The 51323-nt window shown below is 64.9% G+C and carries 53 protein-coding genes and 1 pseudogene (1 of these 54 cut by a window edge); 31 read left to right on the top strand and 23 right to left on the bottom strand.

From position 1 onward, the window contains the following. Positions 1 to 192: hypothetical protein (locus tag DRB19_RS29720; RefSeq protein WP_210207438.1), on the top strand; the 192-nt coding region annotated here is incomplete at its 5' end. Positions 193 to 419: 227 nt separating this feature from the next. Here DRB19_RS29720 and DRB19_RS03435 read toward each other — a convergent pair. Together DRB19_RS03435 and secA are read right to left on the bottom strand one after the other, a co-directional pair. Beyond that, positions 420 to 1586 (bottom strand): sensor histidine kinase, encoded by a 1167-nt coding sequence (locus DRB19_RS03435; RefSeq protein WP_114184626.1) that lies wholly within the window; start codon positions 1584 to 1586, stop codon positions 420 to 422. 257 nt (positions 1587 to 1843) lie between these two features. Further along, positions 1844 to 4657: a preprotein translocase subunit SecA gene (secA, locus tag DRB19_RS03430; protein WP_114184625.1), complete on the bottom strand. Its 2814-nt coding sequence runs from the start codon at positions 4655 to 4657 to the stop codon at positions 1844 to 1846. Positions 4658 to 4913: 256 nt separating this feature from the next. On the opposite strand from secA, the gene DRB19_RS03420 reads away from it, so the two are divergent. Then, positions 4914 to 5810 (top strand): peptidylprolyl isomerase, encoded by an 897-nt coding sequence (locus tag DRB19_RS03420; protein WP_114184623.1) that lies wholly within the window; start codon positions 4914 to 4916, stop codon positions 5808 to 5810. Positions 5811 to 5909: 99 nt separating this feature from the next. Here DRB19_RS03420 and DRB19_RS03415 read toward each other — a convergent pair whose 3' ends face one another. Further along, complete coding sequence (locus DRB19_RS03415; RefSeq protein ID WP_114184647.1) at positions 5910 to 6122, bottom strand: hypothetical protein; 213 nt, start codon at positions 6120 to 6122, stop codon at positions 5910 to 5912. 148 nt (positions 6123 to 6270) lie between these two features. Between DRB19_RS03415 and argJ the strand changes: the two genes are divergently transcribed. Next, complete coding sequence (gene argJ / locus DRB19_RS03410; RefSeq protein ID WP_114184646.1) at positions 6271 to 7518, top strand: bifunctional glutamate N-acetyltransferase/amino-acid acetyltransferase ArgJ; 1248 nt, start codon at positions 6271 to 6273, stop codon at positions 7516 to 7518. Between the two features lie 12 nt (positions 7519 to 7530). On the opposite strand, the gene DRB19_RS03405 is transcribed toward argJ, so the two are convergent. Beyond that, a complete protein-coding gene (locus tag DRB19_RS03405; RefSeq protein WP_114184622.1) occupies positions 7531 to 7899 on the bottom strand; it encodes a hypothetical protein in 369 nt (122 codons plus the stop codon). A gap of 159 nt (positions 7900 to 8058) precedes the next feature. Between DRB19_RS03405 and DRB19_RS03400 the strand changes: the two genes are divergently transcribed. Both DRB19_RS03400 and DRB19_RS03395 read left to right on the top strand, forming a co-directional pair. Continuing rightward, positions 8059 to 8469, top strand: coding sequence for a (deoxy)nucleoside triphosphate pyrophosphohydrolase (locus DRB19_RS03400; RefSeq protein WP_114184621.1), 411 nt, complete (start codon positions 8059 to 8061; stop codon positions 8467 to 8469). Between the two features lie 9 nt (positions 8470 to 8478). Then, positions 8479 to 9405 (top strand): DMT family transporter, encoded by a 927-nt coding sequence (locus DRB19_RS03395; protein WP_114184620.1) that lies wholly within the window; start codon positions 8479 to 8481, stop codon positions 9403 to 9405. Here the strand turns inward: DRB19_RS03395 and DRB19_RS03390 are convergent. The 4 genes from DRB19_RS03390 to DRB19_RS03375 all read right to left on the bottom strand — a co-directional run bounded on the left by DRB19_RS03390 (position 9389) and on the right by DRB19_RS03375 (position 12850). After that, entirely contained in the window at positions 9389 to 9835 is a 447-nt protein-coding gene (locus DRB19_RS03390) for an acyl-CoA thioesterase (protein ID WP_114184619.1), read from the bottom strand. The two genes, DRB19_RS03395 and DRB19_RS03390, sit on opposite strands and share 17 nt — an antisense overlap. A gap of 174 nt (positions 9836 to 10009) precedes the next feature. Beyond that, positions 10010 to 11374: a calcium-binding protein gene (locus tag DRB19_RS03385; RefSeq protein ID WP_147021665.1), complete on the bottom strand. Its 1365-nt coding sequence runs from the start codon at positions 11372 to 11374 to the stop codon at positions 10010 to 10012. A gap of 139 nt (positions 11375 to 11513) precedes the next feature. Further along, positions 11514 to 11879: a DUF427 domain-containing protein gene (locus DRB19_RS03380; protein ID WP_114184617.1), complete on the bottom strand. Its 366-nt coding sequence runs from the start codon at positions 11877 to 11879 to the stop codon at positions 11514 to 11516. A gap of 89 nt (positions 11880 to 11968) precedes the next feature. Next, complete coding sequence (locus DRB19_RS03375; protein WP_114184645.1) at positions 11969 to 12850, bottom strand: methyltransferase domain-containing protein; 882 nt, start codon at positions 12848 to 12850, stop codon at positions 11969 to 11971. A 152-nt stretch (positions 12851 to 13002) separates the two neighbouring features. Here DRB19_RS03375 and DRB19_RS03370 point away from each other — a divergent pair, with 152 nt between their 5' ends. Genes DRB19_RS03370 through DRB19_RS03355 form a run of 4 tightly spaced genes read left to right on the top strand, consistent with a single transcriptional unit; the run spans position 13003 to position 15450 of the window. Continuing rightward, the gene (locus DRB19_RS03370; protein WP_114184616.1) at positions 13003 to 13752 is read left to right on the top strand and encodes a ComF family protein; all 750 of its coding nucleotides are present in this window, start codon (positions 13003 to 13005) and stop codon (positions 13750 to 13752) included. Between the two features lie 51 nt (positions 13753 to 13803). Further along, positions 13804 to 14061 carry a glutaredoxin 3 gene (gene grxC / locus DRB19_RS03365; protein ID WP_114184615.1) on the top strand — a complete coding sequence of 86 codons (258 nt, stop codon included), beginning with the start codon at positions 13804 to 13806 and terminating at the stop codon, positions 14059 to 14061. Positions 14062 to 14081: 20 nt separating this feature from the next. Beyond that, positions 14082 to 14948 carry a carbon-nitrogen hydrolase family protein gene (locus DRB19_RS03360; protein WP_114184614.1) on the top strand — a complete coding sequence of 289 codons (867 nt, stop codon included), beginning with the start codon at positions 14082 to 14084 and terminating at the stop codon, positions 14946 to 14948. Between the two features lie 58 nt (positions 14949 to 15006). Beyond that, a complete protein-coding gene (locus tag DRB19_RS03355) occupies positions 15007 to 15450 on the top strand; it encodes a DUF1178 family protein (protein WP_114184613.1) in 444 nt (147 codons plus the stop codon). Positions 15451 to 15494: 44 nt separating this feature from the next. On the opposite strand, the gene DRB19_RS03350 is transcribed toward DRB19_RS03355, so the two are convergent. Further along, complete coding sequence (locus DRB19_RS03350) at positions 15495 to 15911, bottom strand: hypothetical protein (protein ID WP_174799912.1); 417 nt, start codon at positions 15909 to 15911, stop codon at positions 15495 to 15497. A 209-nt stretch (positions 15912 to 16120) separates the two neighbouring features. Then, positions 16121 to 16501, bottom strand: coding sequence for a hypothetical protein (locus tag DRB19_RS03345; protein ID WP_147021664.1), 381 nt, complete (start codon positions 16499 to 16501; stop codon positions 16121 to 16123). Positions 16502 to 16763: 262 nt separating this feature from the next. Here DRB19_RS03345 and DRB19_RS03340 point away from each other — a divergent pair, with 262 nt between their 5' ends. Next, complete coding sequence (locus tag DRB19_RS03340) at positions 16764 to 17285, top strand: metallophosphoesterase family protein (RefSeq protein WP_114184611.1); 522 nt, start codon at positions 16764 to 16766, stop codon at positions 17283 to 17285. A gap of 57 nt (positions 17286 to 17342) precedes the next feature. Then, positions 17343 to 18566: a Na+/H+ antiporter NhaA gene (nhaA, locus tag DRB19_RS03335; protein ID WP_114184610.1), complete on the top strand. Its 1224-nt coding sequence runs from the start codon at positions 17343 to 17345 to the stop codon at positions 18564 to 18566. On the opposite strand, the gene ubiG is transcribed toward nhaA, so the two are convergent. After that, complete coding sequence (ubiG, locus tag DRB19_RS03330; RefSeq protein ID WP_114184609.1) at positions 18539 to 19282, bottom strand: bifunctional 2-polyprenyl-6-hydroxyphenol methylase/3-demethylubiquinol 3-O-methyltransferase UbiG; 744 nt, start codon at positions 19280 to 19282, stop codon at positions 18539 to 18541. The two genes, nhaA and ubiG, sit on opposite strands and share 28 nt — an antisense overlap. A 143-nt stretch (positions 19283 to 19425) precedes the next feature. Here ubiG and DRB19_RS03325 point away from each other — a divergent pair, with 143 nt between their 5' ends. From DRB19_RS03325 to DRB19_RS03300, 6 genes are all read left to right on the top strand, one after another. After that, positions 19426 to 20664, top strand: coding sequence for an aspartate kinase (locus DRB19_RS03325; RefSeq protein WP_114184644.1), 1239 nt, complete (start codon positions 19426 to 19428; stop codon positions 20662 to 20664). Positions 20665 to 20751: 87 nt separating this feature from the next. Then, positions 20752 to 23016 (top strand): phosphoenolpyruvate--protein phosphotransferase, encoded by a 2265-nt coding sequence (ptsP, locus tag DRB19_RS03320; RefSeq protein ID WP_114184608.1) that lies wholly within the window; start codon positions 20752 to 20754, stop codon positions 23014 to 23016. After that, on the top strand, positions 23016 to 24104 hold the full coding sequence (prfA, locus tag DRB19_RS03315; protein ID WP_114184607.1) for a peptide chain release factor 1: 1089 nt from the start codon (positions 23016 to 23018) through the stop codon (positions 24102 to 24104). Before ptsP ends, prfA begins: the two co-directional genes overlap by 1 nt. Continuing rightward, entirely contained in the window at positions 24101 to 24514 is a 414-nt protein-coding gene (gene fosX / locus DRB19_RS03310) for a FosX/FosE/FosI family fosfomycin resistance hydrolase (RefSeq protein WP_114184606.1), read from the top strand. Before prfA ends, fosX begins: the two co-directional genes overlap by 4 nt. An 11-nt stretch (positions 24515 to 24525) precedes the next feature. Beyond that, the gene (gene prmC / locus DRB19_RS03305; RefSeq protein WP_114184605.1) at positions 24526 to 25371 is read left to right on the top strand and encodes a peptide chain release factor N(5)-glutamine methyltransferase; all 846 of its coding nucleotides are present in this window, start codon (positions 24526 to 24528) and stop codon (positions 25369 to 25371) included. Between the two features lie 372 nt (positions 25372 to 25743). Continuing rightward, positions 25744 to 26823 carry a DUF4167 domain-containing protein gene (locus DRB19_RS03300; protein WP_114184604.1) on the top strand — a complete coding sequence of 360 codons (1080 nt, stop codon included), beginning with the start codon at positions 25744 to 25746 and terminating at the stop codon, positions 26821 to 26823. A gap of 184 nt (positions 26824 to 27007) precedes the next feature. On the opposite strand, the gene DRB19_RS03295 is transcribed toward DRB19_RS03300, so the two are convergent. After that, the gene (locus tag DRB19_RS03295; RefSeq protein ID WP_114184603.1) at positions 27008 to 27793 is read right to left on the bottom strand and encodes an MOSC domain-containing protein; all 786 of its coding nucleotides are present in this window, start codon (positions 27791 to 27793) and stop codon (positions 27008 to 27010) included. A gap of 64 nt (positions 27794 to 27857) precedes the next feature. Then, the gene (locus DRB19_RS03290) at positions 27858 to 28274 is read right to left on the bottom strand and encodes a tautomerase family protein (RefSeq protein WP_114184602.1); all 417 of its coding nucleotides are present in this window, start codon (positions 28272 to 28274) and stop codon (positions 27858 to 27860) included. 96 nt (positions 28275 to 28370) lie between these two features. Between DRB19_RS03290 and DRB19_RS03285 the strand changes: the two genes are divergently transcribed. After that, positions 28371 to 29234: a LysR substrate-binding domain-containing protein gene (locus DRB19_RS03285; RefSeq protein WP_114184601.1), complete on the top strand. Its 864-nt coding sequence runs from the start codon at positions 28371 to 28373 to the stop codon at positions 29232 to 29234. Positions 29235 to 29302: 68 nt separating this feature from the next. On the opposite strand, the gene DRB19_RS03280 is transcribed toward DRB19_RS03285, so the two are convergent. Together DRB19_RS03280 and DRB19_RS03275 are read right to left on the bottom strand one after the other, a co-directional pair. Beyond that, positions 29303 to 29566 carry a hypothetical protein gene (locus DRB19_RS03280; protein ID WP_114184600.1) on the bottom strand — a complete coding sequence of 88 codons (264 nt, stop codon included), beginning with the start codon at positions 29564 to 29566 and terminating at the stop codon, positions 29303 to 29305. A 6-nt stretch (positions 29567 to 29572) separates the two neighbouring features. Further along, positions 29573 to 29923: a hypothetical protein gene (locus DRB19_RS03275; protein WP_114184599.1), complete on the bottom strand. Its 351-nt coding sequence runs from the start codon at positions 29921 to 29923 to the stop codon at positions 29573 to 29575. 180 nt (positions 29924 to 30103) lie between these two features. Between DRB19_RS03275 and clpB the strand changes: the two genes are divergently transcribed. Continuing rightward, on the top strand, positions 30104 to 32728 hold the full coding sequence (gene clpB / locus DRB19_RS03270; protein WP_114184598.1) for an ATP-dependent chaperone ClpB: 2625 nt from the start codon (positions 30104 to 30106) through the stop codon (positions 32726 to 32728). A 113-nt stretch (positions 32729 to 32841) separates the two neighbouring features. On the opposite strand, the gene DRB19_RS03265 is transcribed toward clpB, so the two are convergent. Further along, on the bottom strand, positions 32842 to 34056 hold the full coding sequence (locus DRB19_RS03265) for an MFS transporter (protein ID WP_114184597.1): 1215 nt from the start codon (positions 34054 to 34056) through the stop codon (positions 32842 to 32844). Between the two features lie 216 nt (positions 34057 to 34272). Here DRB19_RS03265 and DRB19_RS03260 point away from each other — a divergent pair, with 216 nt between their 5' ends. From DRB19_RS03260 to DRB19_RS30560, 4 genes are all read left to right on the top strand, one after another. Then, entirely contained in the window at positions 34273 to 34998 is a 726-nt protein-coding gene (locus tag DRB19_RS03260) for a DUF4142 domain-containing protein (protein WP_162815570.1), read from the top strand. Between the two features lie 116 nt (positions 34999 to 35114). Beyond that, on the top strand, positions 35115 to 35741 hold the full coding sequence (locus DRB19_RS03255) for a hypothetical protein (protein ID WP_114184595.1): 627 nt from the start codon (positions 35115 to 35117) through the stop codon (positions 35739 to 35741). A 183-nt stretch (positions 35742 to 35924) separates the two neighbouring features. Then, positions 35925 to 37019: a TRAP transporter substrate-binding protein gene (locus tag DRB19_RS03250; protein WP_114184594.1), complete on the top strand. Its 1095-nt coding sequence runs from the start codon at positions 35925 to 35927 to the stop codon at positions 37017 to 37019. Positions 37020 to 37138: 119 nt separating this feature from the next. Then, positions 37139 to 37297: a hypothetical protein gene (locus DRB19_RS30560; RefSeq protein WP_170148897.1), complete on the top strand. Its 159-nt coding sequence runs from the start codon at positions 37139 to 37141 to the stop codon at positions 37295 to 37297. Between the two features lie 55 nt (positions 37298 to 37352). Here DRB19_RS30560 and DRB19_RS03245 read toward each other — a convergent pair whose 3' ends face one another. After that, on the bottom strand, positions 37353 to 38222 hold the full coding sequence (locus tag DRB19_RS03245) for a DMT family transporter (RefSeq protein ID WP_114184593.1): 870 nt from the start codon (positions 38220 to 38222) through the stop codon (positions 37353 to 37355). A gap of 308 nt (positions 38223 to 38530) precedes the next feature. Between DRB19_RS03245 and DRB19_RS03240 the strand changes: the two genes are divergently transcribed. Then, a complete protein-coding gene (locus DRB19_RS03240; RefSeq protein WP_245439257.1) occupies positions 38531 to 39364 on the top strand; it encodes a YihY/virulence factor BrkB family protein in 834 nt (277 codons plus the stop codon). A 109-nt stretch (positions 39365 to 39473) separates the two neighbouring features. Here DRB19_RS03240 and DRB19_RS03235 read toward each other — a convergent pair. Next, positions 39474 to 41419: pseudogene (locus DRB19_RS03235) on the bottom strand (bifunctional 2',3'-cyclic-nucleotide 2'-phosphodiesterase/3'-nucleotidase). Between the two features lie 78 nt (positions 41420 to 41497). Next, a complete protein-coding gene (locus DRB19_RS03230; protein ID WP_114184591.1) occupies positions 41498 to 42652 on the bottom strand; it encodes a trans-sulfuration enzyme family protein in 1155 nt (384 codons plus the stop codon). Between the two features lie 72 nt (positions 42653 to 42724). Between DRB19_RS03230 and DRB19_RS03225 the strand changes: the two genes are divergently transcribed. After that, entirely contained in the window at positions 42725 to 43234 is a 510-nt protein-coding gene (locus DRB19_RS03225; RefSeq protein WP_114184643.1) for a TspO/MBR family protein, read from the top strand. A 13-nt stretch (positions 43235 to 43247) separates the two neighbouring features. Here the strand turns inward: DRB19_RS03225 and hpt are convergent, their stop codons facing one another. Continuing rightward, positions 43248 to 43814, bottom strand: coding sequence for a hypoxanthine phosphoribosyltransferase (gene hpt / locus DRB19_RS03220; RefSeq protein ID WP_114184590.1), 567 nt, complete (start codon positions 43812 to 43814; stop codon positions 43248 to 43250). A gap of 343 nt (positions 43815 to 44157) precedes the next feature. On the opposite strand from hpt, the gene ftsE reads away from it, so the two are divergent. The 5 genes from ftsE (at position 44158) to DRB19_RS03195 (ending at position 48035) form a co-directional block, all read left to right on the top strand. Then, complete coding sequence (gene ftsE / locus DRB19_RS03215; protein ID WP_174799911.1) at positions 44158 to 44862, top strand: cell division ATP-binding protein FtsE; 705 nt, start codon at positions 44158 to 44160, stop codon at positions 44860 to 44862. A 5-nt stretch (positions 44863 to 44867) separates the two neighbouring features. Further along, positions 44868 to 45845: a cell division protein FtsX gene (locus tag DRB19_RS03210; RefSeq protein WP_114184589.1), complete on the top strand. Its 978-nt coding sequence runs from the start codon at positions 44868 to 44870 to the stop codon at positions 45843 to 45845. A 180-nt stretch (positions 45846 to 46025) separates the two neighbouring features. Continuing rightward, positions 46026 to 46685, top strand: coding sequence for a YdcF family protein (locus DRB19_RS03205; protein ID WP_245439255.1), 660 nt, complete (start codon positions 46026 to 46028; stop codon positions 46683 to 46685). Between the two features lie 90 nt (positions 46686 to 46775). Then, complete coding sequence (locus tag DRB19_RS03200; protein WP_114184641.1) at positions 46776 to 47540, top strand: lysophospholipid acyltransferase family protein; 765 nt, start codon at positions 46776 to 46778, stop codon at positions 47538 to 47540. A gap of 135 nt (positions 47541 to 47675) precedes the next feature. Continuing rightward, on the top strand, positions 47676 to 48035 hold the full coding sequence (locus tag DRB19_RS03195) for a hypothetical protein (protein ID WP_308494259.1): 360 nt from the start codon (positions 47676 to 47678) through the stop codon (positions 48033 to 48035). On the opposite strand, the gene DRB19_RS03190 is transcribed toward DRB19_RS03195, so the two are convergent. Next, positions 48023 to 48574, bottom strand: a complete 552-nt coding sequence (locus tag DRB19_RS03190; protein ID WP_114184586.1) for a gamma-glutamylcyclotransferase — start codon at positions 48572 to 48574, stop codon at positions 48023 to 48025. The genes DRB19_RS03195 and DRB19_RS03190 overlap by 13 nt on opposite strands. Before the next feature lie 77 nt (positions 48575 to 48651). Between DRB19_RS03190 and DRB19_RS03185 the strand changes: the two genes are divergently transcribed. Continuing rightward, positions 48652 to 49701 (top strand): DUF2125 domain-containing protein, encoded by a 1050-nt coding sequence (locus DRB19_RS03185; RefSeq protein WP_114184584.1) that lies wholly within the window; start codon positions 48652 to 48654, stop codon positions 49699 to 49701. Here DRB19_RS03185 and DRB19_RS03180 read toward each other — a convergent pair. Together DRB19_RS03180 and hisC are read right to left on the bottom strand one after the other, a co-directional pair. Further along, positions 49695 to 50642 (bottom strand): prephenate/arogenate dehydrogenase family protein, encoded by a 948-nt coding sequence (locus DRB19_RS03180; protein ID WP_114184582.1) that lies wholly within the window; start codon positions 50640 to 50642, stop codon positions 49695 to 49697. The genes DRB19_RS03185 and DRB19_RS03180 overlap by 7 nt on opposite strands. Beyond that, a protein-coding gene (gene hisC / locus DRB19_RS03175) for a histidinol-phosphate transaminase (protein WP_114184581.1) crosses the window boundary here: on the bottom strand, positions 50635 to 51323 show its 3' portion. The gene runs 421 nt beyond the window's last position; 689 of the gene's 1110 nt are visible here — the last part of the coding sequence; its start codon lies off the right edge, out of view — the gene reads right to left on this strand; it ends in the stop codon at positions 50635 to 50637. Before hisC ends, DRB19_RS03180 begins: the two co-directional genes overlap by 8 nt.

The following is a 51323-nucleotide window of genomic DNA, read 5'->3' as shown; positions in this document are numbered from 1 at the left end:
GCACCTGGAGCAGGATCAGGCCGCTGCATGAGCTTCACCCTTCAGCCTGTGCGTGTCGCCAACGGCAGTGATGAGGATGGCATGCAAATTCCTGATGAGAAGCAGCAGCTGGTGGCGGTGCTGACCCACCTCGGCGAGCAATATGACGGTGCGTCAGGCCCATTGGTATTGGAAGCAGGGTTCGGCGCCTGAACGGGCCGGAGCAGCCGACATTTGCTGATCTGGAGGCGGCTCAGGAGTGGATCCGTCAGCGCCTCGCAAGGAGGCGGTAGACAGCTTCCGCTCGACGACTCCACCCTTCCCGCAGTAGCGGGGCATCCGGCTCAACCGCGGCGCCGGTCCGATGTTCCGCCTTGGTACCGACCCATTAACCTATGATAATTGCAGCCGATTTCCCGACCCGGGAGAAATTGGCATCGCTAGGCCAGCGGAAAGCTGACGCAGGTGCGCGTGCCCTTCGCAACCGGTTCCTGCTCGACTTGGCCATCAAGCTGAGTGGTGAAGGCATCGATGAGCTGCAGGCCGAGACCTCCCTTGCGGGGCGGCCCCATTCCTCGCCCGTTATCCTCGACCGCAAGATGAGCCTCGGCCTGATCGGGGCTGACCGTAAAGGTGACCCGGATGATTCCGCCACTCTCGTCAAAGGCGTATTTGAGCGAGTTGGTGACAAGCTCATTGACGATGAGCCCTGCCGCTACGGCCCTGTCGAGTGGAAGCAGCGACCCTCGTTCGGTCTCGACCTGGATGGTCACGTTCTCCCGCTGCGGATCGATATTGGCGCATAAGGCGCGCAGGTAGTCGCTGAACTCCACATTGCTGACCCCTGTCTCGAACGACAGTTGGTCCTGCGCCAGGGCGATGGCGTGAATCCGCTCCATGACGCTCACGAAGCGGCTGCGGTCTTCCGGCGTGGAGGCATGTCGCCGCTGGAGCGCCAGGAAGGAGATGATGGTTTGAAGGTTGTTCTTCACCCGGTGCTGGAACTCACGGAGGACAACCTCCGCGAAGGATTTCTCCCGCGCGGATTCGGCGACCGCTTCAGCCGCCTTGGTGTCGGTCTCATGTCGCAGAAGGGCAATGCCGAGTATGTTGGCCATCGTGCCGAGGAACGTGACGTCGCTCTCGTCGAAGGCGCGGGGCTCATCCGCATCGACCTCCAGCACGCCCCAGGTGCGCCCGTCGATCCTGATGGGCACGTTCAGGGCCGACACGATGCCATGCTCCCGCAGGATCGGCGACATCCGGAATTCGGTGTCGTTCGGCAGGTCCTCGATGACCACAGGGGCTGCCGTCTGCATGCACCGGCCCGGAGGCGAGGCGTTGTCCAAGGGAAACGTCGTGTTGCCCACGATGCCGGGCTTCCAGCCGACGCCGGCCACGAGCAGAAGATCACCCTTGCCCGGCCGGTAGCACATCACCTTCACGTGCCTGATATGGGTGACGCGGGAGACCTGGGCGGTCACATAGTGCAACAGCCGCTCGGTCGGCAGGACCTCGGAGGCCACTCGGCTGAAGGCCGCGAGCGTACGCTGATACTCGTTCAAGCGCTTGAGTTCCGGGCCGGGACTGTCGGTCTTCCTGGGCATCCAGCCTCTCGATTGCGCGCCCGGAGGGCCAATTCACTGCTCAGTCAAGTGCAATGTCCATGGTCGGTTCCATCGATCGGCTGTCGCTCCACTCGTGGCCACGATCCAAAGATGGAAGCTTGGCCTTTGGTCATCGAGGGCGGCATCGGCTTCGCGCCTTGCCGTCTCTTGGCCCTCTCTTGGCCCTCTCTTGACGGCAGACAAGCAAAAGCCCGGCGCTCAGGCCGGGCTCCTGCTCGTCAGTGGTTCATAAAGCATCAGGCCACGAATTGTCCGTGGCAGTGCTTGAACTTCTTGCCGGAGCCGCAGGGGCACGGCTCGTTGCGGCCGACGCGGCCCCAGCTGGAGGGGTCGTTCGGATCGCGGGACTCCACCGGCTCGGTGGCCGCGGTGGCGGCCGCGAAGCCGAGGGCCCGGCCCGCGCCGAAGCTGCCGCCCTGGGCCATGTCGAACTCGTTCTCGCCGGTGGCGGGATCAAGGTGCTGGGCGAACATCGGCGGCAGCTCCTGCTGCTCCGGCGGCTGGAACACCACCTGGATACGCATGAGCTGACCCGTCACCTGCTCGCGCAGGTGGCCGACCAGATTGTTGAAGAGCTCGAAGGCTTCGGACTTATACTCGTTGAGCGGATCGCGCTGGGCGAGGCCGCGCCAGCCGATGACCTGGCGCAGGTGGTCCAGGGTCACGAGGTGCTCGCGCCAGAGATGGTCGAGGCTTTGCAGGAGCACCTGCTTCTCGACGTAGTTCATCACGTCCGGGGTGTTTTCCTCGACACGCTTCGCATAGGCCTCGTCGGCGGCCTTCTGGATGCGCTCGCGGATCTCCTCGTCGGCGATGCCCTCCTCCTTGGCCCATTCGTCCACAGGCAGGTCGAGGTTGAGGAAGTTCGCGACGCTCTCTTTCAGGCCGGCGACATCCCACTGCTCCGCATAGGCGTTTTCAGGCATGGCCTTGGACACGATGTCGTCGATCACGCCGTGGCGCATGTCGTCGATGGTGTCGCGCACGCTCTCCTCGGCCATGAACTCCTTGCGCTGCTCGAACACGACCTTGCGCTGGTCGTTCATGACGTTGTCGTATTTCAGGATGTTCTTGCGGATGTCGAAGTTGCGCGCCTCGACCTTGCCTTGCGCCCGTTCGATCGCTTTGTTGATCCACGGGTGGATGATCGCCTCGTCCTCCTTCAGGCCGAGCTTGGACAGCATGCCGTCCATGCGGTCCGACCCGAAGATGCGCATCAGGTCGTCCTGGAGGGACAGGTAGAACTTGGAGCGGCCGGGATCGCCCTGGCGGCCGGAGCGGCCGCGCAGCTGGTTGTCGATGCGGCGCGATTCGTGACGCTCGGTGCCGAGCACGTAGAGGCCGCCGGCGGCCAGCGCCTTTTCCTTGAAATCGGCGATCTCTTCGAGGATCGCCTTTTCACGCGCAGCGCGCTCCTCGCCCTCGAGGCCAGCAAGCTCGCGCTCGATGCGCATCTTGGCGTTTCCGCCGAGCTGGATGTCGGTGCCGCGGCCCGCCATGTTGGTCGCGATGGTGATCGCGCCCGGAACGCCCGCCTGGGCCACGATGAAGGCTTCCTGCTCGTGGAAGCGGGCGTTGAGCACGGCGAAGTGCTTGGTGCCGCGGCCGGCGCGCGCGTCCTTGTAGAGCGGCTCGAGGGCCAGCGGGTTCTCGAAGTCGATGAGCGTGTAGCCGTCCTTGATCAGGAGCTCGGCCAGATATTCCGACTTCTCGATAGAGGTGGTGCCGACCAGGGTCGGCTGACCCTTGGCGGAAGCCGCCTCGATGTCGCGGATGACTGCCTTGTAGCGCTCTTCCGCCGTCCGGTAGACCTCGTCGTCGTCGTCGATGCGAGAGACGGGGCGGTTCGTCGGGATCTCGACCACTTCGAGATTGTAGATCTCCAGGAACTCGTCGGCTTCCGTCGCGGCCGTGCCGGTCATGCCGGCGAGCTTGCTGTAGAGCCGGAAGTAGTTCTGGAACGTGATGGAGGCCAGCGTCTGGTTCTCGGGCTGAACCTGCACGCGCTCCTTGGCCTCGAGCGCCTGGTGCAGGCCTTCCGAATAGCGGCGGCCCTGCATCATGCGGCCGGTGAACTCGTCGATGATCACCACCTCGCCGTTGCGGACGATGTAGTCCTTGTCGCGCTGGAACAGGGTGTGGGCGCGCAGCGCCTGGTTCATGTGGTGCACGAGGGTGGCGTTCTGGGCGTCGTAGAGGTCGCCCTCCTTCAGGAGGCCCTCCTCGCGCAGCAGCTCCTCGATCTTCTCGTTGCCGGCTTCCGTCAGGGAGACGGCGCGCTGCTTCTCGTCCAGGTCGTAATCGCTCTTGGCGAGGCGCGGGATGATCTTGTCGACTGCGTTGTACAGGTCCGAGCGATCGTCGAGGGGGCCGGAGATGATGAGCGGCGTGCGCGCCTCGTCGATGAGGATCGAGTCGACCTCGTCCACGATGGCGTAGTTGTGCCCGCGCTGGACCATCTGGCCCATCTCGTACTTCATGTTATCGCGCAGATAATCGAAGCCGTATTCGTTGTTGGTGCCGTAGGTGATATCGGCCGCATAGGCCTCGGCCCGCTCCACGTCGTCGAGCCCGTGGACGATCACGCCGACCGTGAGGCCGAGGAAGCGGTAGATCTGGCCCATCCATTCCGAGTCGCGGCGGGCCAGGTAATCGTTCACCGTGACCACGTGGACGCCCTTGCCGGCGAGCGCGTTCAGATAGACCGGCAGGGTGGCCACGAGGGTCTTGCCCTCACCGGTGCGCATCTCGGCGATGGAGCCCTCATGGAGCACCATGCCGCCGATGAGCTGCACGTCGAAGTGGCGCTGCCCCAGGGTGCGCTTGGCGGCCTCGCGGACCGTCGCGAAAGCCGGCACCAGGATATCGTCCAGGGTCTTGCCCTGGCTGAGCTGGGCCTTGAACTCGTCCGTGCGGGCGCGGAGCTGCTCGTCCGACAGGGCTGCGAGCTCGGCCTCCATCGCATTGATGGCCGCCACCTTGGGCCGGTAGGACTTCAGCCGCCGATCATTGACCGAGCCAAAGATTTTCTTCGCGAGAGCACCGAACATCGAGAGCCTTCAGACTTTCAGGATTCTGGAAAAGGGCGATTTGAGCCGCCTTATAGACTTAATTATGCCGAAACGCATCTTAAAGGCTGTGCCCGAGTGGCGCAGCCCCGCTTCCACAGGCTTAGCCTCGTTCAAGGCCTCGCGAGCGGCGATGCTGTGACATAAATATGCCATCCCTTGCAAACGTAAACACATTAGGCCATCGATCGCTCCGCTTCGTGGGCGGTCTTTGAAAAAGCTCACCAGAGGATCAGACATGCAATCATCCAAGCTCAAGACGAGCCTTCTTGCCCTCGGGGTCGCCCTGCCGCTCGCCACCGGCGCGGCCCTGGCCCAGACCCCTCCGGCGGCAACCCCCGCCGCGCCGACGGCGTCGGCCGCGCCTGCGGATCCGGCAAAGGTGATCGCCCGGGTGAACGGCCTCACCATCACCGAGGGCGACCTGGCGGTCGCGGCCGCCGATCCGGCCCTGCAGCTGCCGAACGTTCCGGAAGCCCAGAAGCGCGACCTGCTCACCGGCTACCTCATCGACCTGAAGCTCGGCGCCAAGGCGGCCGAGGCCGCCAAGGTGGGCGACAGCGCGGATTTCGCCCGCAAGCTGGCCTATAACCGGGACAAGACCCTGCTCGACCAGTACCTGGAGCAGGAAGCCCGGAAGGCCGTGACCCCCGAGGCTGCCCGCAAGCTCTATGACGAGACCGCCAAGGGCGTCACCCCCGAGCAGGAGGTGCGCGCCCGCCACATCCTCGTGGCGAGCGAAGACGATGCCAAGAAGGCCCAGGCCCGCGTGAAGGGCGGGGAGGACTTCGCCAAGGTGGCCGGCGAGCTCTCGACCGATCCGGGCTCCAAGACCGATGGCGGCGATCTCGGCTTCTTCACCAAGGACCGCATGGTCGAGCCCTTCGCCGAAGCCGCCTTCAAGATGGAGCCGGGCCAGATCTCGGACCCGGTCCAGTCCCAGTTCGGCTGGCACGTGATCAAGGTCGAGGAGAAGCGCAACAAGCCCGTGCCGTCTTTCGACGAGATGCAGGAGCAGGTGAACACCTATCTGGAGCGCAAGGCCCAGCAGGACCTGATTCTCGGCCTGCGCCAGAGCGCCAAGATCGAACGCCTCGACGACAAGGGCAACCTGGTCGAGCAGAAGAAGCAGTAAGCGTCACGCATGGGATGCGAGAAGGGCGGCTCCCAGGGCCGCCCTTTTCTTTTTCGCCAATGTCGTAAGGGCGGAAGGAAGCGCCCCGACTGGACGATCTTACTTGTTCGTCCGGCCTCTGCGGTCTGGATTGACGCCACCCTCGCGGTTCGTCTGGTTCTCCACGTCGCCTTCGAAGGTGGAGCCGCCGTCGAGATCGCGCGGGTCTTCGCCCGTCATGTACGACCCTTTGGACCGGCCGATTCCGGGATCGACGTTCAGGTCGCTGCGCGGCCGCTCTTCGAGCTTCGTTTTCGGGTGCTTGCTCGTCATGAATCGCTCCATGGATTGCGGACTGGATCAACGGCAGGATGCGCCGGCCGTTCCGTCGTTTCACGACGCCAGACGAAGCGCGGGCTTGACAAAAAGCCTTAAAAAACCACAGGTCGCCGTTCCTATCGATCGCTCCTTCGAGTCCCGCATGTCCAAGACCGTGACCGTCTCGCCGCTCGCGCCCAAATCGTACCCGACTCTCCCCCCTATCGAGGGCGTTCGGATCGCGACCGCGGAGGCCGGCATTCGCTACAAGAACCGAACGGACGTTCTGTACATGACGCTCGACAAGGACACGGCGGTGGCGGGCGTGTTCACTCGTTCGAAATGCCCGTCAGCCCCCGTCGATTGGTGCCGCAAGAACCTGCCCAAAGGCGTGGCCCGCGCCCTCGTGGTGAACTCGGGCAACGCCAACGCCTTCACGGGGCGGACCGGCCTGGAGGCCGTGAAGCTGACCGCCGACATTGCCGCCCGCGCGGCAGGCTGCCGGGCCTCGCAGGTGTTCGTTGCGTCCACGGGCGTGATCGGCGAGCCGCTCGACGCCTCGAAATTCGAGGGCGTGCTGCAATCCTGCGAGAAGAAGGCCAAGCCTACCGCCTGGCTCGATGCAGCCAAAGCCATCATGACCACCGATACCTTCCCGAAGGTGGCGACGCGCACGGCCGTGATCGGCGGCGTCGAGGTGACGATCAACGGCATGGCCAAGGGCGCGGGCATGATCGCGCCGGACATGGCCACCATGCTGTCCTTCATCTTCACGGACGCCCCGATCGCAGCCTCCGTGCTGCAGGCGCTTCTCAAGAAGGGCGCAGACAAGAGCTTCAACTGCGTGACCGTGGACAGCGACACCTCCACGTCCGACACGCTCCTGTTCTTCGCCACGGGCGCGGCCGCCAAGCGCGGCGCGCCCGCGATCTCGCTGCCGAGCGACCGCCGCCTCAAGGAGTTCCGGCAGGCCCTGGAGGGCTTGCTGTGCGACCTCGCGCAGCAGGTAGCCCGGGACGGCGAAGGCGCGCGCAAGTTCGTCACCGTCAAGGTGACCGGCGCGACCGGCGCGACCTCCGCCAAGCGCATTGCCATGGCGATTGCCAATTCCCCGCTCGTGAAGACGGCGGTGGCCGGCGAGGACGCCAATTGGGGCCGTGTCGTGATGGCGGTGGGCAAGGCCGGGGAGCCGGCCGAGCGCGACAAGCTGGCGATCTGGTTCGGGGACATCCGCGTGGCCGTCAAAGGCCTTCGGGACCCCAGCTACGACGAGGCGAAGACCACCGCCTACATGAAAGGGGACGAGATCACGATCCGGGTCGACCTCGGCCTCGGGCGCGGCGAGGCCCGGGTGTGGACCTGCGACCTCACCAAGGCCTATGTGGAAATCAACGGCGATTACCGGAGTTGATCGGCCCCGCTGTCACGGGACAACGGTGACCTTGCGCTTGAACACCACCCGCATCGGACCGCCATGCCGGCCCGTTCCGATGAACCCGTACGAGAACTCGTCGGGTCCGTGATAGCCCGGCTTGGCGATATAATAGGGTCTGAGCCCCTGCACTCCCGCCATGCCGACTTTGGGCTTCTGAATAATGACAGCCTCGGTGATGGCGCCCTCGATGCCATTGAGGCCAAAGCGGCAGCCTTTGCCAGCTTTGACCGTCATCTCGCTTTCCACCTCGGACAGATAGCCGTTGATGTAGGTCGGCGGGACGATACAGTCTTGCGCCTGCGCCTGCGTCGACATTGCCAGCAGAGTGCCGGCGATCACGCCAAAGGAAGATCCCAATACCAGTTTCAAAAGTGCCCCCAGATTTCCATTTATTCCCACCGAAACTGAGTTATAAAGTATCAATAGTCAAGCTGTGGAAACCTGTTCGCTCTTGATCCAAAGCGCGCTATGAGAGCGACCTTGCCTCGCGTCCATTGAACCGAAGGGCTCGACCCATTGCCCCCTCTCAAGCTCACCCTCGTCGTTGCTGTCGCCCTCATCGACCAGGACAACCGGATTCTCCTGGCGCAGCGGCCGGAGGGAAAGCAGCTGGCTGGCCTGTGGGAGTTTCCCGGCGGCAAGGTTGAGCCCGGCGAGCGGCCGGAGGAGACGCTGATCCGCGAACTGCGTGAAGAGCTCGGCATCACCGTGAAGGAAGCCTGCCTCGCGCCGCTGACCTTCGCGAGCCACGCCTATGAGAGCTTCCACCTCCTGATGCCGCTCTATGCCTGCCGCCGCTGGGAAGGCTTCGTGCAGCCTCTCGAGGGGCAAGGGTTGAAATGGGTGAAGCCGCAGGATTTGCGCAGCTACCCGATGCCCCCAGCGGACGAGCCGCTGATCCCGTTCCTGCTCGACCTCATGGTCTAGAGTCGGGTCATGTCTGCTGCTCAAGAGGGAGCCTCCGGCCTCCCGGCTGCTCCGACGCAAGCTTTCTTGATTTCAAATCTTCTGGCCTGCTCGATGCTATGGGCAAGCGGCTTCCTGTTCATCAAGATCAGCGAAGGCGTGAATCCGTTCGTGCTCGCGGCCATGCGCGGTCTTGTCGGGGCCTCGGCCCTGACCTTGTGGTTCACGGCGCTCGGCAAAAGCCTGCTGCCGCAACGTCATGAATGGCTGACCTGGGGGATCCTCGGCACCTTCAACGGCTGGCTGCCGAATATCCTGGTGGCCTACGCGCTCACCCAGATCACCACGGCGTCCGCCGCCATGGTGCAGGCCTCAGGCCCTCTCATCGTCGCCGTGCTGTCCCATTTTCTCTATGCCGACGAGAGATTGACTCCGCAGCGGCTTCTCGGCGTTCTCGTGGGCTTCATGGGGATGGGCATTCTCATCGGCCCGGCGGCTTTTCCGGACAGCGGCGTCAGCGCCACGGGAGCCTTCGCGATGCTGGCGGTCGCCCTGAGTTATGCGGTCGCCAACCTTTACGTGCGCTCCATCAAGCAGGCGGATCCCGCGCGTCTCGCACTCGGCCAGCAATTCGGCTCCGGTCTTCCGGCGACGGCGCTGGCCCTGGCGATCGCAGGTCCGGGGGCCTTCGGGTCCGTGCCACCGAATGCTGCTCCGCTCATTGCCCTGGGCGTGCTGTCGACGGCGCTGCCGATCCTGCTGTTCATGCGCCTGATCCGACGAGCCGGTCCGACCAGGGCGTCCATGGTGGGATACCTGATGCCCGTCTGGACGGCGATCCTGGCGGTGTTGTTTCTCGGCGAACAGATCGGCCCGCGGGAGATGATCGGCGGCGCGGTGGTGCTGGCGGGCGTCGCCCTGGTGTCCCTTAGCGGCCGCTTCAGGCGAGTTCGCTGAGCGCGGCGCGGAGTTCGCCCGGGATCTCGACAGGCCTCTGGGTGGCCCGGTCCACATAAACATGCACGAAGTGGCCTTGCGCCGCGGCCTGCTCGGCCTCTGCTCTAAAAATCCCGATCCGGTAGCGCACGGAGGAGCGGCCGAGATGTGCGACAACGATCCCGGCTTCCAGCGCATCCGGGAAGGCCACACTTTCGAAATAGGTGCAGCCCGTCTCTACCACGAGGCCGATGACGGGGCTCTCGTCGATCTTGAGCCCGCCCCGTTCAATGAGCCAACCCGCCACCGCCGTGTCGAAATACGAGTAGTAGTGCACGTTGTTCACGTGCCCGTAGGCGTCGTTGTCCATCCAGCGGGTGGCGATCGGGCGAATATGCCTGAAGGCGGCGCGGGTCAGGCGCGCGGGACGCTCCGATACGGGGACGCTCATCGGACAGCCTCATGCATTAACGCAGAAATCTCGAACCTGGAGGCTGCCATAGGGATTCCCGGAGCCAACGCCGCAAGCCGACGCTCCAGCGCTGAATCGTGGATACGCACGGGAGACGGTTCAGCCGTTCGGGCACCGGGCTGGGGTCCGAACGGCTGAACGTTGTCGGACGCTTTAGAGAAGGAAGTCCCCTCTGCCGAGGGGGCCGACATAGCCCTGCAGGAGAACTTCGAAATCCGCCGCCAAGTCGCCGTTGACATCGGCCTGCACGAGCGTGTTGCCGGCGCCATCAGCCTCGAATCGGAGTTGTCCGGCTCCCGTGAAGGCTGCGGAGCCGATAAACCCAAAAGTCTGATTGCCGGTCGCAAGCGCTTTCGCGTCGATGCCCTGCATGTCGATCACATCTGCGGACGTGAAATCCAGGATCACGTCCCGGGTGGTTGCGCCAGCGACGCTCTGGGAGACAGATCCGAACACGAAGGCGTCCCGCCCGGCATCGCCCCTGAGGATGTCGCTCCCCGAGCCGCCGATGAGATCGTCATCGCCCTTTCCGCCCCTCAGGCTGTCGTTGCCGGATTGTCCGTGAAGACGATCTTCGCCGCTGCCGCCTGCAAGGGAGTCGTTGCCCGACCCGCCAACAAGCTTGTTGTCGCCGCTGGTGCCGGAGATGGAGTTGTCGAGGCGATTCCCTGTGCCCGACAAGTCGTTCCCGCCGCGCAGGACGAGTTGCTCGACCCCGGCCCGCTCCGCGCGGCTGAGACTGAAGCTGATGGTGCTCTCCACGCGGTCGATGCCGCCGGCCGCGCTGGCGTCCGACTCGATCACCCGGTCAAGAGCGCTGTCAACCCGGTAGGTGTCGTTTCCGCCAGATCCGGTCATGCGGTCATTGCCGATGCCGCCATCCATCAGGTCGTTGCCCGACCCACCATTCAGGTTGTCGCCGTCGGCCCCGCCATAGAGGCGGTCATTGCCGTCGTTGCCCCTGATCCCATCACGGCCGACGCCGCCGCGTATGATGTCGTTCTCGGCGCCGGCGACCAAGCGGTCGTTCACCAGCATCGCATCGAGCCTATTGTAGAGAGGCACCTCGTTGGGCTCGACCCCGCGCGGCAGATTGCGCGCTAGGCTGATGCCAACTGTGTAAAGCGCCGACGCGACGGTGGTGTTGCTGTTGGCGTCTCCGCCATTGTCCACCTCGAAGGAATCAACGCCGTATTGCAGTCCGGCCTTATCGATATTGACCACGTGCTGCACCATCAGAGCCCAGACCTGCTCCGGGTCCCGCCCGTTGAGATCGAGAGGGGTGTGTCGCCGCTGCTCCGGCGTGGCCGATCCACGCGCATCGGCCGATTCCGAGAGGGGAATGTTGGCCTGCGTGACCAGGGTCAGGTCGCCACCTACGTCGCCCCGGATGACCCTTTCATCCAGAACATTGCCGGACGCGTCCGTGATAGTCTTGACCAAGTAGAGATGCTGATACGGTGTAGCAACGCCACGGAAGGAAACTGTTTTAGACTCGATTGCAATCGTTGTAGGCAAGGACCTCTCCTCTCGAACGCGAGAGCTCGACTTCGGGGTACTTGCAACGATTAGCGGGGCCGTAGGTTCCCTTGCGTAGCAAGAGGTCCGGCGCGTGATCGGTGGCGGGTCATCCTTGATGCGATTCGATCAGGCCTTCCTAATCCTGGAATTCCTCGATCGCATCTACCTTCTCCGGATAGAAGGCCACGTGCTCCTTGATCTCTCCCACCGCCGGAAACGGCTTCTCGTAGCTCCAGGCTGCATTCTCCCGAACCAAGCCGCCAGCCGTCGCGGTGAAGTAGGAGGCATCGCCCTTATAGGGGCAATGAGTCCTGTGATCGGTAGGATCCAACAGGTCCATGTGGACGTCCTCGCGCGGGATGTAGTGCACCACCGGAAGAGTCGCTTCGCGAAGGGTCAGGGATTGCGTGGTCTCAGCGATGATGAAGCCGCCGAGCACGACCCGGATGCGATGCGGGTTTTTCTCGATCGTGATGGGATGGTCGACCCCGGGCTCTTTCATGGCGGCAAATGCTCCAAACACACCTGGAACACACAACATAGAGGAGACTGCCTGCAACCCAAGGGGCAACTCCCTGGGTTATCAGGACATCAATCCTTCTTCGGCCCCGGCGTGGGATTCTCAACGGTCCCGAGCGCATCGGCCAGGCGCATCTTGGCCGAACCCGGCCTCAGGGGCTTCTGCTGGCTCTCGTGGGGAGCCCACCCGGACAGCCATAAAATCTCGAAGGTGGCGGGCATGCGGCCGTCCGGATCGGCGAACCGTTCAGCATAGATTTCGGCAGCCCTGAGCAGGGTGGCGCGCCGCAACGGGGTCTTGCGGCGATCGTTCAGCGCATTGGCAAGGCCCATCTGGCGCAAATCCCGCATCAACCGGAACGGATCGCCGTAGCGCACCCGAATCACCTCGGAATCCGTCACCGGCAAGGCAAAGCCCGCCCGCTGGAGCAACCCTCCGAGATCACGCACGTCCACGAACGGGGCCACCCGGGGACTGACCCCGCCCTCCAGCTCCGATTCCGCCTGGGTGAACGCCTGGCGCAGCTCGTTCAGGGTCGAGCCGCCGAGGAGTGCTCCGATGAAAAGGCCATCAGGTTTGAGCGCACGGCGTATCTGGATCATCGCCCCCGGGAGATCGTTCACGCTTTGAAGCGCCAGGCACGACACGGCGAGATCGAATTTCTGTCCTGCGAAAGGCAGGCGCTCCTCGTCTCCGAGAACCCCTCCGGGCTCAGCCACCGGCGACACCCGCAGGACCGCGTCGGCGCGACCGCTCCGGCGCAAGATGTCCGCAGCGGCGGGCGTGGGCGTTCCCACATCGAGCGCCAGCGGAAACGGCCGCAGCACGGTGGCCAGCCGCTCCTCCAGGTCCTCCACCACGCGGGCAAGGAGAAAATCCGCATAACCGTCGCGCAAGGCGCGTTCGAGGCGGTGGCGGACAAGGGGACGGTCGAAGACGACGGGAGTGCTCATCAGGCGCCCGATATGGCGTGAAAAGGCCGCGACGCCAAGGGCCGTGCGCGGAACGATCTGGTCCTCCGATCCTGCATCCCGGCTTAGACGTTCGGCTTCGCTTCGAATAAGCTTGGCCGATGAGCCGACCCGCCGAAGCATCCTGTCCATCCATGACATCCCGTCTGCGCGATGCGGCGCGCCAGGCCGGGCATGCCCTGCTCGGCCTGCTCTACCCGCCGACCTGCATCGCTTGCCAAGCGGCCACGGCCGAGCCGCATGCCCTGTGCGCCGCCTGCTGGGCGGGCATCCGGTTCATCGAGCGGCCCTATTGCGAGAGGCTCGGGACGCCGTTTGCGTTGAATCTCGGCCAGCCCCTCCTGTCCCCCGCCGCCATCGCCGATCCGCCCGTGTTTGAGCGCGCCCGCGCGGTCGCCGAATATGACGGCACAGCAAGCCTTCTGGTCCACCGGCTCAAATACAACGACCGGCTGGAGCTTGCTCCGGCCTTGGGCCAGATGATGGCTCGGGCCGGGGCGGAGCTGATTGCGGATGCGGACGTGATCGTGCCGGTCCCGCTTCATCGCTGGCGCTTATGGCGGCGGCGGTTCAACCAGGCCATAGCCCTGGCCTCGGTCGTGTCCAGGCAAAGCGGCGTACTCTGTGATCCGTTCCTGCTGGCGCGGGTGAAAGCGACGCGGCGCCAGGTGGGGCTGACCAAGCCTCAGCGGCAGGACAATCTCCAGGGGGCTTTTCGCGTTCCTGCTGCCCAGGAAGCGCGACTTTCCGGCAGGCGCGTCCTTCTCGTCGACGATGTCCTCACGACGGGCGCGACCGCGAACGCCGCCGCAAGGGCTCTGCTGCGCGGCGGGGCGGCCCGGGTGGACATCCTGGCGTTCGCGCGGGTCGCGCAGGAACTGTAACGGACCCGAAGCCGTCCTATATGATCCTCAATCCACGGAGACCGAAGGTTCATGTCGTCCATCACGATCTATACGAAAAGCTGGTGCCCCTACTGCGCTGCCGCCAAAAAGCTCTTGACCGAGAAAGGGGTCGATTTCACCGAGATCGACATCGAGGCGAAGCCCGACCAACGTCAGGACATGATCCAGAAGGCCGGCGGCCGCACCACCGTGCCCCAGATCTTCATCGGCGACCGCCATGTGGGCGGATGCGACGATCTCTACGCGCTGGATGACAAGGGCCAGCTCGAGGCCCTATTACAGGCCTGACCGGACATTTCGAGGCCCCCATGACCGCCACCCGCTTCACAGCCGCCTGCGTCCAGATGCGTTCCGGGCGCGATCCGATCAGGAACCGCGACGCGGCGGTGGCGATGGCCAGGGAGGCAGCCGACAGGGGCGCTCACTTCGTGCAGACGCCGGAGATGACGTCCCTGCTGGAGCGTAACCGCGCGGCCTTGTTCGAGAAAGTGGGGCTGGAGGCGCAGGACCCGACCCTGAACGCCCTGCGGGAGGTGGCCCGCGAGCGGGGCATCGTGGTCCATGTGGGCTCCATCGCGGTGAAGGCCGGCGACAGGATCGCCAACCGGGGCTACCTGATCGGCCAGGACGGCGAGATCACAGCAAGCTACGACAAGGTCCACCTGTTCGACGTGGATCTGCCCAACGGAGAAAGCTGGCGGGAATCGGCCACCTATGCGGGCGGCGACCGGGCGGTGCTGGCCGAGACCCCCTGGGGATGGCTTGGGCTCACCATCTGCTACGACGTGCGGTTCGCGGCGCTCTACCGAGCCCTGGCCGAGAGCGGCGCATCCTTCCTGTCGGCGCCGGCCTGCTTCACCAGGCAGACAGGAGAGGCCCACTGGCACGTGCTGCACCGGGCGCGGGCCATCGAGACCGGCTCCTTCATGATCTCGGCCGCTCAAGGTGGGCTGCACGAGGACGGCCGCGAGACCTTTGGTCATTCCCTCATCGTCGATCCGTGGGGTCGGATTCTGGCCGAGGCCGGAACCGAGCCCGGGGTGATCCTGGCCGAGATCGATGTGGGCCTCGTGACCGATGCGCGCGCCCGTATCCCAACGCTCAAGAATGCCCGCACCTTCGAGGTCGAGGCTGTGCCGGCTCCGCGGCCCGCAGGCCGGGCCGCATCGGCCTAGGCTTTCCGGCAGGTCTTGAAATCTTGGCTTAAAGCTGCTGAATCCCCATCTGAAAGCCATGATCAAATATGCCCTGGCCTGCGAGCAGGCCCACCCCTTCGAAAGCTGGTTTCCTTCGAGCGAGGCGTATGAGACGCAGCGCAAGCGCGGCTTCGTGACTTGCCCCTATTGCAACTCGGCCAAGGTCGAAAAGCAGATCATGGCGCCCTCCGTCGCCCGCAAGGACAAAGCCCCGGTCGCGGCCGCCGAGCCTCAGCCCGTTGCGGCGATCTCCGAGAAGGAAAAGGAGCTGCGGGCCATGATCCGCGCCTTCCGCGAGCATGTGCTGCAGAACTCGGAAAATGTCGGCAAGGGCTTCGCCGAGGAAGCGCGCAAGATGCATTACGGCGAGGCGGAGGAGCGCTCGATCTACGGCGAGGCCGAATCGGCCGACGTGAGGGCGCTCCTGGAGGAAGGCATCGACATCCTTCCCTTGCCGGTCGCGCCGGACGACCGGAACTAGTCCATCGTGCGGAAAGCCGTGAAGTTTGGCCCGCCACCTGCCCCTCAGTAGGCAGGGCCACCTATGATCACGCGCCCGTAGCCACGTCGGTAGACGGTCCGGTAGCCGCCGCGGACCTCATGATACGCAGCGTACGGGTCAGCCGAATATACGACGCCTCCGCCATAGGCCGGATAGCCGTAAGTGGGCCCGTAGACGGGAGCGGACTGATAATAGCCGCCATAGTACGGAGGTGGGGGTGGAGGCGCGTAGCCATAGCCGTACGGATAGGCATAAGCCGGCCTAGCCGCGGCTGCCGCGAGTCCGCCAAGCACGAGACCGCCGACCACGCCGGCGGCGACCGCGCCACCGCCCCAGCCACCCCGGTAATAGCCGTGGCGATAGCGGTATTGCGCGTCAGCGGACCCAACGCTGCCAAGTAGGATGAGGGCAGCGCCGGCAGAGAGCACGAGCTTTCTCATGACCGGACTCCGGAATGAGCAGCCGAATAGCTGCTGGACCCAACAGTACAACGTCTTGGCGCCCGGGCAGTTCACAATAAGGTCAAGGTCGCCGCGGCTCGGGAACACCCAAACACGGGACAGCAGCCGCGATCGCCCGCGGCTGCTCAGATGCTGATGGCTGTGAGGCGAATTTGGGGTGGTCCCTCCAGTCCGTTCAGCCCGATGCCTCATTTCTTCGGCACGATCACCTCAATGCCGAGCTGGGTCTCACCCTTGAAGGCCCAGATGCTCTTGTAACCGCCCTTGTTCTCGTCGTCCTCGACCAGGAGGGCCGTTCCGCTGGCGCCTTTGCTGCTGAAGCTGGCGGCCAGGATGCGCTCGTCGCCGATCGCAAAGCCGTCGTACCTGTCGCCGGCGATGTTCCAGGTGAGCTTGTACGTATCCTTGCTCGTCTGAACGATGGTCAGCGTTCCCGTGTAGTCGCTGTCGGGCTCGCCGTTGTTACCCTTGACCGTATAGACGCCCGGCCCGCCAGCCATGGCCGGAAGGCTCGCACCGAAGAGAAGAGCTGCGAAGAAGCCGCCGGCGATCGTCGTGAAGATTTTCAAAGTGAGCCCCCAAGGCTGATGAGTGCGGCAGGATGATCCCTGCCCGAAGAGCATCCGGGTTGCGGCGAGCCTAGCTGTTGGGGGCTTTTATTGTCTCGACTTGGCCGAATGTCGCGTCTCAATAAGCACAGCTTCCCTTAAGGAAATACTCTCATCTCCGTCTCTCATCCGAGAGACGCCGGCTTGCCCGGTCGCCGCGGATGCAGTCTCGACCTTTCATCGTCACGCCCCATCTGAATCCGGAATCGGGGAACGGCAGCTCTTGGCGGTTTACTTCACAGGCGACACGCATTTCGGCGATCCGCGGGTGCTGCGCATCGACAAGCGTCCGTTCAAGTCGATCCCCGAGCATGACGAGGCCCTTATCGCCCGCTGGAACGAGACCGTCTTGCCCGATGACGAGGTCTGGCATCTGGGCGATTTCGCCCTGCATGTGCGCCCGGAGCGGATCGACGAGCTGTTGAACATCCTCAACGGCCGCAAGCATCTCATCATCGGCAACAACGACGGTCAGGCGACGCTTTCGGCGCAAGGCTGGGCGAGTGTGCAGAATTATGCGGAGCTCTTCGTCGACGGCCACGCCCTCGTGCTCTGCCACTACGCGTTCCGCACCTGGAAGAACATGGGCCGCGGCTGGCTCGACCTGCACGGTCATTCCCACGGCAAGCTCAAACGCCAGACCCGTCAGTTCGATGTGGGCGTGGATGCCTGGGACTATCGCCCGGTGAGACTGGAGCAGGTTCTCGGCTCCTCCCGAATTCGTCATCGGGCAGTGAACGTTTGAGCTTTTGATTGCGGCCCATCCGCCGTAAGACCGACATCGGTTGGACAGGAGACAGCGATGGATCGCGCACGAGGCGATGTGAAGAAGATCCAGAGCCATCGGCGCGTTTCGCTGATGCGGCGCTTCTTCGACAGTGAGGCCTCGGGTGGCATCATCCTCATGGGCGTGACAGTGGTCGCGCTGGTGATCGCCAACTCGCCGGCCTCAGGGATCTATTTCGGTGTCCTGAAGACCTATGTGTTCGGCCTGAGCGTTCTGCACTGGATCAACGACGCCCTCATGGCTGTGTTCTTCCTTCTGGTGGGGCTCGAGATCAAGCGCGAATTCCTCGACGGGCAGCTCTCCACCTGGCCGCGCCGGGTGCTGCCAGGAATCGCGGCCTTCGGCGGCATGGTGGTGCCGGCGCTGGTCTATCTGACCGTGACCTGGAATGATCCCGACCTCCTGCGCGGCTGGGCGATCCCGGCCGCAACCGACATCGCTTTCGCACTCGGCGTGCTGGCGGTTCTCGGCACCCGGGTGCCCACCTCCCTCAAGATTTTCCTCACGGCTCTGGCCATCCTGGACGATCTAGGGGCGATCCTGATCATCGCGATCTTCTACACCAGCAACCTCGCACTGCCGATGCTCGGGCTGGCGGCTTTGTGCATCGTGGTTCTCGTCGTCCTCAACCGCTTCGGCGTGACGGCGCTCTCGCCCTACCTCGTCCTCGGGGCGGCGCTGTGGTTCTTCGTGCTGAAGTCCGGTATTCACGCCACGCTGGCCGGCGTTGCCCTCGCCCTGACCATCCCCCTTCAGGCGCAGCCGAAAAAGACCAGGGCTGAGGATTCGCCCCTCCACCGGCTGGAACATGCGCTCCAGCCCTGGGTGGCCTATGCGATCATTCCGATCTTCGGCTTCGCCAATGCGGGTGTGTCCTTCGAGGGCATGGCCCTCGGTGCCATTCTCACGCCCCTGCCCCTCGGCGTCGCCCTGGGCCTCTTCCTGGGCAAGCAGGTCGGCGTCTACGCCTTCGCCGAACTCGCAATCCGTTTCGGGCTGGCCGACAGGCCGGCGGGCGCATCCCGGCTGCAGTGCTACGGGGTGGCGCTGTTGTGCGGCATCGGCTTCACCATGAGCCTGTTCATCGGGGCGTTAGCCTTCCCCGATCAGCCGAATCTGATCGACGCCACCAAGATCGGCGTGCTGGCCGGTTCCCTGCTGTCGGCTCTTGCGGGCTTCCTGCTCCTGCGGGTTGCACCGCGGGAGAGGCCTTATGCCCGAGAGGCGAGAAGCATGTAGTTGACGGCCGTGTCCCGAGATAGAGACCAATCCCCGCGCAGGGGATTGTAGGCGACGCCGGTCAGATCGTTGACGGCAAAGCCCGCCGTCTCGATGGCGGCCGTCAGTTCGTCCGGCGTGACGAACTTGTCCCATTCGTGGGTGCCCTTGGGCAGCCAGCCCAACACGTACTCGGCTCCCACGATGGCGAGCGCGAAGGAGCGCAGGGTCCGGTTGAGGGTCGCCATGGCAAGCGCCCCACCCGGCCTCACGGCGGCCGCGCAGGCGTTCACGAAAGCCTGCACGTCGGCCACGTGCTCCACCACCTCCATGGCCAGCACCATGTCGAAGGTCTCTCCCTTGGCCACCACGGATTCCACGGTCTCGTTGCGGTAATCGACCGGAACGCCGGCCTGCTCCGCATGAAGCCGCGCCACGGACACGTTGGTGGGGGCCGGGTCGAGGCCGGTCACCCGGGCCCCAAGGCGGGCCAGGGGTTCGGACAGCACCCCCCCGCCGCAGCCCACGTCGAGGATCGTCAGCCCCTCGAGCGAGCGGGCCGATTTGGGATCGCGCCCGAACCGGCGGCAGGCCTCATCGCGGATATACGTGAGGCGCACCGGATTGAACCGGTGCAGGACCTTCATGGGCCCTTTGGGGTCCCACCACGTCTCGGCGATGCGCTCGAAACGGGCGACCTCGGCCGGGTCGATGGTGGTCGATGCGGCGTCTGGCATCAGGGTCTCCTCCGCCCCTCTCCAAAACGAGGGGACGCATGCAATTCTGCGCGTTGACAGCGCGCGGCCTCGCCGTCATGTATACGCGCCTTTTCGCGCCGCGAAGGGGCAAAGTTTCTCATAAATCACGGCTCCCCTCGCTCATGCCCCGTCTGGTGATGAAATTCGGCGGTACATCCGTCGCCACGGTCGAACGCATCCGCAATGTGGCGCGGCACGTCAAACGCGAGGTCGAAGCCGGCTACGATGTGGCCGTGGTCGTGTCCGCCATGTCGGGCAAGACCAACGAGCTCGTCGGCTGGGTCAAGGAGGCGTCGCCCCTCTACGACTCGAAGGAATACGACGTGGTGGTCGCCTCCGGCGAGCAGGTCACGTCCGGCCTTCTGGCGATCGCCTTGCAGGAGATGGGCCTGAGGGCCCGCTCCTGGCAGGGCTGGCAGATCCCGATCATGACCTCGGACGCCCATGGCTCGGCGCGAATCGCCGCCATCGACGGCACCGGCATCCTCGACGGCTTCTCCAAGGGCAAGGAAATCGCCGTGGTGTCGGGCTTCCAGGGCATGCACCAGCCCACCGGGCGCGTCACCACCCTGGGTCGCGGCGGCTCGGACACCAGCGCCGTGGCGCTGGCAGCCGCCATCCAAGCCGAGCGCTGCGACATCTACACGGACGTGGACGGGGTCTACACCACCGATCCGCGCATCGTCTCCAAGGCCCGGCGCCTGGACAAGGTATCCTACGAGGAAATGCTGGAAATGGCGTCGCTGGGCGCCAAGGTACTTCAGGTGCGCTCGGTGGAGCTCGCCATGATGCACCGCGTTCCGACCTATGTGCGCTCCAGCTTCGACGATCCCGCCGACCCCAAGCTCGGCACCCTCATCTGCGACGAGGAAGACATTATGGAACAGCAGGTTGTCACGGGCATCGCCTATTCCCGCGACGAGGCCCAGATCACGCTGCGGAACGTCGCGGACAAACCCGGCATCGCGGCGTCCATCTTCGTGCCGCTGGCGGAAGCCAACGTGAACGTGGACATGATCATCCAGGTCGTGTCCGACGACACCACCACCACGGACCTCACCTTCACGGTCCCGGCGGCCGATTACGAGCGGGCCTGCGCGGTGCTCAACGAGCACAAGGGCGAGATCGAGTTCAAGGATCTTCAGGGCGCGACGGACGTTGTGAAGGTCTCGGCCATCGGGGTGGGTATGCGCAGTCACGCGGGCGTGGCCGCCAAGGCCTTCAAAGCCTTGGCCGACAAGGGCATCAACATCCGGGCCATCACTACCTCCGAGATCAAATTCTCGGTTCTGATCGACTCGGCCTACACGGAGCTTGCCGTACGCACGCTCCACTCGCTATACGGCCTTGATCAAGCCTGATTGACGTCTCGTTGGTGAGGCTGCGACACTCACGACAAGGCCGGCGGTTCATCCCGGCGGCCGCCAAGGACGGGAACCGATAAGATCATGCCAACCGCGCCCGGCGGTCCGCGCCTTTTGCTGCGCCGCCTCCGCGAAATCATGGCGGAGCCGGTCGGCGCGCAGGACCGGCTCGACAAGATCGTCATTCTGATTGCCGCCAACATGGTGGCGGAGGTGTGCTCCGTCTACGTGATGCGCGGCGACGGCGTCCTCGAGCTGTTCGCCACCGAAGGCCTGAACCGGGAAGCGGTCCACCTCACCACCATGCGGGCCGGCGAAGGCCTTGTGGGCCAGATCGCCGCCACCGCCGAACCGCTGGCCCTCTCGGACGCCCAGAATCACCCGGCCTACTCGTACAAGCCCGAAACCGGCGAAGAGATTTACCACGCGTTCCTGGGCGTGCCGCTCCTGAGAGCCGGCAACACGCTGGGTGTCCTGGTCGTCCAGAACCGCACCTACCGGGTCTATACGGAGGAGGAGCTCGAAGCGCTCCAGACCACCGCCATGGTGCTGGCCGAGATGCTGGCGTCGGGCGAGCTGCAGGCGCTGGCGCCCCTGGAGACAGGCATCGCGCTGCGCCGCCCGCTGCACCAGAAGGGTCTTGCCCTGGCTGATGGCGTCGGCCTTGGCCATGTGGTGCTGCACGAGCCCCGGGTGGTGGTGAAAAACCTCATCGCCGAGAACGTCGAGACGGAGCTGCAGCGCCTGGAAGAGGCCATCGCCGAGGTCAGGACCACGATCGACGAGCTTATCGAGCGCGGCGACGTGGCCCATCACGGCGAGCACCGGGAGGTCCTGGAGACCTTCCGCATGTTCGCCCATGACCAGGGTTGGCTCAGGCGCATGCGCGAAGCCGTGACGTCAGGCCTGACGGCGGAAGCCGCCGTGGAGCGCGTGCAGTCGGACAACCGCGCCCGGATGATGCGCCAGACCGACCCCTACCTGCGCGAGCGCCTGCACGATCTCGACGATCTGGCCAACCGGCTGCTGCATCGCCTGGTCGGGCGCGAACTCGTGATGGAGCGCAGCGGTCTTCCTGAAAACGCCATTCTGGTGGCCAGGTCCATGGGACCCGCGGCCCTTCTGGACTACGACCGCTCGCGCCTGCGAGGCCTTGTGCTCGAGGAAGGCGGTCCGACGAGCCATATCGCCATCGTGGCCCGGGCGCTGGGGATTCCGGCGGTCGGCGAGGTGGAGAACGTCACGTCGCTCGCCGAGCAGGGCGATGCGATCATCGTCGATGGCGCGGCCGGCGAAGTGCAGCTGCGCCCGAGCCCCGAGGTCGAGGCGGCCTATGCCGAGAAGGCGCGGCTTCGCGCCAGGCGGCAGGAGCAATATCTCAAGCTGCGCGACGTACCCTCCGTCACCAAGGACGGGGTCGAGGTCACGCTCCAGCTCAATGCCGGCCTCCTCGTCGACCTGCCGCACCTGACCGAGACGGGGGCCGCGGGGATCGGGCTGTTCCGCACCGAGATCCAGTTCATGATCGCAGAGCGCATGCCCTCTGCGGGCGAGCAGCAGGGTCTTTACAACGCGGTCTTTGCGGAAGCCTCCGGCCTGCCGGTGACGTTCCGGACCCTCGACATCGGGGGCGACAAGATCCTGCCTTACATGCAGTCGGTCGAGGAGGAGAATCCCGCCCTCGGCTGGCGCGCGATCCGCATCGGACTTGATCGCCCGGGCCTCCTGCGGGCCCAGATCCGCGCCCTGCTGAAAGCGGCGGGCGGGCGGCCTCTGAAGATCATGTTCCCGATGGTGGCCACCTGCGACGAGTTCGTCCGCGCAAGGAGCCTGGTCGAGCGGGAAAAGACCCATCTGTCCCATCACGGCTATGAGCTGCCGTCCGATCTCAAGCTCGGCGTCATGCTGGAAGTGCCCTCGCTCCTCTTCCAGCTCAAGGAAATCTGCGCGCTTGCCGATTTCATCTCCGTCGGGTCGAACGACCTGATGCAGTTCATGTTCGCCATCGACCGGGAGAACCGGCGGGTGGCCGACCGCTTCGATCCTTTGAGCGTGCCCATGCTGCGGGCCCTCAGGATGGTGGCCGAACAGGCCCAGGCGGCGGGCTGCCTGGCCACCGTCTGCGGCGAGATCGGCGGGCGCCCCCTGGAGGCCATGGCGCTGATCGCACTCGGCTTCCACTCCCTGTCCATGTCGCCAGCCTCTCTCGGGCCGGTCAAGGCCATGCTGCTGGAACTCGAGGCCAAGCGCGTCGGCGACCTGATCCGGCAGGAACTTGAAAGGGACGGCGGCGATACGTTGCGCCCCAAGCTCCTCCGCTTTGCGGAAACCCATGGTATTCCGGTCTGATGTCGATCGCTCCTCCGTCTGAACGCCTCAACGCCATTCTGGCCCGCCACGAGATCATCACGGCGACCCTCAATGCCGGCCCGGATCCCGAAACCTTTGTCGCCCTGTCCCGCGAGCTGTCGGAGCTCGACGACGTGGTAGAGGCGATCCGGGGCTATCATGCCATGGAGGAGAACCTGAGGGGCCTCCAGGCTCTGCTCGACGATCCGTCGACCGATTCCGAGATGCGCTCGCTCGCCGAGGACGAGCTGCCCCAGGCGCGAGCGGACGTGGAGCGGGCCGCGCAGGACTTGCGCATCATCCTGCTGCCCAAGGACGAGGCGGACGAGAAAAGCGCCATCCTGGAAATCCGCGCCGGCACCGGCGGCGACGAGGCCGCTCTGTTCGCCGGCGACCTGCTGCGCATGTACACGCGCTACGCGGACCTCAAGGGATGGAAGGTCGAGATCGTCTCGGAGAGCGAAGGCACCGCAGGCGGCTACAAGGAAGTGGTGGCCGAGGTAAAAGGGCGCAACGTCTTCGCCCGCCTGAAGTTCGAGAGCGGCGTGCATCGGGTGCAGCGCGTGCCGGACACGGAAACGCAAGGACGCATCCATACCTCGGCGGCCACGGTGGCCGTTTTGCCGGAGGCCGAGGATGTGGACATCGCCATCAACGATGCGGACCTGAAGATCGACACCATGCGGGCGCAGGGCGCGGGCGGCCAGCATGTCAACAAGACCGAATCGGCGATCCGCATCACCCACATTCCCACCGGCACCGTGGTGTTCGTGCAGGACGAGCGCTCCCAGCACAAGAACCGCGCCCGGGCGCTGGCGCTTCTGCGCGCCCGCCTCTACGACGCCGAGCGCACCGCCAAGGACGCCGCCCGCGCGGCCGACCGCAAGGCGCAGGTCGGCTCCGGCGACCGCTCGGAGCGCATCCGCACCTACAATTTCCCGCAAGGCCGCGTGACCGACCACCGGATCAACCTGACCCTCTACAAGCTGGAGGAAGTGATCAGCGGCAACGCCCTCGACGAGCTCATCGACGCCCTCGTGACCGAGCATCAGGCCGCCCAGCTCGCCGCGCAGGACGAGGCGGCGTGATCGAAGGCTTGAGCCACATCACCCTGATCACCCACGATCTCGACCGCATGAGCGCCATCGTACGCCAAGTGCTCGATGGCCGCGAGGTCTACGCGTCCGGCGACGAAACCTTCTCCCTATCGCGCGAGAAGTTCTTCATCGTCGGCGGGCACTGGATCGCCGTCATGGAAGGCGAGAGCCTGCCCACCCGCACCTACAACCACATCGCCTTCAAGATCGATGCGGCGATGCTCGACACGTACAAGGAACGCATCGAAAAGCTCGGCCTCACGCTGCGGGAATCGCGCTCCCGTGTCGAGGGCGAAGGTCAGTCCCTCTATTTCTACGACCACGACAACCACTTGTTCGAGCTGCATACCGGCACCCTCGAAGAGCGGCTGGAGCGCTACCGACAGGGCGGGAAAGCTTGAGCGCCCGAGCCATGACCCGGGCGCAAGCCCTCCGCGAGCTCCGGCAGGCCCTCGCCGAGGCCGGTTTTGGGACCGCGCCGCTCGATGCCCGGCTGCTGGTTCTCTCGGCCCTGGGGATTGCTCCTACCGACCTCATCACCCGCCCTGACGAGCCGCTGACGCCCGATCAGACCGAGACGCTCCGGGCCTATGCCCGGCGCCGCCTCGCGCACGAGCCGGTGGCCCGGATCATCGGGGAGCGAGAGTTCTGGGGGCTGCCCTTCAGCCTCTCGCCCGAGACCCTCGTGCCCCGGCCCGACACGGAAACGGTCGTCGAGATGGCTCTCAGTCTCCTGCCCGACCGGCAGGCCCCCTTGATCCTGGCGGATTTCGGCACCGGGTCGGGCTGCATCCTAACCGCCCTGCTTCATGAACTGCCGCGGGCAAAAGGCCTCGGGATCGACCGCTCTCTGGGGGCTCTCCGGACGGCGCGCGGGAACGCGGAGCGCAACGGCGTCGGCGAAAGGTGCCTCTTTGCCCTCTCGGACTGGGGCAGCGCCCTCGCCGGCCCCCTCGACCTGATCGTCTCGAACCCACCCTATATCGCGTCGCCGGTCATTCCAGGCCTTGACCGGGAAGTGCGGGAGCACGACCCGCTCCTCGCCCTCGACGGCGGCCCGGACGGGCTTGAGGCCTATCGGGTCATCCTGCGGGAATCCTTGCCGTTGCTCCGCCCAGGCGGTCTCCTCATTCTGGAAATCGGGTACGATCAGGCCGAGGCTTTAACCACGCTGGCTTCAAGTCATGCCCTTGAAGTTTTAACCATCGCACACGATCTCTCAGATCAGCCGCGATGTGTCGCCCTGAAACGGACATGATCCCGGGGCATAAGTATTGTTCTCCATTTCGTGAGAAAAGCTGAAATATCGCTTGTTGGACCGGGCGGAACCCGCTAGATTTGGGTTAGAGATCGTCCTCGGTCTAAGAAGATCGGTAGCTCCGATAGAGGGGCATGCCGGGAGACCAAACGATATCCATCGCGCAGGCAGGGGCTTTTGAACAGCCAGGCGCGATCATTTGAACCCGACACTGAAGGATGGCCTAGGCCTCATAGCCATGGCCGAACGACAGACGGTTGCCACGCGAACGGTGGGCGATAAGCCCGTTCGGTGAACATTGGCTTGCATCGCGTGGGCTTGAAGAACCAGCGAGGGTCGTAGACCAGAATGAGACCAGGACAGAACAGGCGTATGCGCGGCCGTAGCCGCAACAATAACAACAAGGGTCCCAATCCCTTGACGCGCAGCTATGAGTCGAACGGCCCGGACGTAAAGATCCGTGGCACGGCGCAGCATATTGCCGAAAAATACAGCCAACTCGCTCGCGATGCGCAGGCCAGCGGCGACCCGGTGGCGGCTGAGAACTATTTCCAGCACGCCGAGCACTATTTCCGCATCATCGCCGCCGCGCAGGAGCAGCTGCGCGAGCAGTACGGCTACCAGCAGCGCGATGACGAAGGCGACGACGAGGGCTTTGCCCAGGTCGAGCGTCCGGGCTTCGATCGTGGCTTCGGCAACGGCGAAGACGGCGACCCAGGTTCACAGCCCCAGCCGTTCGAGATGCGTTCCGAGGGCGACCGTCCAGCCCGGTTCGACCGGAACGATCGTCAGGACCGCGGCAATCGCCAGGACCGTGGCGAGCGCTTCGATCGGCAGGATCGCGGAGAGCGACAGGATCGTGGTGAACGTCAGGATCGCCGCGAGCGCTTCCAGCGCGACCGTGGTCCGCGCCAGGATTTCCAGCGCGACGACCAGCCCCGTCAGGAGTTCGACCGGGGCGACGACCGCCAGGATCGTGGCGAGCGTCCGGAGCGCCAAGAGCGCCAGGGCCAAGAACGCCAAGGCCAGGAGCGCCAAGGCCAGGAGCGCCAGGATCGGTTCGTCCGTCAGGACCGCCCGGAGCGGAGCGACCGCCAAGAGGGTCAGGAGCGTGAAGAGCGCTTTGATCGTCCCGACCGGGGGGAGCGCCAGGATCGTAGTGATCAGCGGGGTGGCCGCGGTGAATTCCGCCGGGAGCGCCGCCGGAACGAGCCTGAAGCCGCCGAGACGAGCAGCCTTCCGGCCTTTCTGACGAATCCGGTTCGCGCGATGCCAGTGGTGGAAGCACCGGCGATTGCGCCTGTGCCTGCGCCCCAGGAAACGGCCCGCGAAGAAACCGAGGCCCGTCCTCGCCGCCGCCGCCGCACCCGCGCGGAAATCGACGCGGACAACGCCGCACGGGATGCCGAGCTGTTCGATCAGGCAGCCGTCAAGACCGACGCCGCCGAGTAAGGCCCGATAGCAACGAATGCCGAAAGGGAGAGCATTGCTCTCCCTTTTTCGTTTCAGGCCTGGACCATCGGAATGACGCGCTAGAGCATCGGACCGTTAAGTGGACGCGCCACCGGCGGCTTCGGCATGGCTCCAGGATGGCTGAGATGCAGACCTCATCGGATCCGACTTCTCGTCCGATGCTCTAATCCAGCGCCAGCACGGTCTGTTCCGGCTCAAGGCTTTCCCCTTCGGCCAGGGAGCCGCCCTCCAGCACCTCGGCATAGATGCCGCAATCGAAGTGGCCGTAGGCGCGCATGAGCGCTTTTGGAATTTCGAGATCGCGAAGGCCGGCCCTCGGATCCACGTTGGTGGCGGCGCAACGCTCGATCCGCTTGGTCACCTTCAGCCGCACGCCGGAGGGCGTTGCCAGCACCTGCCCCACGAGGCCGAATTCCTGCCAGGGCGCGAGTCCGTCGAGATGGATGTTGCCGCGAAACCGCAGGGGATCGACCGGGGCCCCGACCACGTTCTCCAGCTCGCGTACGCTGGCAAGGTTGATCAGCGACACGTATCCGCGGCGCGAATCCGTGAATCGAAATCCCTCAGGAGCAGAGAGCACCTTCGGCGGCCCCCGCAGTTCCTTCGGCATGTAGCGACGGAAGAACGCCTCGATGGCAAGCCGCCCCTGCGGGGTGGAAAGATCGCCCCGGGCCACCTCGCGCCCACCCTCCTCGATGAAGAGGGTTGTGATCTTGTCGAGATAGCGGGTGGTGAGCCGCGCCAGGCTCTCGTTGCGCATCAGCATGAGAAACTTGATCTTGGGCTGATGCGCCGGGTTCTCGGGGTCGAACCCTGCGGGCCCGTTCTCGACCGCGAAGAGACGGTCGCCCGGGAAATAGCCGCCCTTCGTAAGGAGCGCGGATGAAAGGGGCTCGGGCGAGAGGCCCTTGACGGGGTAGCGCTGGAGGGACGCAATGCGAATGCTCATGCGTCATGGATAAGGGGCGCTTGAGGGGGCATCAAGGGGATTGGCTGCCCCCTTCTTGCCCCGTTCAGGCGGCCAGAGCCGTGCGCAGCTTGTTGGCGATGTAGCGGTGCTCCTGTGTGAGACCGCCGAACCCATAGGCATCGGCCGGAACCTCGTGCACGAGCACATAGCTCTCCTCGTGGAGGCTGCCGAGGACGCGGCCCATGAACGCAAAGACCTCCGCGAGATAAAGCGCCTTCTCGTCCTTGGTGTTGGTGCCGTCCGCCACTTTGATGTCGAGCCAGAAGCTCGCTTTTTTCTGCTCGGCGAGGCTCCTGCCTCCGACGATCCAATCCTCCGGCGAAACATAGTCGATAACGACTGCTGTGATTTCTGGATTCTTGCGCAGAATGCGGGCTGTTGCCTCAACAAGGCCTTCCGAGAGGGTGCGAGACAGGGAGGCTGAGCGGGGAGCGGAGACTTTCAGGTTCAGGATGGGCACGACGAATCCTCACGTTGCGATACGTTGAGACTACGCCTCGCTGTGAGTACAGAAAATTTGATTTATCCAGATCATTGATTGAGATAAACTCAACATATGGGCCGCGAAATCAATCTCGATATCGGCGTGCTTCGGTCGTTCCTGTTGATAGCGGACGGGCGGAGCTTTGCCGAGACTGCCGAACTAGTGGGGCGCTCGCCCTCTGCGGTCAGCCTGCAGATCCAGCGCCTTGAAGCCGATTTGGGAGCACCGGTCTTTCGCCGGAACAATCGCGAGGTTGCACTGACCCTTGCGGGGGAGAGGCTGCTGGGTTTCGCTCGCCGGATCGTGCGCTCCAATGACGAGGCGGTTCTAGCTTTCCGGCCGGGACAGGATTCCCGAGGGCCGCTCCGGTTCGGCGCCACGCAGGATTTTGCCGAGGCGGTTCTGCCGGAGGTGCTCGGACGCTTCGCCGACGACCATCCGAAAGTGGAGCTGACCCTGCAGATCGACCGCTCCGCAAAGCTGATCGACGCGGTGCAGGAAGGAGCCATCGACGTGGCCATCGCCATCCGACGCGACCATCCGCTCAACCGTGGAACGCTGACTGAAATTCCCATGATCTGGATCGGGCGGGAGGGATTGGCGCTCGACCCGGACGAGCCGGTGCCGCTGGTCATGTTCGATCCCCCCTGCTCCTTCCGCAGCGCCGCCATCGACGGCCTCGCGGCCGCAGACCGCGGCCACCGAGTCGCATTCACGAGTCCAAGCCTGTCGGGACTGAGGATGGCCGTCGAGGCCGGCCTCGGCGTGACAGTGCGCACCCGACACCTTCTTGCGCCGAGACTGGACGACGTCGCGCATCTGGGGCTCCCGGCTCTGCCGAGCGTCGCGTTCTCGCTCTACGTTGCGGACGAGAACAGCCCATGGGCCGCCCGGGACGATCTGGTGACCCTGTGCCGCCGCAGGTTCCAGGCTTGAGGCGATCGCACGACGAAAAACCCCGCCATTGCTGGCAGGGTTCTTCTATCAGGGAACAGCAGGACCGATCAGGAGGCGTCGCCGGAGCGTGCTACCTTCGTGCGCTTGAGCTCGGGCGTGAAATAGCCTTCGCGAGCCGGGATGTGATCCTCGTTCGAGCTGTGATCACGCATGCCTTCGTTGGCAGTCTGGTGGGGCGGAATCCGCGTGCCGGTATCGGCTTCCTGCTTCATGCGCAGGGCCTTCTCGGCATTGGCCTTCAGCTCCTCGCGGGCTTTGTCGGCGCGGCGCTTCCTCGGGCTGAAGCGGGCGAGAATATCGGATAGGGCCATTCTTCTTTACTCCTTTGCACGCGAGAGCACTTGATCGTCCTCATCGCTCCGATGGGTTGGGGGCGGGATGACATGGGCGGGATCGACAGGGATGTCCCGGGAGGTGGCAATCGTGCCGGTCGAATCGCCGATGTCGCGGTTCGCTTCGTCCTGGCTGGCGGTCTCGTCGATGATCGACACCCGCCCGTTCTCGGTGGTGTCGCCGAAGGTCTCCCCGTGGCGCCTCTCGCCGAAGGTTTCCGGCGTCACCGAGGGACGCTCCTCAAGCGGGCTCTCCGGCACCGCCATACCCATCTCCGAATTGCGCACGAGATCGGCTCGGGCCTTCTCGGCTTCCGAACGCGGGTCGCGTATCATGGCTTGCCTCCTCCAAATCTCGCAGGGTCAATGCAAGGGTGCGAAAGGGGTTCCTCCCCCTTGTTGTGGCGGATTGGCCACACCACCTAAGCCCTGGCGGATGCTTCATTGGCAAGGTCCGACATCACGGGGGTACGCCTGAGCCTCTTGCAGGGCAGGCGGCCCAAGAAGGGGTGACACATGAATTTCGAGAAATACACCGAGCGGGCCCGGGGCTTTGTTCAGGCGGCGCAGAACCTCGCCATGCGCGAGGGCCATCCGCAGCTGGCTCCAGGCCACGTGCTGAAAGTGCTTTTGGATGATCCGGAAGGCTTGTGCGCCGGCCTCATCGACCGCGCCGGCGGCCGCTCCCGCGAGGCGCATGCGGCGGTGGAGCAGTGGCTCGCCAAGCAGCCGAAGGTGTCGGGCGCGGCCTCTCAGCCGCAGGCGACGCGCGAGCTGATGCGCTTCTTCGACAATGCCGAGAAGACAGCCGACAAGGCGGGCGATTCCTTCGTCACCGTCGAGCGCATGCTGCTGGCTCTCGCGGTCGAGAAGGACACGGAAGCCGGAAAGATTCTCGCCCAGGCGGGCGTGACGCCGCAAGGATTGAACACCGCCATCAACGCGCTTCGCAAGGGCCGCACCGCCGACAACGCGACGGCCGAAAACGCCTATGACGCGCTGAAAAAATACGCCCGCGACCTCACGGAAGCGGCGCGCGACGGCAAGCTCGACCCGGTGATCGGCCGCGACGAGGAAATCCGCCGCACGATCCAGGTTCTGTCCCGGCGCACCAAGAACAACCCGGTGCTGATCGGCGAGCCGGGCGTCGGCAAGACCGCTATCGTGGAAGGCCTCGCGCTGCGCATCGTCAACGGCGACGTGCCTGAATCCCTGAAGGAAAAGCAGTTGCTTGCCCTCGACATGGGCGCGCTCATCGCCGGCGCGAAATATCGCGGCGAATTCGAGGAGCGTCTGAAGGCGGTGCTCAGCGAAGTGACTTCGGCTGAGGGCGGCATCATCCTGTTCATCGACGAGATGCACACACTGGTCGGCGCAGGCAAGGCCGATGGCGCCATGGACGCGTCGAACCTGCTCAAGCCGGCGCTTGCCCGCGGCGAGCTGCACTGCGTCGGGGCGACGACCCTCGACGAGTATCGCAAGCACGTGGAGAAGGACGCGGCGCTGGCCCGGCGCTTCCAGCCTGTTTTCGTGAGCGAGCCCACCGTGGAGGACACGGTGTCGATTCTGCGCGGCCTGAAGGAGAAGTACGAGCAGCATCACGGGGTGCGCATCACCGACTCCGCACTGGTGGCCGCCGCGACCTTGTCGAACCGCTACATCACCGACCGGTTCCTGCCCGACAAGGCCATCGACCTCGTCGACGAGGCGGGCTCGCGCCTGCGCATGCAGGTGGACTCGAAGCCCGAAGAGCTCGACAACATCGACCGCGAGGTCGTGCGCCTGAAGATCGAGCAGGAGGCCCTGAAGAAGGAGACCGACGCGGCCTCCAAGGACCGGCTCGCGCGGCTCGAAAAGGAGCTGGCGGACCTCGAGGAGCAATCGGCCGCCATCACGGCGCGATGGAAGTCCGAAAAGGACAAGCTCGGCACCGCCGCGGAGCTGAAGAAGCGGCTCGACGAAGCCCGCAACCAACTCGCCAATGCGCAGCGCGCGGGCGATTGGGGCAAGGCCGGCGAACTCTCCTACGGCATCATTCCGGGGCTGGAGAAGGAACTCGCCGACGTGGAGAACCGCGCCGATGGCGGCGGCCTGATGGAAGAGGCGGTCACGCCCGACCACGTGGCGCAGGTGGTCTCCCGCTGGACCGGCGTGCCTGTCGACAAGATGCTGGAAGGCGAGCGCGAGAAGCTGCTGCACATGGAGCAGCAACTGGCCAAGCGCGTCGTTGGACAGCGCGAAGCGGTCGAGGCGGTTTCCACCGCCGTGCGCCGTGCCCGCGCGGGCTTGCAGGACCCGAACCGGCCCATGGGCTCGTTCATGTTCCTCGGCCCCACAGGCGTCGGCAAGACCGAGCTCACCAAGGCGCTCGCGGGCTTCCTGTTTGACGACGAGACGGCGCTCATCCGCCTCGACATGTCGGAATACATGGAGAAGCATTCGGTCGCCCGGCTCATCGGCGCCCCTCCCGGCTATGTGGGCTACGAGGAGGGCGGCGCTCTGACCGAAGCCGTTCGCCGCAGGCCCTACCAGGTGGTGCTGTTCGACGAGATCGAGAAGGCGCATCCGGACGTGTTCAACGTCCTGCTGCAGGTGCTCGACGACGGACGCCTCACGGACGGCCAGGGCCGCACCGTGGACTTCCGCAACACCCTGATCATCATGACGTCGAATCTCGGCGCCGAATATCTGGTGAACCAGGGCGAGGGCCACGACACCGACGAGGTGCGCGACGAGGTGATGGGCGTGGTGCGTTCGCACTTCCGGCCGGAATTCCTCAACCGCGTGGACGAGATCATCCTGTTCCACCGGCTCAAGCGTTCCGAGATGGGCGCCATCGTGGACATCCAGATAGGCCGTCTTCAGAAGCTCCTGGAGGATCGCAAGATCACCCTCGAGCTCGACCAGGACGCCCGTGATTGGCTCGCCGACAAAGGCTACGACCCGGCCTACGGCGCACGCCCCTTGAAGCGCGTGATCCAGAAGCACGTGCAGGACCCGATGGCCGAGGCGATTCTCGCCGGCGAGATCAAGGACGGCGAAACCGTCCGCGTCCACGCCGGCCCCATGGGCCTCGTGATCGGCGAGGGCACAGTGGTGAAAGCCGGCGAACGTGCACCGCAAGGTGTGCGGTTGAATTAAGGCTGGCGCAGGTCCGGAAGACACAGAGCCCCGCGGGACACCGCGGGGCTTTTCTTTAGCCCTCCCTGCCGAAGGCTGGTTTGCGAAAGTAATAGCTTCAGCGGATCGGTGGGCTATCGGTCCAGCGGCATTATCGTCTCATCGAAGCGCGCCGGGAGAACCGCCAATGACAGGCAGCCCGCAAGGGCGACCGCCGTGGCGACGGCGGTGATCGGCACGAGCCCGATGCTGATGAAGGGTGCGGCGGCGGCCGTGCCGATTCCGGCGGTGCCAAGAATGCCGAGCACCACCAGGGCGGCTCCGCGGGCATCGTCGCCCCGGGACGCGACCACCGCCTGATGGAAGCCTGGCGGCCCACGAAGCCCGAAGCCCAGGTTGACGATGAGCGAACACGCGACGATGACGGGCAGGCTTCTGCCGCCGAGAACCGCATAGAGCAGGAGGGCGATGAATCCTGTCAGGAGCAGGAGGGTTCCTCCACTGATCAGGCGCTCCGCTCCGAAGGCTGTCGACAGCCGCCCTGAGAGGGTGGCTCCCAGGATGAACATGGAGATGCCCGAGACCTGGAGAACGATGAAGGCGCTGAGATCAAGTCCAAGGGGACCGGTCATGACCGCAGGAGCTCCGAACACGAAGATGAGGAGACTTCCGAGCGAAAACGCCTGGCTCAGGGCGTACCGGAGAAATACCGGGTTCTTGAGCAGCTTTCCGTAGCCGCCATTTCCGGTTCCCGTTTCGATTTGGCTTTCTCGCGGCAACAGAAGAGCCCCCGACATCTGCAGCGCTGTAGCGATCGCAACGGAAAGTGCTGCGAGCAACAGGAACGAGACCTGCCATCCCCCCACGGCCAGGAGATAGGCGCCCGCGATCGGGGCAAGCGCAGGTGTGAGCGACTCGATCGACCCGAGGCGTCCCAGCGCGCCAACGGCTTTCGCATCGCCGTAAAGTGACCGGATCAGCCCTGGTGCGAAGACAGCGGGCGCGGATCCGAAAGCGCCTTGTGCGAATCTGATGGCGATCAAGCTCTCGATGTCTGGAGCAAAGGCCGCAACGAGAGAAGCGGCAGCAAAGAGACCCAGTGACACGGTCAGCAGAAGCCGGCGATCATATCGCGCTCCGAGTTCACCAAATGAAACAAGTCCGACCGACGTTCCAAAGACGTAGGCCGCAAGAACAATTTGCGACCGTTCGATTGAACCTCCGAGGGCCTGGGGAAGGCTCGGCACGGCGGGCAGCACGAGATCGGTGCCCGCAATTGCGATCACCGTGCTGGCGGCTATCAGAATGAAGGCAAGATGCTGTTTGGGGTTGGGCGGATTCTGCGTCATGGGAAGGCCATAAGAATTTATGCTGCGACAGGCAAGCCGCTGCTCGCCGCCAACAATACCGACATGAGGGGAATCTCGAACGCGATGGCGGCCCCTTGACTCGCATCATGTATCGCAATGAGGCAGGCGAAAGCCCGACAACCGCAAGGCTGCGTTCTCCTGAACCAAAGCCGCCTGCAAGCGTTCGGCTTCCACACCCATGCAGGAGAACTGTTCATGACACGCCGTCTCATCGCCGCAGGCATCGCGGCCGTATTCGCTCTTCCGGCGCTTGCCCAAAGCCAAGGTCCCGTCGGGACCATTCCGGCCAATCCGCAGCCGACGGAGACCCAGCCCAATCAGGGGCTCGGGCAGAACGCGCAGCAGCGCGAGCAGCGCACGCAGCAGGGCGGCGCGCCGCAGGACACGCAGACGCCGGCCCGGCAGGGTCAGGCCAACAGCGCCCCGGCTGGAATGGGTCAGCAGCAGTCGCAGGTCGACCGGCAATATGTGCAGCAGGTGCTGGCCATCAGCACCGTGTCGCTTCAGCAGTCGAACTTCGCCCTGGCCAAGGCGCAGAACCCGCGCCTGAAAATGTTTGCCGAGTTCGAGATCGGCGAGCAGAACACCATGCAGGACATCCTGCACACCTACGCTGATCCGGCCAGCACCGCTTCGACCACCCAGGGCGCACAGCAAGCGGCCTCCACCGCGCCGGAACTGCCGGCCCAGGACGCGGCCGCCATGGAGAAGCTCTCGAAGGCGCAGCCCGGCGCGGCCTTCGACCGGGACTATGTGGCCATGCAGATCGATGGCCATCAGAAGCTGCTGGCGATCCAGGAGCGCTACCTCCAAGGCAACCCCGGCAACCGGGAATCCGCCAACGTGGCGAAGCTCGCGCGCAGTCAGATCAAAGAGCATCTGACGATGCTGCAGGACATGCAGAAAGAGCTTGGCAAATAAGGCTTTCTCCGGCTCCGCCGCGCCCGGCCGCGGAGCCGGAACCCCATTTCCAGCGGGGCGTTGCCCCACGTGACATGCGGGCATTGCGGCCCGCCTTAGCAAGAGAGGAATCACCTATGGCGCAGGATAAGCGCGGTCGTCCCCCGGAGCCGAATGTGGATGAAGTCCTCAACGAGATCGCGGCCGAGGAAGGCGGCGACGATTTCGTCGCAGGCCCAACCCAGCGCAACGATGTCGGCAACACGAAACGCGCAGCCGCCAAGGCCACCGGCCTCATGGGCGCTTCCAAGAAACTCGACCCGGATCTCGACATCAGTCATGTGGATGACGGGCGCGTGACCAGCGGATCGAACGCGGGCATCCGCTCCTTCAAGGACGTGCCGCCCGAAAAAGGCGCGGACGACGCGGGCTTCGTGATCTCCAACGAGGAGATCGCCGAAAGCTCCACCGTGACGGCGAAGAAGAGCCCTGCGCAACGCTCGCCCCAGACGGACGTGGAGACCACCCCTCAGGCGAAGCCCGCCATGGAGGGAGGCGCCATGTCGCGCAAGCGCGTGCCGGCGCCCGGCAACGCGGTAGACGTGCCCAAGGGCACCCTGGTGCGCGGCCATGCGACCGCCAGCCAGTCCGGCGGTGTGTCGACGTCCTCCACCGGTGAGGAGAAGCCGCCGAAGCGTTCGGCCCGCGCGGGCGGATCGCAGACGGAGCGTCCCCTGTCCAAGGGTGGCTCGGAAGAGCGCTGAGGCTTAAACGGAATGCTTGAAAGTCGTGAGGGCGGGACGCTAACGGCGTCCCGCCTTTTTATGATGATTGGGCCGCCCTGCCCTTCCCTGACGGAAGATAAGGGTGACATGAGGCCACCTTCCGCTTTATGGATCGTTCCGCAGCGTCGCCGATGACGCAACGAAGCGCACGAGGAAACATCCATGGACAGAAGAAAACTTCTCAAGGGCGCAGGTCTCGCCGCGGCCGCAGGCGCAGTGGCGTCCCCGGCCATCGCCCAGTCGAACCCGAACCCGGAAATCCGTTGGCGCATGGCTTCGGCATATCCAAAGAGCCTCGACACGCTCTATGGCGCGGGTGACATGATCGCCAAGCGCGTGGCCGCCGCCACAGACAACAAGTTCCAGATCCAGCCCTTCGCGGCTGGCGAGATCGTCGGCGCGCTGCAGACCCTCGACGCCACGCAGAACGGCACGGTCGAGTGCTCCTACACCCTGTCGAGCTTCTTCATCGGCAAGGACCCCACCTTCATGTTCGACACCTCCGTGCCATGGGGCATGAACGTGCGCCAGCACAATGCCTGGATGCACTACGGCGGCGGTCTCCAGCTCATGCGCGACTTCATGAAGGACTACAGTGTGTTCCCGATCCCGGCCGGGCAGACGGGCGCGCAGATGGGCGGCTGGTTCCGCAAGGAGATTAACTCGGTCGCGGATCTCCAGGGCCTCAAGATGCGCATCGCCGGCATGGGTGGTCAGATCATAGCGAAGCTCGGCGTGGTGCCGCAGGTTCTGGGCGCGGGCGACATCTATCCGGCGCTCGAGCGCGGCACCCTCGACGCGGTAGAGTTCTCAGGGCCTTACGACGACGAGAAGCTCGGCTTCGTGAAGGTCGCCAAGTACTATTACTACCCGGGCTTCTGGGAAGGCGGCGCGCAGCCCTCGCTCTATGTCAACATGGACAAGTGGAACTCGCTGCCCGCGCACTACAAGGCCATCCTCGAGGCGGCCTGCGCGGAAGCCAACGCCATGTGCGTGGCGAAATACGACGCGGAGAACGCGGAAGCGATCCGTCGTCTCGTCGGACAAGGTGTGCAGCTGCGCCCCTTCCCGAAGGACGTGATGGAGCAGAGCTACAAGGAGGCGTTCAAGCTCTACAGCGAGATCGCGGCCTCCAATGCGAAGTTCAAGAAGGTCTACGATTCGTGGAGCGCCTTCCGCGAGAAGGAGCTGACCTGGTTCCGCATCGCCGAGCTGCCCTTCGACTACTTCGTCAATTCGCAGCCGGTTCAGCGCTGACCGCAAGGGCGGCGCTCAATCAGGAGCGCCGCCTCTTTTGCAGCGTGGCGGGATCGGAACCCGCCGGTGAGGCGTTGTCGTGTCGAACAGGCATTCGCTGCCCTCGCCGGAGACATGGCATGAACAACAACAAGCCTCAGAACCAGGACGATAAAGCCGGCAAGGACGACGACAAGCTGCCGGAGAACTCCAAGACCTCCCTCGACGAGAAGCTCGATGAGGGCGTGGAAGAGACCTTCCCGGCCAGCGACCCGGTCTCCGTGAAGATCACCAAGTAAATTCATCACGTCATAAGAAGCCCCGGAGCGTCGAGCCGGGGCTTCATGCTGTCCGTCAGCTCCGGCTCGCCACCGCGACCCCCAGGGCCGCGCAGGCCATCCCGGCCATCTGGACCAGGCTCAGGGTCTCGCCGAAAAGCCCGAAGGCCATCACGGCCGCCACGGGCGGAACGAGGTAGAGCAGCGTCGCCACCCCGACGACCGCCCCCTGCCGGATCAGGAACAGCAGCAGGCCGATCGCCCCGATGGACAGGCCAAAGACCGCCCAGGCGAGCGCCCCCAGGAGCGGCAGGGTCAGGTCCATGTGCCCCTGCTCGGTCAGAAGCACCAGGGGAGCCGTCACCGCCGCCGCTCCGAGGAACTGGACGAACGCGCTGGTGCGCAGGTCAAGCCTGCCGCCGGTGCGCTTCTGCCAGATGGTGCCCAGGGTAATGGACAACATGCCCAGCAGACAGACGCCGAGCGCCAGCGGCGGGACGCCCCCGTCGCCCAGCTTCGGCAACACCACCAGGGATGCGCCCAGAAAGCCGATGCCGATCCCGGTCCAGCGCCGTGCCGAGACATGCTCGCCCAGGAGAGGCCCCGCCAGGGCGCCCGTGACGAGTGGCTGAACCCCCGCGACGAGAGCCGAGATTCCGGCCGGCAGGCCGTGTTTCACCGCCCAGAAGACCCCGCCGAGATAAAGCCCATGCAGCAGGACTCCGGCCACGAGCCCGTCGCGCCAATCGCGCGGAGTTTTGGGCCAGGGAGCGCGTGCCGCCAGGACGATAAGGCCCAGAATCAAGCTTGCCAGCAGATAGCGGACCAGCAGGAACGTCAGGGGCTCCGCATAAGGCGCAATCACCCGGGCGACGATGAACCCCGTCGCCCAGATGACGACGAAGAGAGGGGGCGCAAGGCGCGCAAGGAGATGTGCAGACGTCATGGCGAAGCGCTCCTGTCCCGCCCGCGAGTAGCCGACAGAAGCCCCAAGCACAATCGAACCAAGGGAGCATGCACAGGCCCCTGCCCCACCCTTGCCGTCCGGCCCCTTCCTAAGTCGGACTATTCGGCCTAGACCTGCCGATGGCGGCCCAAATTGCGGACCGGGATGGAACCTTGGCGACCGTCGGGAGACTTTCCCTTGTCTGTCGAAGCCTTCGCGCCATCTCCAGCAGCCCGGAGACATGTTGTTTGACCCGCCGCCTGCGCCTTTATCTCGAGATCTTCGCCATCACGGCCAATCGCTTCGTCATGCATGACGCCTGGGCGATCGCGAGCCATATCGCGCTGTCGGTGCTGACCTCCATGTTCCCTTTTCTCATCCTGGTGACGGCCCTTGCCGGCCTGTTTGGAACGGGAACGCTCGCCGACGAGGCTGCCGACATCATCCTCGAGGCTTGGCCGCAGGAAATCGCCGGGCCCATCGCCGGGGAGGTGCACAACATCCTCACGGGGCGGCGCAGCGACGTGCTGACCCTAGGCCTGGTGCTCGTCCTGTACTTCGCATCCAGCAGCGTGGAGAGCCTGCGGGTTGGCCTGAACCGGGCTTATGGGGTGCGGGAAACCCGGGCCTGGTGGCTGACACGCCTGGAATCGGTGGCCTTTGTCATCGGGGGCGCGCTGGTGATGCTGGCGCTCGCCTTCCTGGTGGTTCTCGGGCCTTTTGTGTGGCGCGGCATCGTCTATTGGGTGCCGGCCCTGACGACGTTCAGCGGGATCATCGATTTTCTTCGACTCGGCGTTGCCACCGTGGTCATCGTGGCGGGCCTCATCGTCGCCCATATGTTCATCCCGTCGGGGCGACGGAGGTTCCGCTCGGTGCTGCCGGGAGTGGGCGTGACGCTCATTCTCTGGCTCCTGGGCGGCATCGGCTTCGGCTGGTATCTCGAGTTCTTCCCGGGCGCCTATGCGTCAACCTATGGGGGGCTTGCCACCGCCATGGTGGCGCTGATCTTTCTCTATACCCTCGGGGCGATCTTTCTGTTCGGCGGCGAGCTGAACGGCACGATCATTCTCGCCAAGCGCCGGCGTCTGCACAAGGAACCCAAGCCCGAGCAGCTGACCGACGTCATCACGATGCCGTAGAGCTCCCTCCTGTCATGGCCGGGCGTATCCCGGCCATCTCGATCAAGTGGAGCGCAAGCCAATCGAGATCACCGGCACAAGGCCGGTGATGACAGAGGGTCAAAGCTGATCAGCCGACGATGCGGTATTTCACGAAACCTTCCGGCGCGTCGCCGATCTTTTCGATTTTGATGCCGGCCGGCTGATACGCGGCGGCGTTGGGGCCGGTCAGGAACGTCATGGTGACATTGCCCGTAGGCGTCACCAGGGACCAGGAGCCGTCCGCCTTCGGGGCGACTTCCTTGCGCTCGATGATGAAACGCATGATGGCGTCGCGGGTGAGGTCCGGAGCCTCCAGCACGATGGTCGAGCCGTCATTGCCCGGGAAGTTGCCGCCGCCGCCGGCGCGGTAGTTGTTGGTGGCTACGATGAACACCTGATCATCTGTCACGGCCTTGCCGTTATAGGTCAGGTCCTTGATGCGGCGCGCATTGGCGTCCACCAGCTTGCCGTCATTGTCGTAGCGCGAGGGTTGGGTCGGGTCGATCTTGTACTGAACGCCCGCGATCACGTCGAAGTTGAAGGCTGGGAACTTGGCGTTGACGAGTTCCTGCTCGCCGCCCTTGGCTGGATCGATCTGGTTGTAGATGCCGGCGGAACGCTCCAGCCATTCGCGCACCTGCGCGCCGGTCACCTTCACGGCCCGGATGGTGTTGGGATAGATGTAGATGTCCGCCATGTCCTTGATGGCGAGCGGACCGGGCTTGATGTCGGTAAAATAGTTCGGGCCGCCGCGCCCCCGGCCTTGAAGGGCGCAGCCGCCGAAAGCAGCGGCAGGTCCTTGTGAGGCGAGTTCTTCAACAGATCCGCCACGTACCACGCCTGCGCCTCGGTCACGAGCTTCACGGACGCGTCGTCGGCGACCAGCGAGTAATAGGAATGGATCGGCACCGAGGTGGTGCCGACCGGCTCGCGCACGTATTTGAGCGTGGCATCGTGATCCGCCTGAACCGCCGCGATCACGCCTGCATCCGACTCCACCTTCGCCACCACCTTGCGCTCGACGCGGTCGTAGATCGGGCGCGCTTCGGTGCGGAAATTGGCAACCTTCCAGGCGTCGCCTTCCTTGGTCAGTTCGAGGTCGACGAGACCAAGATGGCTGCCCCAGAAACCGGCCATGACGGCCGGCTTGCCGTGCAGCGTGCCGGCCTTCACGTCCACGCCCGGAATGTTGTTGAATTCCTTGCCGCCCGGGAACGTGAAATGCTGGTGTCCGGTCAGGATCACGTCGATGCCTTCGACCTTGGCAAGGTGCAGCGCCGCGTTCTCCTCGCCGCCCTTGCGCTCCCCGCCCGCAATGCCCGAATGGCAGAGCGCCACCACGATGTCGGCCCCGGCCTTCTTGAGTTCGGGCACGTGCTTCTGGGCCGCGTCGACGATGTCGATCGTCGTCGCCTTGCCGTCGAGGTGACCCTTGTCCCATTGCACGATCTGCGGCGGCACGAAGCCGATCACGCCGACCTTGAGCTTCTGCTTCGCGCCGGCTTCGTCCGTGACCTCGCGATCGAGGACGAGCCACGGCTTCAACATCGTCTCGCCGTCCGCCTTCATGACGTTGGCGCAGACCAGAGGGAATTTCGCCGCCCCGAGCGCGTTCTGCAGGTATTCGAGCCCGTAGTTGAACTCGTGATTGCCCAGCGTGCCGCAATCGTAGTTCAGTGTGTTCATGGCGGCGACCATCGGGTGGACGTCGCCTTTCTTCATGCCGCGCCGGTAGGCGACGAAATCGCCCAAGGGCGAGCCCTGGATCAGGTCGCCGTTGTCGAACAGGAGGCTGTTCTTGGCCTCGGAGCGCGCCGCCTTCACGATGGTGGCGGTGCGCGTCAGGCCCACCGTGTCGTCGGCCGCATCGCGATAGTAGTCATAGGGCAGGATATTCACGTGGAGATCGGTGGTCTCCATGATGCGCAGCTTGACGACGGAACCAGCCGCCCAGCTCATCTGGGGCATGGCCGTCAGGGCGGCTGCCGCCACGCCCGTTTGCAGAACCCGGCGGCGGGTGATGGTCGACGTCATGCGGACATTCCTCTGGTAAAACCGCGTTCGCGTAGCTCAAGAACAGCACAAGTTTTATGACAAGAGCAAGTGAGCCGGCTAACCGACTCTCAGAGCTTCGTCCAGGTCCCTGAAGAGGTCGTCCACCGCCTCGATCCCGGCGGACAGGCGCAGCAGGTCCGGCGGGCAGGGTGTGCCCGGACCCTCGATCGAAGCTCGGTGCTCGATGAGGCTTTCTACGCCGCCCAGGGACGTCGCCCGCTTCCACAGGTGCACCCGCGCGGCGGCGCGGATTGCGGCTGCTTCACCGTCGGTCAATTGGATCGACAGCATGTAGCCGAAACCGCCCTCCATCTGCCGCGCCGCGATGTCGTGGCCGGGATGCTGCGGCAGGCCCGGATAGAGCACCCGGGCGATCTTCGGATGCGCGGAGAAACGTTCGGCCAGATCCATGGCGGTCCGGGCCTGGGCGGCGGTGCGCAGATGCAGCGTGCGCATGCCGCGCATGAGGAGATAAGCCTCGAACGGCCCGAGGATCGCGCCCTGCATCTTCCGGATGGACGCCACCTTGTCCCAGAACTCGTCCACCTTCGCGCCCGCGAGCACGCCGGCCACCACGTCCGAATGGCCGTTCAGGATTTTCGTGGCCGCGTGCATGACGATGTCGGCCCCGAGCGACAGGGGACGGGTATGGACCGGCGAGGCGGTGGTGGAATCGACCGCAAGCCGCGCTCCCGCCGCATGGGCGATGTCGGCCGCGGCCGCGATGTCCGTGATGGTCCAGAGCGGGTTCGAGGGTGTCTCGACCCAGACCATCTTGGTCTTGCCCGGAACGACCGCTGCCTTCAGGGCGTCGAGATCGTCGGTCTCCACGAAATCGACCTTGAGGCCCCAGCGCACCGCCTCGGTCATGAGCCAGCTGCGCAGGGCCCAGTACATGACCTTGGAGGCGACGATGTGATCTCCAGGGTTCAGGGCCTGGAACACGGCGGTGGCCGCCGCCATTCCCGAGGAGAACAGGAGCGCTCCAGCCTGGGCTTCCTCCAACATGGCGAGCACGCCTTCGGCCTCGCGCACCGTGGCGTTGTCGGGCCGGCCATACACGTAGCCCGACGAATAGGCGTTGTCCTCGTCGCGAATGTAGGTGGTCGCCACATGGATCGGCGGCACAACCGCCTTGGTGATCGGGTCCACATGGCCCATGGCCTGCGCCGTGAGGCTGCGTTTGGACCATTGCGGGCGGGATGACGACATGGGAACCTCCAGGAGCGAGACGGGTTTGCGAAGCAATTGCGAAGCTCACCCATTAAAGGGATTTGTTGAATGATGCATCCAGGCCAATCCACTTTGGCCGGGGGACCGACCCCGCCTGTCCAACGGTTTCTGCTTGCCGTCGTGCCCGTGGCGGCGGTCAGCATTGCCGGAAGCCTGGTGACGACGCCGAACATCCCGACCTGGTATGCAACTCTCGCCAAGCCTGGCTTCACGCCTCCCAACTGGCTGTTCGCACCGGTCTGGACGACGCTCTACATCCTGATGGCCTACGCGATCTGGCGCATCCTGTCGCTTCCCAAGGAGCAGCCCGGCCGCGCCGCCGCCGTAACGGCGTTTTTCGTGCAGCTCGCGCTCAATTCTCTCTGGTCGTTCGCGTTCTTCGGCGCGCACAGTCCATTGGCGGGCCTCGTGGTCATCGCGGCCCTGATCGTCGCGATCCTGGCGACGATCAAGGCCTTCTGGCCTCTCGACCGTTTTGCTGCCCTGCTGCTCTGGCCGTATCTCGCCTGGGTCGGCTATGCGACCGCCCTGAATGGGGCGATCTGGCATCTCAACGGATAAACAGAAACAGCCGTTATTTCTTGTCGAAGAGATCGGGCGATTGGTTGGCGTGATCGACCACGCCCACGAAGGGCAGCTGGCGGTAGGAATGGGCCACGTCCATGCCGTAGCCGACCACGAACAGGTCCGGGCAGGTGAAGCCCACGAAATCGGCGTCGATGTTCACGGCCCGCTTGCCGGGCTTTTCCAGCAGAACGGCGGTCGAAACCCGCTTTGCGCCGCGCGCCATCAGCAGGTCCTTGGCGAACGTGACCGTGCGGCCGGATTCCAGAATGTCGTCCACGAGGAGGACATCGCGGCCGCGCACGTCGCTTTCCACGTCGCGCAGGATCGCCACCTGGCCGGACGAGACCGTTCCGTCCCGGTAGCTCGACAGATGCACGAACTCGACCTGGGGCTCGAGGCCCACCCGATGCAGGGCCCTGATGAGATCGGCCGCGAACATGAAGCTGCCCTTCAGCACGGCGACGACGAGCAGGTTCTCGGGCTTCGAGCGCACGATCTCCTGGGCCAGCTCCTCGATGCGCTTGGCAATGATTTGCTCGTCGTAGAGAACGCGTATGCGGGGCGTACCAGTCATCGTCGGTCCGTTCGAGAAAGTGATGCGCGGCTTTGCATTTCCGGCCGCCGGAAGGGTTCCTCTTCACGACCATGGCGTGGTCGGGAAGTCAAACGGACTTAACGCCTCTGCTCAAAGTTTGCCAGGACGACGTTTGGGAGGTTCATCCCTTAACGAAGTTTCGATAGCATCGCGTTAGGCTTTGTGCCTGTCTTGGCGTCTTTGATTTGTGCCTGTCTTGGCGTCTTTGATCGGCAGCTTGTTGGCACGCCGGGCATAAGAGGCCATAAGCTGAGGCGAATCGGACCTGGGCGAACGTCAGTCCGCCTTAACTTTCACCCCCAAAAGGATGGTTCAGGAGCGCGTGAAGGCGTTTTACGACACCGAGTACGAGGAAGGCTTGGCTCCGGCCGTGCATTTCGAGAATGTGGGCGTGCGCTACGGCATGGGGCCCGAGGTCCTGCGCGACCTGACCTTCTCCATCGAGCCTCACTCGTTCCAGTTTCTGACCGGCCCCTCGGGCGCCGGCAAGACCACGCTGCTGCGCCTGATCCTCTTGTCCGTCAAGCCGACCCGCGGCCTGATCTCCCTGTTCGGCGAGGACGTGTCCCGGATCTCCAAGGACGACCTGACCGACCTGCGCCGGCGGATGGGCGTCGTTTTCCAGGATTTCCGGCTCCTCGACCACCTGACCACCTATGAGAACGTGGCGCTCCCCTTGCGGGTGCAGGGCAAGGAGGAGGCCAGCTACCGGAACGAGGTAGTCGAACTCCTGCGCTGGGTGGGATTGGGCGACCGCATGCACATGCTGCCCCCGGTCCTGTCCGGCGGTGAGAAGCAGCGCGCGGCGATTGCCCGCGCGCTCATCGTCCGGCCGGACCTGCTCCTGGCGGACGAGCCCACCGGCAACGTGGACCCGTCGCTGGCGCGCCGGCTCCTGCGTCTTTTCATCGAACTCAACCGGCTTGGAACCTCGGTCGTCATCGCCACCCACGATTTCAGTCTGATGGATCAGCTCGGTGTCCGCCGCCTCGTGCTCGGCGACGGCAGACTGCATATCGACGAGTGAGCCGGATGAACGCGTCCTCGCAGCCGCCGCGCCAGCCGAAGCCCGCCAAGCCCGAGGAGCGTCAGCGCCCTCTGCCCGCGTCCCTTCGGCGCAACGCGCCGCTGGTGCCGGTGGATTCCGCCGGCGGCCGAGCGCTCGCGGCCGTCATCGCGATTTTGACCTTCCTGGCGGCCCTGTGCGCGGGCGGCGCCGAGTTGGTTGCCACCAGTTCCGCGCAATGGCGCTCCGACATCGCCCGCGAGGTCACGATCCAGGTGCGTCCCAATGCCCAGAGGAACATCGAGGCCGATGTGGAACGCGCCGTGTCGCTTGCCCGCCGGGCGCCCGGTGTCGAGCAGGCGCAGGCCTTTTCCAAGGCGGAATCCGAGCGTCTCCTCGAGCCGTGGCTTGGCACAGGCCTCGATTTCAACGACCTGCCGGTCCCGCGCCTCATCGTGCTCAAGTTGCAGGGCGGGGCCAAGCCCGACTTCACGGGCCTGCGGCAGACCCTGCGCGAGCAGGTGCCGGGGGCGAGCCTGGACGATCACGCCCTGTGGGTGTCCCGTCTGTCGACCATGGCCAACACGATCATCGGGATCGGGGCCGCCCTTGTGGCTCTCGTTCTCATGGCGGCCGGGCTTGCGGTGACGTTCGCGACCCGCGGCGCGATGGCGGGCAACAAGGAGGTGGTGGACATCCTCCATTTCGTGGGTGCCAACGACGATTTCATCGCGCGCGAATTCCAGCGCCGCTTCTTCAAGCTCGGTCTCCGGGGGAGCGCCGCAGGCGCAGGCGCGGCCCTGGTGCTGACGATCATCCTGGGGCTCGTCACCCGGTCTTGGCGCGCCAGCCCTGCGGGCGACCAGATCGAAGCGCTCTTCGGCTCCTTCAGCATGAGCTGGCGCGGCTATGCGGTGGTGGTGCTCATCGCTCTCGTGGTGGCGATCATCACGGGCATCGTGTCGCGGCTGACCGTGAGACGATTTCTTAACGGTAATGGTTGATGGTGATGGTTACCGGTGGATAAAGAGGCTGCCTCTCCATTGCCGCAATCTGCATTATCCTCAGCCGAGATGAACTCGCGAACGCAGAGTTTGGCGACGCTGAGCGCCATGGATACGACGGAAGCCCTGGGCTGGGGCTGGACCATGTCGGGATCGCCCTCGCATGCCGGGAGGCGGTCGTTGCTGCGACGTGTCTTGAGCCTGACCTTTTTTGCAGCCTCCGCCTGCGCAATCGTGGGGTTTCTGGGGTTTCTCCTCTTTGTCTATTCCATGGACCGTTTCGAGCAGAAGCCTGAGACCCGGGCCGACGGGATCGTCGCGCTTACAGGCGGCGCGCACCGCATCGGCGACGCCATCGATCTTCTGGCGCAGGGCTACGCCAAGCGGCTCCTGATCTCCGGCGTCAACGAGAAGACCAGCCGGGAGGAGATTTCGCGGCTCAATCCGGGCCAGCGGCGTCTCTTCGATTGCTGCGTGGACCTGGACTACCGGGCGCGCAACACCATCGGCAACGCCATCGAGACCCGGCGCTGGGCCGAGCGGCATGGCTTCGACGCCCTGATTGTGGTCACGTCCAACTATCACATGCCCAGGACCCTGGTCGAACTCGACCACGTGCTGCCGAACCTCCAGAAAATTCCCTATCCGGTGGCCGCCACCATCGATCCGCACGCCTGGTGGCATGACGTGTCGGCGGCCCGGGTTCTGGCCACCGAATACGTGAAGTTCCTGGCCGTCTGGCTCCGCACCCGCTTCGAGGATGATCCCGAGCGTTCGGCGGTGGTGAAGATCATGAGCAAGCCGATCCAGCATGTGGCCGCCGAGCCCTCGTGGTATTAGTCTGATCGCCCCTCCCCTTCGCCTGAAAATGCTTTAAGGTGGCCGTCCGCGAGGCGGATGCCGCCCCGCTTTTCCTTTTTCGCCGGTATCATGCTCATTTTCCGTTCCCTGCTCTTCAACGTCGCCTTCTATCTGAACCTTGCCTTTTGGCTGATCGTGCTGCTCCCGGCCTTGCTGGTGCCGCAGCGGCACTTCATGCGCCTTGCGTCGTTGTGGGGCCATACGTCTCTCTGGCTCCTGCGGGTTCTGACTGGGACCAAGATCGAGGTGCGCGGTCGGGAGAAAATCCCATCGGGCGGCCTGCTGATCGGGTCGAAGCACCAATCGATTTGGGAGACCTTCGCGCTGCTGACGCTCTTCGACGCGCCGGCCTTCATTCTGAAGCGGGAGTTGATGTGGATCCCCTTCTTCGGCTGGTACACCTGGAAAGGCGGCGCGGTTCCGGTCAACCGCAAGGCCGGATCCCAGGCGCTCATTCAGATGACCGCCCGGGCCAAGGAAGCCGCCGCCAAGGGACGTCAGATTCTGATCTTTCCGGAAGGAACCCGCCGCCCGGCCGGCGCCCCTCCGGCCTACAAGTTCGGCATCGCTCATCTCTATCAGAACCTTGGCGTTCCCTGCCTTCCGATCGGGTTGAATTCCGGCCTCTACTGGCCGCGCCGCCAGTTCATCCGTCGCCCGGGAACCATCGTGGTCGAAATCATGGACCCCATTCCGGCCGGTCTGCCGCGGGACCAGTTCTTCAAGACGATGCAGGAGCAGATCGAAACCTCGTCCGATCGGCTCGTGGCCGAAGGGCGACGCGAACTTGGCCTTGATCCGACCCGGCCGGCGACGAATTTTTCCAACGCCTGAGATCACAACGGATTGAGACTTCCTTGACGTTTCATTCACCAGTTCTTACATTAAGAACAAATGGCGAACAAACGAAACATATCGTGGTCCATGGCGATGCGGGATCTCCGCAACGATCGAACGCGGAGGGCTGACGTGCGTGAGGAAAGACTACGGGCCACAGCGGGCCTGCGTTCGTCGAACACCTTGAGTTCCTGGCGCGGCCGCTCGGGCCGTCGCTACATCGTCGGCGTTCACCCGCTGGTGGAGGCCGAGGTCCTGGATGTGACCGATGCGGTGATCCTGGCGGTGAAGCGGGACGAAGACGGCATCGCCCATGTGCTCGATGTGGCGACCGCCGGTTCCCATCCGAGCCAGCAGGCGCGAGCCCGGTGGATGACCCGGGTGCGGGAACTCGGCGCCAACGAGATGCACGTCCATCGTCTGGCCGAGAGCGACGTCCAGCGCCGCGCGATCGTGGACGATCTGCGGGTCGACGAGCCTCAGGCCTCCTGAATCCCGCCTTTCCCATCGAGGGATTGCATGATCCGCTCCAGCAACGGATCGACGATGCCCATGGTGAGCAGGTGCTCGTGGGTCGACCGGACATAATCGGGATTGCGGCCCGAGACTCCCTGCCCCTGGCGCACGAGCCGCAGAACTTCGTCGAACCGCAGCTTCCCAGCATATTGGCCATGCTTCCGGTCGGCCACATAGGTCACCGCCGTCACGGCGCGCTCGTCGTCGAGGCGCACATTGACATGGCGCTCGAGATAGACTGCGGTAACCTGCTCGCGTTCGCGCAGGTAGTGCATGGTCGCCCCGGCCTCGTCGGCGGCCACCCGGAAGGCGACGCCGTGGCAGCGCCCGCCCCGATCAAGACCGAGCACGAGACCCGGATTCTCCGGCGTTCCGCGATGGACGTGGGACAGAACGCAAAGGGAGCGGTGATAGCCATAGAGATGCGCGAGACGCCGCTCTACATAAGGGAAGCCCGGCCGCCACATCAGCGACCCGTAGCCGAACACCCACAGATCATCGGCGGAGTCTTCCATCCTGCACGCACGCTCGAACCTTGCCTGCTTCCGCCGCTACCAGTTACCAAGGCGCGACACAACAGGAGAAAAACCGAATGGATGAGGCCGCAAGCGCCGGGACTGCACGCTACAGCCGTTTCTGGCTTTATACGCCCTTCGTCCTTTTGCTCCTGGTCGCCGTGGCGTGGAGCGTCGCCTGGTTCGTGATCCGAGGCCGGGCTGCGGAAGCCCTTGACGGCTGGCTCGCGGCGGAGGCCCGGGCGGGTCGGCAATGGACCTGCCAGGACCGGCAGATCGGCGGCTATCCGTTCCGGATCGAGATCATCTGCGGCTCTCTCGATCTGAAGCAAGGTGCGGTCACCGCCTCGTTCGGGCGGGTCGAGTCCGTTGCGCAGGTGTACCAGCCGCGCTTCATCATCACCGAGATCGACGGTCCGTTGACCGTGACCGACGGCGCGGTCACGGTGCAGGGCAAATGGGATCTCCTGCAAACCAGCGTCCACGCTTCGCCCAACGGTTTGCAGCGTCTTTCCCTGGTGGCGGAAGCGCCGAACGTCACGGTGAAGGGTCTCGCCCTAGGAGAGTTTGCGAGCACCGGCCAGCATCTCGAGCTTCATGTCAGGCCGAACCCCTCGCGAGGCCCGGAGAAAGCCTACGACGCGGCCCTGGCGGTGAAACAGGCGCGGATCCCTGTCCTGGACAGCCTGGTCGGCGGCAACGAGGCGACGGATCTCGATTCGGACTTCACGGTCACGCAGGCCGAAGGCTTTCGCGGACGGCCAGTCGCCCAGGAGCTGGAGCGGTGGCGCGCGGCGGGCGGCAAGCTCGACATCCTGATGCTGTCACTGGCCAAGGGCTCCCGCAGGGTCGAAGCCAAGGGCGATGTGCGTCTCGATGAGATGCATCGGCCAGCCGGTCAGCTGAACATCGCGGCCGCTGGCCTCGATGGCCTGTTGGGCAACGTCATGGGCCGCCGCAACGGTGCGCTGCTGGGGGGCGCCCTCCTCGGCCAGGGCGGCGCGCCCAGCACTCAGCCGGGCGCCAAGCCGGCGCTGTCGCCCCTGCCGCCCGTTCGCCTCGACAACGGACGGCTCGCGCTGGGCCCGTTCGTCATTCCCAATTTCGAGCTTCGGCCGGTTTACTGACCCTGGCGGCGGCGGCCGAAATCCGGCTCCGCCGTTTCCTGGCCTTCCGAGATGATGCCGCGGCGGATCGCGCGGGTGCGGGTGAACAGGTCGAAGAGCTTGTCGCCCTCGCCCCACCGGATGGCGCGAGCGAGCAGAGCGATATCCTCGTTGAGGCGGCCCAGCATCTCGAGCACCGCCTCCTTGTTGTGGAGGAAGACGTCGCGCCACATGGTCGGATCGGAGGCCGCGATGCGGGTGAAATCGCGAAAGCCGCCGGCTGAGAACTTGATCACTTCGGACTGCGTGACCGTCTCCAGATCGGCCGCCGTGCCGACGATGTTGTAGGCGATCAGGTGCGGCACGTGGCTGGTGATGGCGAGCACGAGGTCGTGGTGCTGCGCCGTCATGACCTCCACGTTCGAGCCCATGGCCGACCAGAAGGCGCGCACCCGCTCGACGGCCTGCTCATCGGCGCCCTCGGGCGGCGTGAGGATGCACCAGCGATTGAAGAACAGGGTGGAGAACCCCGCATCAGGGCCGGAATGCTCCGTTCCGGCCACTGGGTGAGCGGGCACGAAATGCACGCCCTCGGGCAGGTGCGGCTGAACCTGAGCCACCACGGAGCCTTTGACCGATCCCACGTCCGACACGATGCAGCCCGGAGCCAGATTGGCCCCGATGGCCTCCGCCACGGATCCGCATGCGCCCACCGGCACGCACAGGATGACGAAATCCGCCCCTTTGACGCCGGCCGCCGCATCGGACGTGGCTTCATCGGCGATCTTCAGCTCGCGCACACGGGCAACGGTTGCCTCGTCGCGATCAATGGCCACGATGGTGCGGGCGAGGTTGAGGTGCCTCGCCGCGCGGGCGATCGAGGAGCCGATCAACCCGAGGCCGATCAGGGCGACGCGCTCGAAGAGCGGCGTTTCGCGGGGGAGACCCAGACGCTCAGGCATCGGTCTTCGTCCTGCTCAGGAAGTTGCGCAGGGTCTCGACGACGAGCCGGTTCGCCTCCTCGTCGCCGACCGTCAGGCGCAGGGCGTGGGGCAGGCCATAGGCGTCGATCCGGCGAAGGATCAGGCCGCGGCCGGACAGGAACGCATCCGCCTCCTTGGCGGTCTTGCCCGCGTCTTTCGGAAAATGGATCAGCAGGAAATTGCCCACGCTCGGCGTCACCTTGAGCCCGAGCGCCTCGATCTCCTTGGTGAGCCAGGCCACCCATTGCTCGTTATGGGCGATCGCGTTGCTCACATGGGCGTCGTCCTGGATCGCCGCGATGCCGGCCGCCATGGCCGGGCCGTTGATGTTGAACGGTCCACGGATGCGGTTGACCGCATCGATGATGTGGGCGGGCGCCACCATCCAGCCGAGGCGCAAGTTCGCGAGGCCGTAGATCTTCGAGAAGGTGCGGGTCATCACCACGTTCTCGGACGTGGCGACGAGTTCGAGTCCCGATTCATAATCGTTGCGGCGCACGTATTCCGCATAGGCCGCGTCGAGGACCAGCACCACATGGGCTGGAAGGCCCGCATGCAGGCGCTTCACCTCGTTGAAGGGCAGATAGGTGCCGGTCGGGTTGTTGGGATTGGCCAGGAAGACGATCTTTGTCTTCGGCGTCACCTTGGCGAGAATCGCGT

This window comes from Microvirga aerophila (assembly GCF_003332305.1).
GTDB lineage: Bacteria > Pseudomonadota > Alphaproteobacteria > Rhizobiales > Beijerinckiaceae > Microvirga > Microvirga aerophila.
The sequence above is the reverse complement of the archived record's forward strand: the minus strand, read 5'-3'. Positions and strand labels throughout refer to the sequence as shown.

Bases quoted from the DNA above. Each gene is read 5' to 3' on its own strand.
- DRB19_RS03435 (WP_114184626.1), bottom strand. From the start codon at position 1,586: ATGCCCAGGAAGACCGACAGTCCCGGCCCGGAACTCAAGCGCTTGAAC.
- secA (WP_114184625.1), bottom strand. From the start codon at position 4,657: ATGTTCGGTGCTCTCGCGAAGAAAATCTTTGGCTCGGTCAATGATCGG.
- DRB19_RS03420 (WP_114184623.1), top strand. From the start codon at position 4,914: ATGCAATCATCCAAGCTCAAGACGAGCCTTCTTGCCCTCGGGGTCGCC.
- DRB19_RS03415 (WP_114184647.1), bottom strand. From the start codon at position 6,122: ATGACGAGCAAGCACCCGAAAACGAAGCTCGAAGAGCGGCCGCGCAGC.
- argJ (WP_114184646.1), top strand. From the start codon at position 6,271: ATGTCCAAGACCGTGACCGTCTCGCCGCTCGCGCCCAAATCGTACCCG.
- DRB19_RS03395 (WP_114184620.1), top strand. From the start codon at position 8,479: ATGTCTGCTGCTCAAGAGGGAGCCTCCGGCCTCCCGGCTGCTCCGACG.
- DRB19_RS03390 (WP_114184619.1), bottom strand. From the start codon at position 9,835: ATGAGCGTCCCCGTATCGGAGCGTCCCGCGCGCCTGACCCGCGCCGCC.
- DRB19_RS03380 (WP_114184617.1), bottom strand. From the start codon at position 11,879: ATGAAAGAGCCCGGGGTCGACCATCCCATCACGATCGAGAAAAACCCG.
- DRB19_RS03375 (WP_114184645.1), bottom strand. From the start codon at position 12,850: ATGAGCACTCCCGTCGTCTTCGACCGTCCCCTTGTCCGCCACCGCCTC.
- DRB19_RS03370 (WP_114184616.1), top strand. From the start codon at position 13,003: ATGACATCCCGTCTGCGCGATGCGGCGCGCCAGGCCGGGCATGCCCTG.
- grxC (WP_114184615.1), top strand. From the start codon at position 13,804: ATGTCGTCCATCACGATCTATACGAAAAGCTGGTGCCCCTACTGCGCT.
- DRB19_RS03360 (WP_114184614.1), top strand. From the start codon at position 14,082: ATGACCGCCACCCGCTTCACAGCCGCCTGCGTCCAGATGCGTTCCGGG.
- DRB19_RS03355 (WP_114184613.1), top strand. From the start codon at position 15,007: ATGATCAAATATGCCCTGGCCTGCGAGCAGGCCCACCCCTTCGAAAGC.
- DRB19_RS03350 (WP_174799912.1), bottom strand. From the start codon at position 15,911: ATGAGAAAGCTCGTGCTCTCTGCCGGCGCTGCCCTCATCCTACTTGGC.
- nhaA (WP_114184610.1), top strand. From the start codon at position 17,343: ATGGATCGCGCACGAGGCGATGTGAAGAAGATCCAGAGCCATCGGCGC.
- ubiG (WP_114184609.1), bottom strand. From the start codon at position 19,282: ATGCCAGACGCCGCATCGACCACCATCGACCCGGCCGAGGTCGCCCGT.
- DRB19_RS03325 (WP_114184644.1), top strand. From the start codon at position 19,426: ATGCCCCGTCTGGTGATGAAATTCGGCGGTACATCCGTCGCCACGGTC.
- ptsP (WP_114184608.1), top strand. From the start codon at position 20,752: ATGCCAACCGCGCCCGGCGGTCCGCGCCTTTTGCTGCGCCGCCTCCGC.
- prfA (WP_114184607.1), top strand. From the start codon at position 23,016: ATGTCGATCGCTCCTCCGTCTGAACGCCTCAACGCCATTCTGGCCCGC.
- prmC (WP_114184605.1), top strand. From the start codon at position 24,526: ATGACCCGGGCGCAAGCCCTCCGCGAGCTCCGGCAGGCCCTCGCCGAG.
- DRB19_RS03300 (WP_114184604.1), top strand. From the start codon at position 25,744: ATGCGCGGCCGTAGCCGCAACAATAACAACAAGGGTCCCAATCCCTTG.
- DRB19_RS03295 (WP_114184603.1), bottom strand. From the start codon at position 27,793: ATGAGCATTCGCATTGCGTCCCTCCAGCGCTACCCCGTCAAGGGCCTC.
- DRB19_RS03285 (WP_114184601.1), top strand. From the start codon at position 28,371: ATGGGCCGCGAAATCAATCTCGATATCGGCGTGCTTCGGTCGTTCCTG.
- DRB19_RS03280 (WP_114184600.1), bottom strand. From the start codon at position 29,566: ATGGCCCTATCCGATATTCTCGCCCGCTTCAGCCCGAGGAAGCGCCGC.
- DRB19_RS03275 (WP_114184599.1), bottom strand. From the start codon at position 29,923: ATGATACGCGACCCGCGTTCGGAAGCCGAGAAGGCCCGAGCCGATCTC.
- clpB (WP_114184598.1), top strand. From the start codon at position 30,104: ATGAATTTCGAGAAATACACCGAGCGGGCCCGGGGCTTTGTTCAGGCG.
- DRB19_RS03265 (WP_114184597.1), bottom strand. From the start codon at position 34,056: ATGACGCAGAATCCGCCCAACCCCAAACAGCATCTTGCCTTCATTCTG.
- DRB19_RS03260 (WP_162815570.1), top strand. From the start codon at position 34,273: ATGACACGCCGTCTCATCGCCGCAGGCATCGCGGCCGTATTCGCTCTT.
- DRB19_RS03255 (WP_114184595.1), top strand. From the start codon at position 35,115: ATGGCGCAGGATAAGCGCGGTCGTCCCCCGGAGCCGAATGTGGATGAA.
- DRB19_RS03250 (WP_114184594.1), top strand. From the start codon at position 35,925: ATGGACAGAAGAAAACTTCTCAAGGGCGCAGGTCTCGCCGCGGCCGCA.
- DRB19_RS30560 (WP_170148897.1), top strand. From the start codon at position 37,139: ATGAACAACAACAAGCCTCAGAACCAGGACGATAAAGCCGGCAAGGAC.
- DRB19_RS03245 (WP_114184593.1), bottom strand. From the start codon at position 38,222: ATGACGTCTGCACATCTCCTTGCGCGCCTTGCGCCCCCTCTCTTCGTC.
- DRB19_RS03240 (WP_245439257.1), top strand. From the start codon at position 38,531: ATGCATGACGCCTGGGCGATCGCGAGCCATATCGCGCTGTCGGTGCTG.
- DRB19_RS03230 (WP_114184591.1), bottom strand. From the start codon at position 42,652: ATGTCGTCATCCCGCCCGCAATGGTCCAAACGCAGCCTCACGGCGCAG.
- DRB19_RS03225 (WP_114184643.1), top strand. From the start codon at position 42,725: ATGCATCCAGGCCAATCCACTTTGGCCGGGGGACCGACCCCGCCTGTC.
- hpt (WP_114184590.1), bottom strand. From the start codon at position 43,814: ATGACTGGTACGCCCCGCATACGCGTTCTCTACGACGAGCAAATCATT.
- DRB19_RS03210 (WP_114184589.1), top strand. From the start codon at position 44,868: ATGAACGCGTCCTCGCAGCCGCCGCGCCAGCCGAAGCCCGCCAAGCCC.
- DRB19_RS03200 (WP_114184641.1), top strand. From the start codon at position 46,776: ATGCTCATTTTCCGTTCCCTGCTCTTCAACGTCGCCTTCTATCTGAAC.
- DRB19_RS03190 (WP_114184586.1), bottom strand. From the start codon at position 48,574: ATGGAAGACTCCGCCGATGATCTGTGGGTGTTCGGCTACGGGTCGCTG.
- DRB19_RS03185 (WP_114184584.1), top strand. From the start codon at position 48,652: ATGGATGAGGCCGCAAGCGCCGGGACTGCACGCTACAGCCGTTTCTGG.
- DRB19_RS03180 (WP_114184582.1), bottom strand. From the start codon at position 50,642: ATGCCTGAGCGTCTGGGTCTCCCCCGCGAAACGCCGCTCTTCGAGCGC.